This is a genomic window from Pseudomonas chlororaphis (assembly GCF_001921865.1).
Classification (GTDB): domain Bacteria; phylum Pseudomonadota; class Gammaproteobacteria; order Pseudomonadales; family Pseudomonadaceae; genus Aquipseudomonas; species Aquipseudomonas chlororaphis_D.
Genome location: NZ_MSCT01000015.1, coordinates 57,672 through 114,523 on the forward strand (window position 1 = coordinate 57,672; position 56,852 = coordinate 114,523).

The following is a 56,852-nucleotide window of genomic DNA, read 5'->3' on the forward strand; positions in this document are numbered from 1 at the left end:
CGAAGCCCCGGAACTGCTCCACCTGAGCGATCGCATCGCGGTGTTCAAGGGTGGCCGCCTGGTCACCGTCAGCACCGATGCCGCCCTTTCCCAGGAAGCCCTGCTGAGTCTCGCCTCATGAATGCCAAGACCCTCGTCACCCCTGCCGCCACCCCCGCCGCCGTCGGCCCGGCACCCCGCAGCCGCCTGCGCTTCGCCCTCGACCGCTTCGGCCTGCCGCTGGTGTTCGTCCTGCTGTGCGTGGTCATGGCCTTCGCCAGCGAATACTTCATGACCTGGCGCAACTGGATGGACATCCTGCGCCAGACCTCGATCAACGGCATTCTCGCGGTGGGCATGACCTACGTGATCCTGACCAAGGGTATCGACCTCTCGGTGGGCTCGATCCTCGCGTTCGCCGGCCTGTGCAGCGCCCTGGTAGCCACCCAGGGCTACGGCCTGCTGGCCGCGGTCAGCGCCGGGATGTTCGCCGGGGCGATGCTCGGGGTGGTCAACGGTTTCATGGTCGCCAACCTGTCGATCCCGCCCTTTGTCGCCACCCTCGGCATGCTCAGCATCGCCCGCGGCATGACCTTCATCCTCAACGACGGCAGCCCGGTCACCGACCTGCCGGAGAACTACCTGGCCCTGGGCATCGGCAAGATCGGCCCGGTGGGCGTGCCGATCGTGATCTTCGCCGTGGTCGCACTGATCTTCTGGATGGTCCTGCGCTACACCACCTACGGCCGCTACGTGTACGCGGTGGGCGGCAACGAAAAGAGCGCCCGCACCTCGGGGATCGGCGTGCGCAAAGTGATGTTCTCGGTGTACGTGGTCTCGGGCCTGCTGGCGGGCCTGGCCGGCGTGGTGCTCTCGGCCCGCACCACTTCCGCCCTGCCCCAGGCCGGCACGTCCTATGAGCTGGACGCCATCGCCGCGGTGGTGATCGGCGGCACCAGCCTCTCCGGCGGCACCGGCAGCATCGTCGGCACCCTGTTCGGCGCCCTGTTGATCGGGGTGATCAACAACGGCCTGAACCTGCTCGGGGTGTCGTCCTATTACCAGCAAGTCGCCAAGGGCTTGATCATCGTGTTCGCGGTGCTCATCGATGTCTGGCGCAAGAAGAAACGTTGACTCCCCCTCACCTTTCCATGGCACGACGACAACAATAATGGAGTTCCCCATGAAGCGTTCCCCTACCCCCCTTGGCACCTCCCTGTTCGCCCTGGCCACGGCCTCCCTGCTCGCCAGCGGCATGGCCCTGGCCGAGGGCAAGACCTACAAGATCGGCGCCGCGGTCTACGGCCTCAAGGGCCAGTTCATGCAGAACTGGGTCCGCGAGCTGAAACAGCATCCGGCGGTCAAGGACGGCACGGTGCAGGTCACCGTGTTCGACGGCAACTACGACGCCCTGACCCAGAACAACCAGATCGAGACCATGGTCACCCAGCACTACGACGCGATCATTTTCGTGCCGATCGACACCAAGGCCGGCGTCGGCGCCGTGGCCCGCGCCCAGGAAAACGACATTCCGGTGATTGCCTCCAACACCAAGGTCGCCAGCGCCAGCGTGCCCTACGTCGGCAACGACGACGTCGAGGGCGGCCGCCTGCAAGCCCAGGCCATGGTCGACAAGCTCCAGGGCAAGGGCAACGTGGTGATCATCCAGGGCCCGATCGGCCAGTCGGCGCAGATCGACCGCGAGAAAGGCGAGATGGAGGTGCTGAAGAACAACCCCGGGATCAAGGTCATCGAGATGAAGACCGCCAACTGGTCCCGCGCCGAGGCCCTGTCGCTGACCGAGGACTGGCTCAATGCCCACCCCAACGGCGGCATCTCCGGGATCATCGCGCAGAACGACGACATGGCCCTCGGCGCGCTGCAAGCGGTGAAGTCCCGTGGCCTGTCGCCGCGCGACGTGCCGATCACCTCGATCGACGGCATGCCGGATGCGATCCAGGCGGCGAAAAAAGGCGAAGTCACCACTTTCCTGCAAGACGCCCAGGCCCAGTCCCAGGGCGCCCTGGACGTAGCGCTGCGCACCCTGGCCGGCAAGGACTACAAGCCGCAGTCGGTGATCTGGCAGCGTTATGCCAAGGACCTGAAATGGGCGGACGGCAACGACAAGCTGTACATCCTGCCGTGGGTGCCGGTAACCGACGGCAATGCCGACGCCCTGTACCAACAGGTCGCCGGCAGCAAATAACCGCCACCCCTCGCCATCGTCCATTCGCCTTACAGGAGTCAACATCATGTCCGGATTCTGGGATCAGGCCTTCGACCTCAGCGGCCGCTGCGCGGTAATTACCGGCGGCGCCGCCGGGATCGGCCTGGCCTGCGCCACTCTGCTGGTGGAACGAGGCGCCAAGGTGGCGTTGCTGGACCGCGACCCGGAGGTCGGCGAGATCGCCGCCCGCCTCGGCGCCGGGCACCTCGGGCTGGCCCTCGACCTGCGCCAGCTGGACCAGGTGCAGCACGCCGTGGACCGGGTCGCCGAGTACTTCGGGCGCCTGGATTTCCTGGTCAACAGCGCCGGCGTCGCGCTGTTGGACAAAGCCCTCGAGGTCAGCGAAAGCGCTTGGGACACCACCCTGGACATCAACCTCAAGGCCAGTTTTTTCGTCGCCCAGGCCTGCGCCCGGCACATGCTCGAGCGCGGCAGCGGACGCATCGTCAACCTCGCCTCCCAGGCCGCCGTCATCGGCCTGGAGCGGCACGTGGCCTATTGCGCGAGCAAGGCCGCGGTGGTGGGCATGACCAAGGTCCTGGCCATGGAATGGGCCGCCCACGGCATCAACGTCAACGCGATCTCGCCGACCATCGTCGAGACCGCCCTGGGCAAGAAGGCCTGGGCCGGCGAGCTGGGCGAACGGGCCAGGCTGCAGATCCCGGTGGGACGCTTCGCCCAGCCCGAGGAAATCGCCGGGCTGGCGCTGTACCTGCTCAGCGACGCCGCGCAGATGATCACCGGGGAGAACGTGGTGATCGACGGCGGCTACAGCATCCAGTAATCCAGCGCTACTCCCCTTTTTTTTGCAACGAGGCCTGCCGTCATGTCCACCTTGTCCGCCGAACAGCTGTCGCCCCAGATTCCTAGCACCATGCAGGCCGTGGTCTGCCACGGCCCCGAAGACTACCGCCTGGAACAGGTGCCGGTGCCGCTACCCGGCCCGGACGAGATCCTGACCAAGGTCGAGCTGTGCGGCATCTGCATGGGTGACATCAAGACCTACCGCGGCGCGCCCTCCTTCTGGGGCGACGCCGAGCAGCCGCGCTACGTCAAACCGCCGATGATCCCCGGCCATGAATTTGTCTGTCGCGTGGTGGCCCTGGGGCCGGGTGCGGAAAAGCGCGGGGTACGGGTCGGCGACCGGGTGATCTCCGAACAGATCGTGCCGTGCTGGGGCTGCCGCTTCTGCAACCACGGCCAGTACTGGATGTGCCAGAAGCACGACTTGTACGGTTTCCAGAACAATGTCCAGGGCGCCATGGCGCAGTACATGATCTTCACCAAGGAAGGCATCGTGCACAAAGTGCCGGACGAGATCCCACCGGACGAAGCCATCCTCATCGAACCCCTGGCCTGCTCGCTGCACGCCGCCGAGCGCGCCGATGTCGGTTTCGACGACATTGTCGTGGTGGCCGGCGCCGGCACCCTGGGGCTGGGCATCATCGGCGCGGTGCGGCTGCGCAACCCCAAGCGCCTGATCGTCCTCGACATGAAGCCCGAACGCGCCGAACTGGCCCTGCGCCTGGGCGCCGACGAAGTCTGGAACCCGGCCGAGGAGGACGTGCTGGAGAAGATTCGCGCGATCACCGACGGCTACGGCTGCGACATCTATATCGAAGCCACCGGTCATCACAAGGCGGTCAACCAGGGCCTGGCGATGCTGCGCAAGCTCGGGCGCTTCGTCGAGTTCAGCGTGTTCAACGACGAGGCCACGGTGGACTGGTCGATCATCGGCGACCGCAAGGAACTGGACGTGCTCGGCTCGCACCTGGGGCCCTACATGTACCCGCGGGCCATCGACTTTATCGGCACGCGCAAGATCGACATGCGCGACGTGGTCACCCACACCTTCGCCCTGGCCGATTTCAAGCAGGCCTTCGCGGTGATGGAGCGCGGCGACCGATCATTGAAGGTGGTGCTCAAGCCCTGAGGCCCAGCGCCTTCCAACCGGTTCGTCGACAGGCCCGCAGCCCGCGGAATCTCCCACTCCCTTTCGCGGGAGGCGAGCCTGCCGACGACGCACTGCACGGCATTGCAGCCAACAGGAACAAGGAAAACGCGTCATGAATCGAGTGATCAACGATCCGGACCAGGTGGTCGAAGACATGCTGCAAGGCATTCTCCTGGCCCACCCCGAACTGGCCCAGTACGAGGCCAATCCACGGGTCATCCGCAAGCGCCGCCTCTCGCCGGCCGGCCAGGTGGGCATCGTCACCGGCGGCGGCTCCGGCCACGAGCCGGCCTTTCTCGGCTATGTCGGCCCGGGCCTGGTGGACGCCGTGGCGGTCGGCGAAATCTTCTCCTCGCCCACCGCCAAGAGCTTCTTCGACGCCTTCCGCGCCGCCGACCAGGGCGCGGGGGTGGCCTGCCTGTACGGCAACTATGCCGGCGACAACATGAACGTGAAGCTGGCGATGAAGATGGCCGCCAGCAAGGACATGCGGATCCGCACCGTGGTGGCCAACGACGACGTGGCTTCCGCGCCCCGCGAAGAGACAGGCAAACGCCGCGGCGTGGCCGGCGAGATTTTCATGTGGAAGATCGGCGGCGCAGCGGCGGCAAAAGGTTATGACCTGGACGGGGTGATCGGCGTGGCGCAAAAGGCCGTCGACCAGTGCCGCTCGATTGGCGTCGGCCTCACGCCCTGCACCATTGCGGCCGTGGGCAAACCCAACTTCCAGATCGCCCCCGGGACAATGGAACTGGGCATCGGCCATCATGGCGAACCCGGCATCCAGGTCGTCCCGGTCGAGTCCGCCGCCGCCATGGCCGAACGCATGCTCGCGCCGATCCTCGGCGATCGCGACTTCAGCCGCGACGACAGCGTGGTGGTGCTAGTTTCCGGCCTCGGCGCGACGCCAGTGATGGAGCTGTACATCTTCTACGCCGAAGTCGAGCGCCAGCTCACGGCCAAGGGGCTGAAGATCCACCGCTGCTATGTCGGCAACTACTTCACCTCCCTGGAAATGATGGGTGTGACCCTGACCTTGCTGGGCCTGGATGCCGAGCTGAAAACCCTGATCGACCACCCCTGCCGCTCCATCGGCATGACCCAGGCGGAGTGAACCATGAGCCAGCATTTTTCCAGCCTCGACGGCAGCGCCATCGTCACCGACCTGGTGACGGTGATCGTCGCCAACCGCGAGTACCTCAGTGAAGTGGACGGCGCCATCGGCGACGGCGACCACGGCATCAACATGGCCAAGGGGTTCGCCCACTGCGGCCGGTCCCTCGCCGGGCGCCAGCTCGACCTGGCCGAGGCTCTCGACGAATTGACCCTGAGCCTGATGGAGGGCATCGGCGGCTCCATGGGCCCGCTCTACGGCAGCCTGTTTATCGGCATGGCCAACGAGGTGCGCGGCCGCCAGCGGATCGACGCGGCCAACTTCGCCCGACTGTTGCGCGGCGGCCTGAGTTCATTGCAAGACATCACCGATGCCGGGGTGGGCGACAAGTGCCTGATGGACACCCTGATTCCCGCGGTGGAGGCTTTCGAGCAGGCCGAGGCCGGCGGTGCCTCGTTCAAGGAAGGGTTGCAACGGATGAAGAGCGCGGCGTCCCAGGGCCGGGATTCGACCCGCGACCTGGTGGCGAAGATCGGGCGCGCCAGCCGCCTGGGCGAGCGCTCGCTGGGGGTACTGGATGCCGGCGCCGTGTCCTGCTGCCTGATCCTCACGCAACTGGCGGACTCGGTGGAACCGCGCCTGGCCTGAAGCCCTGTCGCGGGCCGGCTCGCTGCTGCAAAGGCGCCAAAACCTTCGCGGCACGGGCCGGCCCGGGCGGGCTCAATAGCGCCCAGGCAAAAACCCGAGCTCCACCAGCTTGATATCGGTGTCCCCCACCACCTGCACATGCTGGACGTTCTTCTCGTCCATGACGCCGGGGCAGGAAACGACAATGGTTCCCCTGGATCGAGTAGGACGCAGCTCGGCGACCTCCGGGAAATCGGCCGCCACCAGAGGGTGTGGACAGTAGCCGATCCAACCGATGGTCTGGCGGTCCTGGAACACTCGCTGTTTGCGAAAGTACTCATTGGGAGCGGCCACGCCCCAGTAGATTTCCGGCCAGAGATCGACCGCCGCATTCATCAACTCGACAATGCCCTGTCGAGGATTCCGCAGGCAACGAACCAAGGTCCCGGCCTCGGAAAACTCGATGCCCGCAGGCAACGTACCGCCACTGCGTGCGTGATAGGTGAGCGAAAGCCCGCCCTTGAGCGGATCGTCTATCCCGTTCCACAGCACAAAACTCATGTCGTTGACGTCGGAGTCCGCGTCTTTCCAGGACGCTGCTTCGCGCCGCAAGCTGTCCGGGTCGAGCAGCACATTGTGCGTCAGGCCGTCGTCCTTGCCTTCGGCGCACAAGAACCAGTGCTTGAGAATGGGGTCGATCTCGCCGATCGCCTTGAGAAAGGCCAGGCTCCTGTCGATCTGCTCCTGCTCGGTAACCCGGGAAATCTTCTGCTTATCGAAGCTCAGCTTGAAATTGAAACGCTTGAATGTATCCATGAGCACTCCATACGGTCTCAGGCGGTTAAGTCTGGGTTCTGCTTGTAGTACTCGTCCAGCGCCTTTTTCTCCTCGCGACGCACGTCCTCGTACTCCTCATGATCCTTGGTGCCTGGCATCGGATTCCAATAAGCCGTCAGGTTGGTGAGCCCGTCCTCTTCGTACCTTTCGGAGCAATATTCGTAAACCTCCCGCTGCAGAAAATGCCACTCTAGCTTCACCGGCGGAGTGGGCTTGGCCTTGCCTGCCTGGGTGTGCGCCTTGACGATCAGATCCTTCTCCAGGCTCTTGGCAAACTTCGGATGCTTGAACCCGAGGATGAGCATGAACTTGTAGTTGGCCTTGGCCTCTTGCAGGGTACAGCGGCTTTTCACAAAACCATCCCAATCGGTCGCACTCCACAACCACTCCCAGGGAAACGGGAAGTTGGTGACCCAGTTTTGGTAGCGGCTCGACAAGTCACTCATGCTGTGTCCCTTGCCGTTGACGGGAATGTACATATGCCCGTCTTCGGGCGGACACTTCACACAGTCTTTCTTTTGGGTTTTACAGTCTCGCTCAGCCTCCTGGGTTCGATCCCGGGTGCCGGCCTTGGGCAGCACCTCGGGCTTGGTTCCGGGCAGCGGCAACGGCCTGGGGCTCGGCAGGGGAACCGGCCTGGGGAGGGTTTCCGGGATCGGGGCCGGCAACGGTCGGGGCGGCGGCATGGGCAGCCGGGGCGGCGCCGGCATGGGTATGTCGAACGGCAACCTCGGCCCGCTGCGCGGCAACGGCATACGCAAACCGCCGGTCATGGGAGGCGCCAATTGCGCCACGGACCCGCTAATGAAACTGGTCATTCAGGCATCCCTGTCTTGAGTGCGGCCCGCCAGGCCCGTTGTCCCTGGACAAAATCCATGACGCTTTCGTAATCGTGAAAACGCTGCTCCGGGGTGTCGCTCACCGGCCGCTGCATCCAGCGGATAAATCCGGGGGTTTCTTCGAAACCGGGAAATTGCAGGCCAAACCGCATGAAATTCTCGACCGCGTCAGGCTCCTCGATACCCAGTGCCCAGGCTTTTTCCCGGTAGTCCTTGAGGTACTGGATCGTCTGCCACTGTCCTTTTTGCTCAAGCCATTGAGGATTGTGCTCACGGATCTCGAGCATGATCTTTTCGATCACATCATTTTGCCGAACCTGCTCCAGCGCCTTCAGCTGGTCTGCCGTCAACTCAAGCATGGCGAGCCTCCTGCCCGACCCGATAGTAGGTCTGGTACGCCAGCACCAGCGGCTGCCAGATCTGCCAGCGATCCAGCGGCAACATCAGGGCCATGCGTTGTTCGTTGTCCAGCACGCTCTCCAGGCCACGCCGGACCACCGGGTTGTAATAACGAAACAGCGCCCTGCGGCCATCCGGCAGGCGGGTGAACAAATGGGAGCGCAAATGGTTGCTCAAGGCTTCGTAGGAGCGCTCGCTCCACAACCACGACACCAGCGGCGATTTCTGGTCCCGTTCGATCAGCCAGTCGAGCAGTTGGGTGGCTGCGTCGCTCTCCCCCACGAACGCCACCAGCGCCGGCCCCGCCCGGCTGATTTCGTCCAGCTCGGTACCGGCCAGCAGCCATTCGACCTGGACCGCCGCGCCGGCGGCGTCCAGGCGGTTCTCCAGCGTCAGGTAGCGGGCGCCATCCACCAGCACATAAAACCGGGTTTCCGGATGCTGCTCCAGGCAATGACGAATATGGTTACGAAAGTGCAGGACACTCGGATCGGGTCGGCATCCATTGCCAGCGACACTCATGGTCAGCCCCCCAGGCTTTGCAGCGGAACAAAGGTTTCATTGCGCTGCGCCGCCGCCAACAGGCACGGCAGGCAGAGCCCGGGAATCTTGATCACCGGCGTCACCGCGGCGGCGCTGGCCTGTTGCCCGATGATCACGCTGGCCGATCCGCTCACCACCACATTGCCGTGGTTACCCGTGGTCCCCAGGGTCGCGGCCGGCAGGCCGTTGATCAGCACATTGGAGACCACCGCGCTGGCCAGGGCGCTGCCGCAGGCCGTGGTGTCGGTCATCCGCGCCGCGCCGAGCCCATCGAACAACACGTCGGGCGAGCCCGACACAATCGGATTGCTGGCGTGCCCGGGCAGTGGGCAAGCCGTCAGATCGGTGACGCGCGCTGCAGGTTTTCCACTCATGGCAATCTCCTTCGTTTGTCAGGTAGTGCGGGTCGTTTCCACACCATCGATCTGGAACAGGCCAAAGCGCCAGCAGGCATCTTCCACATCGAACAGCGCAAGCTGGCTGATCGCCGAGCCGCCAGCGTCGATCGGCGCGGCCAACTGCAATGCGTCAGCGGCGATTCGGTCCATCGCGGCGGGGGCCAGGTCGTCCAGTTCGTTGAGCTGCCGGTTGTAGTCCGGCGCGCCAACGCATCGGTAGGCACCCAGCAAGTACTCGGGCAATTCGGTGTCCGACCATTGCAGGTAGTAGCCCTCGTCATCCCGCGCGGGGCGGGTCCAGGCCGTCAGTCCGACCGGGATCATTGCTTGTCGAGCGGTGCCGAGCAGGCAGTCGTTTCGGGCCGCGAAACCCAGGCAGATATTGAGTTTCAACCAACCGTCGGCGTGGCTCAGAAGCTGGGTGGGGTCGAACGATCGCAGCGGCACCACACGGAAGCCGCGCAGCGAGGAGGAACGCAGGTAAAGCTCCGCGTCCAATCGGGAAACGAACACCCGGACCGTGGGCTCGTGAGCCTCGCCCACACAACTTATCTGCACCGGCGCCACGGCGGGCTGGTCATGAACACCAGTGACCGTGACCAGGCCATAAAGACGAATAGAAGATCTCAATCCTTGAAACCGAACCATCCTGTGCCCTCCCGGGCAATGCAATCCGGCCGCCACTCTAGCAATCAATAAGTGCGCAAAAAGTTGCGCAGTTGCCCTCGAAGCCTTGTGCAGACTGGCCTCGATAATCGTTTTACAAAATATTTCATCAACGGTGGCGTGCCCCAGCGGCCGGCCTCATTCAACCTGCGCCCGAGATTCGCCCTTGACCTGCGCGATGTACCGCGCCACCGCCGGGGCCTTTTCGAAGCGGCGGTGGATCAGCGACAGCCAGGACGCGGCCGCACTGCCCTGGATGGGTCGGTACAGCACATTGGGCAGGCCCACGTGCCCGACCACCGATTCGGGCACCACCGCCACGCCCTGCCCCAGGGACACCAGCGCCAGCACCGCTACCAGGCCACCGGGCTGCGGCCCGAGCCGCGGCGCGTAACCACCCTCGGCCGCGACCTGCAAAGTACCGCTGATCTGTTCGGGCAGGACGAATATCTCGTTGTGCAGGTGCACCGGGGCGATCTCGGGCAACCGGCACAACCAGGACTGGGCCGGCAGCGCCAGGACAAAACCTTCGGCATCCAGGCGTATCGCCTCCACCCCTTCGGGCAGGGTCATGGGCGAACGGATATAGCCGATGTCGAAACGCCCGTCGGCCACCAGCCCCGGCAAGCCCGCCATCGGACTTTCGCGCACGCTCAGGCTGACATCCGGGCAGTCCTGGCTGAAGCGCTGCACCTGCCGCTGCAACAGCCCCGCGTACACCGCCGATGCGACGTAGCCCAGTTCGATATGGCCGATCTCGCCGCGCCCGGCGCGCTGGGCATTGCGCTGGGCGTACTCGAACTGGCGCACCGTGGCCTCGGCTTCGAGCACCAGCGCGGCGCCGGCTTCGGTGAGGCTGACCTCGCGTTGCTGGCGCACGAACAGGCGGGTGCCCAGGGCCTGTTCCATGTCCTGGATCTGCCGGCTCAGGGTCGGTGGTGCAATGCCCAGCTGCGCCGCGGCACGGGTGAAATTGCGCTGCCGGGCCACCGCCAGGAAATAGCGGAAATGACGGATTTCCATGGCTGTATTAGCTCAAAGGTAATGAAGTGTTCCAACACGCCTAACAGAGCCGGCGAAGGCCCGGGCTAAGCTGGCCGGACCTTCACAGTAGAGAGCCCATGCCATGCACGTCAAACCTCTTGTTCTGGCACTGATCACTTGCTGCAGCCTGCCTGCGGCCTTCGCCACAGAGCGCTCGGAAAGCATTGCCCAGAAAGCAATCCTGAATTTTGCCACGGCTCAGCAACTGCTCAAGGCCGCCCAGGAAACCGCCACCGCCAAGGGCTGGCCCTGCGCCGTGGCCATCGTCGACGACGGCGGCTGGCCCATTCTCAGCGCGCGCATGGACGGTGCGCCTGTGGTCGCCGGCATCGAACTGGCCCAGGGCAAGGCGCGAACCTCAGCCTTGTTCAAGCGCCCTTCCGGCGACCTGGAAAACGCCATCAACAGCGGACGCCAGGCGGCTATTACTTCGGGCCTGTTGATGATGAAAGGCGCGCAGCCGATCCGGGTCGACGGCCAGGTGGTCGGCGCCATCGGTATCAGCGCCGACACCCCGGCCCACGACGACGAAATCGCCCAGGCCGCCCTCGCCGTAATGAGCCAGCGCGTGTCGCCATGAGGCCGGCCAGCCCGCGCCTGACCCTGCTCACCGCCTCCGGGGTCTGTTCGCTGATCGTGCTCGACACCAATATCGTCGCGGTGACCCTGCCGAGCATCGCCCGCGACCTGGGGGCCAACTTCGCCGATATCGAATGGGTGGTCAGTGCCTACATGCTGGCCTTCGCCGCCCTGCTGCTGCCCGCCGGCAGCCTGGCCGACCGCTTCGGACGCAAGCGCACCCTGTTCTGCGGCCTGGGGCTGTTCATCCTCGCCTCCCTCGCCTGCGGTGCCGCGCCCAACGTGCTGCTTCTCGATATCGCCCGGGCGATCAAGGGCGTCGGCGCCGCGTTGCTGCTGACCTCGGCCCTGGCCACCATCGGCCACACCTTCCACGACGAAGCCGAACGGGCCAGGGCCTGGGCATTCTGGGGCGCCTGCATGGGCGTGGCGATGACCGCCGCACCGACAATCGGCGGTCTGATCACCGAGTTCATCGGTTGGCGCTGGATCTTCTACCTCAACCTGCCGGTGGGCGGGCTGCTGATGTTGCTGGTGCTGCGGGCCATACCGGAATCGCGCGATACCCAGGCCGCGCGCCTCGACCCGTGGGGCAGCCTGGCCTTCAGCGCCAGCCTGCTGTGCCTGATCTGGGGCCTGATCGAAGCCAATCGCATCGGCTGGAGCCATCCGCTGACCTACGCCCGACTGTTGGCCGGCGTCGCATTGCTGGGGCTGTTCGTGCTGGTCGAGCGCATGCAGCGTCGGCCCATGATCGACCTGCAACTGTTCCGGCATCCGCGCTTCATCGGCGCCCTGTTGGGGATGTTCGCCTACGCCGGCTGCGCCCAGGTGATGATGACCCTGCTGCCGTTCTACCTGCAGAATGGCCTGGGCTTCTCGGCCATCGCTTCGGGGCTGGGCATGCTGCCGTTCGCCCTGACCATGCTGGTCTGCCCGCGCATCGGCGTACGCCTGGCCACCCGCTATGCCCCGGCGACCTTGATGGCCGCCGGGCTGACCCTGGTCGGCGGCGGCAATCTGTTGGCGGCCTGGGCCGTGCAGGCTGGCGGCTACCTGAACTTCGCGCTGGCGATCGCGGTAACGGGCGCCGGGGCTGGCCTGCTCAACGGCGACACGCAGAAAAACATCATGGCCTGCGTCCCTCGCGACCGCGCCGGCATGGCCTCGGGCCTGAGCACCACCATGCGTTTCAGCGCCATCATGTTGGCCATTGGCGTGTTCGGCGCGCTGCTCGGCAGCCATGCCGAACAACGGCTGCAAGCCAGCCTGAGCAGGGCCGAAGCCCCCTGGCTCGATCTGGCCCCGGCGATTGCCTCGAAGGTAGTGGCCGGCGATATGCCCGCGGCGCTGGCGCTGCTGCCCGACGCGGCACGCCTGGTCGTCGCACCGCTGGCCCGCCAGGCCTTCGTCGACGGCTTCGCAGCGGTACTCTGGGTCGCCGGTATCCTCGCGCTGCTGGCGGCACTGACGGTCGGCGCATTGATGCGCAAGCCACTGCCGAGCCTGACGGCGTTTGCGCTTCGCCCGGAGTAACGTCCACAGAGCCAGCCGCACCACTATAGTTGGTGCGGCCTGACATATCGGAACAGCCGGAAATCCTTTCCTTTAACAACTGCACCAGTTCTTTACTCCCTGCAACTGCCAGGGTCAGACAGATAAACACTTATAATCTGTAAGCCTATCCGCCCTATTAAGGAGCACGGATAAACTTCTCGGGAGGAAACACCCGTGTTGCCCTGGCGAACAGCAATAAACAAAGGCTTATCGAGGCATTTCGCTTAAATTCGTGTACTTATCCTCCCGAACATTGCTGTAACATTCGCGCAACGTTCTTATTCTCTTTCATGGCCAAGTGCCTGCAAGATTCAAAGTTACGTTCAATTGGCGCATGGCATCGAACAGCGACTTCCGAGAACACTCCAGGGTTTGGCTGTTCAAACCTCTACCGCAAGAAACAGCCTCTTTTCCATGGTTTTTCTGGCAATGAGTATCGATGCACGCCCATCGGCAAGGAGCCTCGTCACTGGGGGCGGCCTCTGCATGTATGCACTAGCGAAGTGTGCGGCATGCGTGGGTTAGGATTCACATGAATTAGAGGTGTGCTGATTTTGAATATTGTTCCCCGGCCTCAAATAAATGCCGACGCAGATGAAGTTGACCTGTTTGCCCTGTTTCATTCCGTCTGGCAGCAAAAGAAGCTGGTAATCGGCTGTACCGTAGCGGTAACCCTGGCTGGCCTGGCCTATGCGCTATTGGCACCTCGCGTGTATGAGGTCAGCAGCGTGCTGCGCCCTGCCGCGCTGAACGAACTCGACGCCCTCAACCGCTCGGACGTCTACAAACTGCCGCCCGCGGATGCCCTGGCCAAAGTCGGCGCCGCGCTTGAGTCCTATGAAACGCGCCTGGAGTTCTTCCGTTCGCACCAGGACCTGTTCCAGGCCTTCAAGCGCCCGGGACAAACCCTTGAACAAAGCTTCGAGGACTTCAACCGCGACTCGATCAATCTGATCCTGCCGGACCCTAAACAGAGCAATGCCCTGAGCAGCTACATCAAGTTGGAAATGCAATACCCCAAGGACATCGACGGGGTAGCGATCCTCAACGGTTTTGTCAATTACGCCATCGACGCCGAGCGCGATCGCATTGGCGCCGACCTCAAGGTCATCGTCAACAACCGGCTCAACGAGCTCAAGGGCAAGATTGCCGCGGCCCGCTCCAACTATGAAACCGACAAGGAATCGAAGATCGCGACCTTGCTCGAGAGCGACAATATCCGCCGCGCGCAACTCGAAGACGAACTCAAGGGCTTGCGCCTGCAATTGAAAGAACAGCGTAAGGACCGCTTGGCCGAGTTGGCAGAGGCGATCTCCATCGCCAAGTCGATGGGCATCCGCACCCCGACCACGCCGTCCTCGATGTCCGACGCTTCTCGTGCCGGCTCGACCCAGGTCGTGCGCACCGAGGTCAATACCCAGGAAATCCCGCTGTACTTCATGGGTTACGAAACCCTCGAAGCCGAACGCGCGGCCCTGCAGAAACGCACCACCGACGATTTCACCGAGAAACGTATCGCCGAAATCGGCAAGGAACTGCAGATGCTGCAGGTCAACCGCCAGGTGCAGGAGCTGAACAAGCGTTCCAACGAAGATATCTTCCTCAAGGACGTCTTCCCGCTCCGGGCGGAAGTGGCTCGCCTGCGCAACCTGGACATCGATATGGAACGGCTGAAACTGGTCACTATCGACCGCAAGGCGTTACAGCCGGTGAGCCCGATCAAACCCAAACCTGTTCTGGTCGTCATCCTGTCGCTGCTGCTGGGTCTGATGCTCGGTGTGGCAATCGCGCTGATTCGTCACCTCGTCCGCTCACACAGTGCGTCGGAGCAGAATGCGCTGCTTGCCACCCCCGTGCTGCTGGATCAGTCCGGCAAGGCGCGGGGCAAGGACGACAACGCGTTGTAAGCGGTTCGACCCGCACACCCGACACACCTTTTGGGCGACCGCGACGGTCGCCCAAATTGTTTGTGGCCCCGGCAAATCGAGGGTTCAGGACGTCCGGTCCTTGATCGACGCCAATACCCGCTCGGCATTCTGCGAACAGTCCATGCCCTCCGGACGGTTGCGGATATTGTCGATAATCTCCAGCAGTTGCGCCTTGCTCTGCGCCAGATGCCGCTGCATGTCCTCGATCTGCCCCACCTTGCGCTCCAGGCTGTGCAGCAGTGCTTGATGGTCGACGTCGCTCGACTCGCTGCCGGGCAGCAGTTGCTTGAGCTCGTCCAGGCTGAACCCGGCCCGCTGGGCGCACTGGATGATATTCAGGGTCTGCAGGATCTGCGGCGGGTAACGGCGATAGCCGTTGGCCTGGCGCTGCACTTGGGGCAGCAGGCCCTGGGCCTCGTAAAAGCGGATACGCGAAGCCGCCAGCCCACTCAATTGTGCCAATTCACCGATGTTCATGTTCGCCTCGATAAGCCGCTTGACATTAAAGTTAACTTTAAGCTTAGCCTCAGGCCTCCACTGATGAGGAGTCAAGCATGTCGCCCTTTCAAGCCCTGAATCTACCCAACGGCCAGACGATCGGTAACCGCATCGCCAAGGCAGCGATGGAGGAAAACCTTGCCGACGGCCAACAGGCGCCGTCCCAGGGGTTGATTCGCCTGTACCAGGCCTGGGCGGACGGCGAGGCCGGCCTGCTGCTGACCGGCAACGTGATGATCGACCGCCGCGCCATGACCGGCCCCGGCGGCGTGGCCCTGGAAGACCAGCAACACCTCGAGCGATTCCGCCAATGGGCCCAGGCTGGACGGGCCAAAGGCGCGCACTTCTGGGTCCAGCTCAACCATCCCGGGCGCCAGACCATGGCCAACCTCGGGCAGCAGGCCCTGGCACCCTCGGCGGTGGCCATGGACCTGGGGCAGTTCTCGAAAATGTTCGCCGAACCCCGGCCCATGAGCGAAGAGGACATAGTCGAGGTCATCCGGCGTTTCGCCAACAGTGCCTGGCTGGCCGAGCAAGCCGGTTTCTCCGGAGTGCAGATCCACGCCGCCCACGGTTACCTGCTCAGCCAGTTTCTCTCGCCCCTGAGCAACCGCCGCGACGACCGCTGGGGCGGCGCTCTGGAAAACCGCGCGCGCCTGCTGCTCGCGGTGGTCAAGGCCGTGCGAGAACGGGTGTCGCCCGGTTTCTGCGTTTCGGTGAAACTCAACTCCGCCGACTTCCAGCGCGGCGGTTTCGACGCCGACGACGCGCGCCAGGTCATCGAGTGGCTCAACGAATTGCCGATCGACCTGCTCGAGCTCTCTGGCGGCAGCTACGAGTCCCCCGCGATGCAGGGCGAAGTGCGCGACGGCCGGACCCTGGCCCGCGAAGCCTATTTCATCGACATGGCCCGGGATCTCGCGGGCGTGGCCCGGATGCCGGTGATGGTCACGGGGGGTATCCGCCGCTTGCCGGTGGTGCAGCAAGTGCTGGACAGCGGCGTGGCCATGGCCGGCATCGCCACGGCCCTGGCCCTGGAACCGGCGCTGCCCAGGCTCTGGCGTGCCGGCCAGGCCGCCCACCCGCAACTGCCGCCGATACGCTGGAAACGCAAGCCGCTGGCATCGCTGGCGACCATGGCCATGGTGCGTTTCCAAATGCAGCGCCTGAGCCGCGGCCGCGCGCCGAAACCGACGGTACGGCCATGGCTGGCCCTGCTGCTCGACCAGTTGTACCTGGCCCGCCGGACCCGCCAATACCGCCGGGCGATGGCTGGGTAATACCTCGGCTTTTTTCCAGCACCCAACCTGCAGGAGCGCAGCGTGCTCGTGATACAAGCGCCGCGGTGGGTCAGATACGACGCCATCGCGAGCAAGCTCGTTCCTACAGGAGCAGGAGGCACGCTGTATTTTTGTGTGCGGAGACGACCTCAACGGCCGTCGATGTGTTGGTACTGCGCGTCCAGTTGCCGGGCCAGCTCGCGAGCGCGGCCGAGGCGAATCGGACCGCGTTCGATATCGACCAGTAGGGTCGGGCAACCCAGCCCGGCCATGGGCGCCAGGTTTTTCAAGCGGCCATCGGTGAGCAACAGCACCCGCTGCTGCTCGGCCGGATAACGCTTCTGCCGGGAAACCAGCCACTGCCTCGCCTCGGCCAAGGCCGCCAGCAACGGCGTACCGCCACCCGCCCCCAACCCGTCGAGCCAGCCGCGCAGATCCTTCGAGGCCTTCAGCCCCTGTACCTGCCAGCGGGGCGCGCGACCGCTGACGGTCAGCAGCGCCAGGCGCGCACGCTGGCGGTAGGCATCGTCGAACAGTTGCGCCAATAGGCCCTTGGCGTCGCTCAGCGCCCGATGGCGCCGGGTCGACGCCGAGGCGTCGACGATCACCAGCCACAACTCATGGGCCGAGCGGCTGCGCAGGTGCCACAACAGCTCGTCGCGCTGGCGCGGCCGGCCGTTGAGCAAGGTCCCCGGCCAATTGATCGAGCCGTGGCTGGCCGCGCGGCTGCGGCCTTGCCTGCCCTTGTCCAACCGCCCGGCGCGGGGTCTGGCATCCGCCCCCGCGGTGGACCGGGGGCGAATGCCTAGGGCTTTTTTGGCCAGCTCGGCACGTCGCGGCGGGCGCCAGTGGGCAGCGCCTGAGCCGGCAATTCGCCCCATTGGCCCTGGCCTTCGGCGGCGCTATTGGATGGCGCCGCAGTCGAGCCAGGTGCCGGCGGCTGATGGGCCGCGCTCGGCGGGTTGTCGCGTCGACGATGGCGCAGGGCAAACTCGGCCACCGCCTCTATGTCCTGTTCCTCGATGGCCAAAACGCCGCGCCAGGCGGCATGGGCCCGGGCGGCCCGCAGCCAGACCAGATCCGCGCGCAAACCATCGACGCCAGCGGCGAAACAGCGCTCGGTGATCGATTCCAGCGCCCGATCGTCCAGCTCGATCTGCGCCAGCCGCAGCCGGGCTTGCTGGCAACGTTCGCGCAGCGCTTGCTGGGCGCCGGCCCACTGCTCGCAGAAACCCTGGGGATCGCTGTCGAAATCCAGCCGCCGGCGGATGATCTGACCCCGCTCGCCGGGTAACGGCTGGCCGCCCAGGGCGACGTTCAGGCCGAAGCGGTCCAGCAACTGCGGACGCAACTCGCCCTCTTCCGGGTTCATGGTGCCGATCAGCACGAATTTCGCCGAGTGCCGATGGGAAATGCCGTCGCGCTCGACCAGGTTGGTACCGCTGGCGGCCACGTCCAACAGCAGGTCCACCAAGTGGTCCGGCAGCAGGTTCACCTCATCGACGTAGAGCACCCCGCCATCGGCCCTGGCCAGCACGCCGGGAGAAAACTGCGCCCGCCCCTCGCCCAGTGCGGCGTCCAGGTCGAGGGTGCCGACCAGGCGTTCTTCGGTGGCGCCCAGGGGCAAAGTGACGAACTGCCCGCTCGCCAGCAGGTCCGCCAGGCCCCGGGCCAGGGTCGACTTGGCCATGCCCCGCGGCCCTTCGATCAACACCCCGCCGATCTTCGGGTCGATGGCCGTCAGGCACAGCGCCAGTTTCAACTCGTCGGCGCCGACCACGGCGGACAGCGGGAAATGCGGGGTATCGCTCATGTCGGGTTCTCGGTCAGGCCAAATCAAACATCAATCGGTTACAGGGTACGGGTCATGAATCTTCTTCGATATCCAGCAACAGGTTCTCCAGGGCCTCGCGGTACTCGCCCGGCGCCTGCCACATCCCACGCTGCTGGGCCTCGAGCATGCGCTCGGTCATGTCGCGCAAGGCATAGGGGTTGTGCTGCCGGATAAAGTCGCGGGTCGCCGGGTCCAGCAGGTAGGCGTCGGCCAGCAAGGCGTACTGGTGATCGTCGATCAACTGGGTGGTGGCGTCGAAAGCGAACAGATTATCCACGGTAGCGGCCATTTCAAAGGCGCCTTTGTAGCCGTGGCGTTTCACCCCGTCGATCCATTTCGGGTTGGCCGCGCGCGCGCGGATCACTCGGTTCAGCTCTTCCTTGAGGCTACGGACTTTCGGCAGGTCCGGCTGGCTGTGGTCGCCGTGGTAACTGGCGGCCTTGGCGCCGCTCAGGCTCTCCACGGCGGCGAGCATGCCGCCCTGGAACTGGTAGTAGTCGTTGGAATCCAGCAGGTCGTGTTCGCGGTTGTCCTGGTTCTGCAGCACCGCCTGCACCTGGCCCAGGCGCTGGGCGAACTGCTCGCGCGCCGCGGTGCCTTCGTCGGCCCCGCCATAGGCATAGCCGCCCCAGTTCAGGTAGACCTCGGCCAGGTCCTCGCGGCTCTGCCACAGGCGGCCGTCGATGGCGCCCTGCACGCCGGCGCCATAGGCCCCGGGCTTGGCGCCGAAGATCCGCCAGCCGGCCTGGCGCCGGGCGGTCTCGGCATCCAGGCCGGATTGTTCCAGCGCCTCGCGCTCGGCGCGGACCCTGGCTGCCAGCGGGTTGAGCTCGTCCGGCTCGTCCAGCGCGGCCACCGCCTGCACGGCGGCGTCGAACAGCCGGATCAGGTTGGCGAAGGCATCGCGGAAGAACCCGGACACCCGCAGGGTCACATCGACTCGCGGGCGGTCCAGCAGGCTGACCGGCAGGATCTCGAAATCGTCGACCCGCTGGCTGCCGGTGGCCCACACCGGGCGCACGCCCATCAGGGCCATGGCCTGGGCGATATCGTCGCCGCCGGTGCGCATGGTCGCCGTGCCCCAAACCGACAGGCCGAGCTGGCGCAGGTGGTCGCCATGGTCCTGCAGGTGCCGCTCGAGGATCAGCTCGGCCGACTGGAAGCCGATGCGCCAGGCGGTGGTGGTCGGCAGGTTGCGCACGTCCACCGAGAAGAAATTGCGCCCGGTGGGCAGCACGTCCAGGCGCCCGCGGCTCGGTGCGCCGCTGGGCCCGGCCGGTACGAAACGCCCGCCCAGGGCGTCCAGCAGGCCGCGCATTTCCGCCGGACCGCAAGCATCCAGGCGCGGCGCCACAACTTCGCGCAGGCTGTCGATGATCGCCTTGACCTCGCTCCAGCCCGGCTCACCCAGCGGCTCAATCGCGCCGCCCAACGCGGCCTCGATCAACTGCGCGGCGAACAGCTCCAGGCGTTCGCGGGTATCGCCCGCGGTGCGCCACGACTGCTCGCTGACCTCCTGCAAGGCCTGGGGCCGACGCCCGCTCCAGGGTTCGGCCAGGGCACAGTCCAGCGGATCGAAGCCCAGTTCGAACGCCTTGGCCAGGGCCCGTAGCAGGCTCGACTGCGCTCCGCGGCCGTCGCCCCGGGGAACCCGCAGCAAGGCCAGCAAGGTGTCGATGCGCAAGCGACCGGCGGGCGATTCGCCGAACACATGCAGGCCGTCGCGGATCTGTGATTCCTTGAGGTCGCACAGGTAGGTGTCCAGGCGCGGCAGCCAGATCGCCGCGTCGGCCTCGCCGTCCAACTGGCCGTCCAGCTGCAACTCGCGGTCGATTTGGGTGAGGCGCACCAGCTTGAGAATGTCCTTCTGCAACTCCCGGGCGCGGCGCGGGTCGAGCAGTTGCGCCTCGTAATACTCGTCGGCCAGCAGCTCCAGGTCGCGCAACGGGCCATAGGTTTCGGCCCGGGTCAGCGGCGGCATCAGGTGGTCGATGATGACCGCCTGGGTCCGGCGCTTGGCCTGGGCGCCCTCACCCGGGTCGTTGACGATAAACGGATAGATATTCGGCAACGGCCCCAGCAACACGTCCGGCCAGCAGTTTTCCGAGAGGCCGACGCCCTTGCCCGGCAGCCACTCCAGGTTGCCGTGCTTGCCGACGTGGATCACCCCGTGGGCGCCATAGGTGCGGCGCAGCCAGAAATAGAACGCCAGGTAAGCGTGGGGCGGCACCAGGTCCGGGTCGTGATAGACCGCGCTCGGGTCGACCTGATAACCGCGCGCCGGCTGGATGCCGACGAAGGTCAGGCCCAGGCGCAGGCCGGCGATCATCATCCGCCCGTCGCGGAACATCGGATCGCTCTCCGGGCCGCCCCAGCGCTGCGTCACCGCCAGGCGATTGGCCTCGGGCAACGCCGCGAACAGCGCCTGGTACTCGGCCCACGCCAGGCTTTGCTGGCACGGCCGCAGGTCGAGGCTGTCCAGGTCGTTGCTGACCCCGCCCAGCAGTTGCTGGATCAACGCCGTGCCGCTGTCCGGCAACTCGGCAGGCAGCGGGTAACCCTCGGCTTGCAGGGCACGCAGGATATTCAGCGCGGCGGCCGGCGTATCCAGGCCCACGCCGTTGCCGATGCGGCCGTCGCGGGTCGGGTAATTGGCGAGAATCAGCGCGATGCGTTTTTCGCCATTGCCCAGCCGGGCCAGCTCGACCCAGCGCCGCGCCAGTTCGGCGACGAAATCCATGCGCTCGGGGGCCGGACGATAGCAGACCACGTCCGACTGGCTGCGCTCGCTGCGCCAAGCCAGGTCCTTGAAGCTGATGGGCCGGCTGATGATGCGCCCGTCCAGTTCCGGCAAGGCGATGTGCATCGCCAGGTCCCGCGGGCCCAGGCCCTGCTCGCTGGCGCGCCAGCCGGGTTCGTTGTCCTGGGCGCAGATGGCCTGGATCACCGGGATGTCGCGGCGGAACGGCCGCAGGTGCGGCGCCTCCGGGCTGGACTGGGCAAAGCCGGTGGTGTTGAGGATCACCGCCGCCTGCACTTCGTCCAGCAGGTCCTCGACCACGGTCAGGCAGGCGGACTCCTTCAGGCTGGCCAGGGCAATCGGCAACGGATTCAAGCCCGCCGCCTGCAAGCGCCGGCAGAACTCATCGATAAAGGCGGTGTTGGCCGCCTGCAGGTGCGAGCGGTAGAACAGCAGCGCCGCCACTGGCTGGCCAGGTCGCCAGTCGGCTTGCCAATCACCAAGAACGGCACTGCTTTGATGTGGGTGGTAAATCGTCGTGCGCGGCAGGGTCTGCGGCTCGGACCAGGGGTAATCGCGCCCCAGCCAGCCACTGGCCAGGCAACGGTACAGGTTCAGCGCATTGCCCAGGCCGCCCTGACGCAGGAAGTGCCAGAGGCGCTCGCGGTCCGCAGCGGGCACCGTGCTCAGGTCGCTCAGTTCCGGGTCCGGACGGTCGTCGCCCGGCACCAGGATCAACTGCACCCCGCGCTGCGCCAGTTGCACCAGTTGCTCGATGCCGTAGCGCCAATAGGCGATGCCGCCGTGCAGGGAAATCAGGATCACCTTGGCGTGGCGCAGCACCTGGTCGACGTACAGGTCGACCGAAGCGTGGTTCTGCACCTGCATTGGGTTGGCCAGGCGAAAGCTCGGGTAATCCTCTGGCAGTTGCTGCGCGGCTTCGGCCAGCAGCGCCAGGCTGGAGTCGCCGCTGCACAGGATCACCAGCTCGGCGGGGGTTTGTCCAAGGTCGGCAATGTTGTCGTCCGACACGAAACCGCCGGGCTGGGTCCTGAGCAGGTGCATGGCTTACACGCTGAGGGCGGCGCGCAATTGCGCTTCGAGCAGCGCCGCGTCCAGCTCCTGGCCGATCAGTACCAGGCGCGTGACTCGGGCTTCGTCGGCGCCCCACTGACGGTCGAAGTGCTTGTCGAAACGCGTGCCCACGCCCTGGATCAACAGGCGCATCGGCTTGTTGGGGATCGCCGCGAAACCCTTGACCCGCAGGATGCCGTGCTTGACCACCAACTGAGTCAGGGCGTCCAGCAGCAGGCTTTCGTCGGCCTGGGGCAGTTCAATGGAGATGGAGTCGAAGGCGTCGTGGTCATGATCGTCATGCCCCCCCTCAACAGCATCGCCGTCGTGGTGATGATCGTGGTGGCTGTGGCGGCCGTCGATGTGTTCTTCCGAGCTGTTGCCCAGGCCCAGCAGCACGTCCAGCGGCAGGCGGCCGCTGCTGGCTTCGATGACCTTCACCGCCGGCGGCAGCTCCTCGGCGACTTCCAGGCGCACCTTGGCCAGGTTTTCCGGGCTGATCAGGTCGGCCTTGTTGAGGATCACCAGATCGGCGCTGGACAGCTGGTCGGCGAACAGCTCGTGCAGCGGCGACTCGTGGTCAAGGTTGGGGTCGAGCTTGCGCTGGGCGTCGACCTGGTCCGGGAAAGCCGCGAAAGTGCCGGCGGCCACGGCCGGGCTGTCGACCACAGTGATCACCGCGTCGACGGTGCAGGCGCTGCGGATTTCCGGCCACTGGAAGGCTTGTACCAGGGGTTTGGGCAGGGCCAGGCCGGAGGTTTCGATGAGGATATGGTCGAGGTCGCCGCGCCGCGCCACCAGTTCGCGCATCACCGGGAAGAACTCTTCCTGCACGGTGCAGCACAGGCAGCCGTTGGCCAGCTCGTAGACGCGACCGCTGGCTTCTTCCTCGGTGCAACCGATGGAGCACTGCTTGAGGATTTCGCCGTCGATGCCCAGCTCGCCGAACTCGTTGACGATCACTGCAATGCGCCGACCCTGGGCGTTGTCCAGCATATGCCGCAGCAAGGTGGTTTTGCCCGAGCCGAGGAAGCCGGTGATGATGGTGACGGGAAGTTTGGCCAGTGTTTTCATCGGATGCCCTTTGGCAAGGTGGCGGGCATGCGGGACGAGACCGCGCAGGCAGGTGCGCGCAAGTGTTTCGCCACCGGATCACCCCGCCCGGTTGTAGTGAGAATCAGGTCCGAGGCAGGTCTCCTGGCTGACGGCGCGCCAGTCGCTGGACTGGCGAACGACGCGCCTTCCCGCCGTCTGGCAGTGGCCTTGCACCGTTCATCACCGTTTACAGTTGCGGGGGCAGCCGCGGCTTGGACCGCGTTCCCTTCTTAGCTCCGGCCAAACGCCGAAGAACCTCGAGAGCGCAAGGCTACGCAGAGCTTGGGGGACGGTCAATGTCCACGGGGCATTGATTGTCGCCTGGTAGACCGCTATCGCGGGCAAGCTCGCGCCTACAGGGGTGGCGGTGGCAAATCCATCGACAATTGACGCCTGTCCCCGGCCCATGCTCTCCTACACAACTTGTTACGGGTGCCCTTCACAGGGTGAAACGGGAAACCGGTGCGTCACAGGCCCAAGGCCTTGATCAGTCCGGTGCTGCCCCCGCAACGGTAAGCGAGCGAAGAATCAGATCCACTGTGCCAGCAGTTCGGCATGGGAAGGCGATTCTTGCAGGCGTGGCGCCAGCCCTGCCCCTCGCGAGCCCGGAGACCGGCCCGCTACACAGTCATAACAAACCCGCGGTGGGCGGGCGCTGTTAATTCCCCGCGGGCCTGTCTCGCGGGGTTTTGCTGCGCTCGATCCCCTCGCTGACACACCAGAGGGAAGCGCCATGTCGAGCATCAGCAGCACCAGTCGTTCCACCAGCAGCACCACTACCCTGAGCCAACGCCTGGTCGCCGCCATCGGTGCCTCGATCTTGGGCGCTAGCCTGGTGTATTTCGCCGGTTTCTCCCATATCGAAGCGGTGCACAACGCCGCCCACGATACCCGCCACAGCGCCGCTTTCCCTTGCCACTGAGACCCGCCGACATGATCAAGCGTATTGCACAAACCGCGGGGTTCACCGGGTTGCTGGCCGCGCTGTTGCTGACCCTGCTGCAAAGCTTCTGGGTCGCGCCGCTGATTCTGCAAGCGGAAACCTACGAGAAGGCCCCGGCCGCCGCCGAAGTGCATGAGCACGCCGCCGGCACCGCCGCCCATAGCCACGACGCCGAAGCCTGGGAGCCGGAAGACGGCTGGCAGCGCGTGCTGTCCACCACCGGCGGCAACCTGGTGGTCGCCGTCGGTTTCGCCCTGATGCTCGCCGGCCTCTACACCCTGCGCGCGCCGAACCGTACCTCCCAGGGCCTGCTCTGGGGCCTGGCCGGTTATGCGACCTTCTGCCTGGCGCCGACCCTCGGCCTGCCGCCCGAACTGCCGGGCACCGCCGCCGCGGACCTGGCGCAGCGGCAGATCTGGTGGGTCGGCACCGCCGCGTCCACCGCGGTCGGCATCGCCCTGATCGTCTTCGCCCGCCACTGGCTGCTGAAAGTGCTGGGCGTGGCGATCCTCGCCGTGCCGCATATCGTTGGCGCGCCGCAGCCGCAAGTGCACTCGATGCTCGCGCCCGAGGCGCTGGAGGCGCAGTTCAAGATCGCCTCGCAACTGACCAATGCCGTGTTCTGGCTGGCCCTGGGCCTGATCAGCGCCTGGCTGTTCCGCCGCAAGAGCGACGACCAGTACTCGGCATGACGCAAGCCAGCACAGCGCCGACCCTGGTGGTCGGCCTGGGCTGCCAGCGGGGCTGCCCGGTAGAGACCTTGCGCGCCCTGCTCGACCGGACCCTGATCGCCCACCGCATCGACCTCGGGCAGATCAGGGCCCTGGCCAGCATCGACCTGAAACGCGACGAACCCGGGCTGCTGGCCCTGGCCACACAACTGGGCTTGCCTCTGACCTGCTTCGACAGCCGCCAGCTGACGCCTTATGCCCTGCGGCTCAGCCATCGTTCGCAGATCGCCTATGAGCACACCGGCTGTTATGGAGTCGCCGAAAGCGCCGCCCTGGCCCTGGCCGAACACCTGGCCCAAGGCCCGGCCAAGCTGCTTGTCCCGCGGCAGAAATACGCCCAGGCGACCCTGGCCTTGGCCTGCTCCGGGTAAATCTTCGATAATCCCCGCCGCTGATCATGAGCAATCTTCATCTGTGAGGTTGTCTCGCCCCTTTTTTCACAGGAGAACGCCATGACCGTCTTTTTTATCGGCGCAGGTCCCGGCGACCCGGAACTGATCACCGTCAAGGGCCAGCGGCTGATCCACAGCTGCCCGGTCATCATCTATGCCGGCTCCCTGGTGCCCGAGGCCGTGCTCCAGGGCCATCGCGCCGAACAGGTGATCAACAGCGCCGAACTGCACCTGGAACAGATCATCGAACTGATCAAGGGCGCCCATGCCAAGGGCCAGGACGTGGCCCGCGTGCATTCCGGCGACCCCAGCCTGTATGGCGCCATCGGCGAGCAGATTCGCTGCCTGCGCGAGCTGGGCATCCCCTTCGAGATCATCCCCGGCGTGACCGCCACCGCGGCCTGCGCGGCCTTGCTCGGGGCTGAACTGACCCTGCCGGACGTGGCCCAGAGCGTGATCCTCACCCGCTACGCCGACAAGACTTCGATGCCGGCCGGCGAGGAGTTCGCCAGCCTGGCTGCCCATGGCACCACCATGGCGATTCACCTGGGGGTCAACCACCTGGCGAAAATCGTCGCCGAACTGTTGCCCCACTACGGCGCCGACTGCCCGATTGCCGTGGTGCACAGGGCGACCTGGCCGGACCAGGAGTGGGTGCTCGGCACCCTGGCGGACATTGCCGACAAGGTCGCGGCCAAGGGTTTCCGGCGTACGGCGCTGATCCTGGTGGGCCGGGTGCTGGCCACGGATGCGTTCAGCGAGTCGTCGCTGTATCGCGCCGGGCATGCGCATCTGTATCGGCCTTGAGATCCAGGCAACACGGACTGACAGGCATAAAAAAACGGCGCTCACGGGGCGCCGTTTTTTCTGTTCGCAGCGAACGCCTTAGTAGTAGGCGTTTTCTTTCTGCGTATGGTCGGTGACGTCACGCACACCTTTGAGCTCCGGAATGCGCTCGAGCAGGGTGCGCTCGATGCCTTCCTTCAAGGTGACGTCGGCCTGGCCGCAGCCCTGGCAACCGCCGCCGAACTGCAGCACGGCGATGCCGTCCTCGACCACATCGATCAAGCTGACCTGGCCGCCGTGGCTGGCCAGCCCGGGGTTGATCTCGGTCTGCAGGTAATAGTTGATGCGCTCGTTGATCGGGCTGTCGGCGTTGACCATCGGTACCTTGGCGTTGGGCGCCTTGATGGTCAGTTGGCCGCCCATGCGGTCGGTGGCGTAGTCGACGACCGCGTCATCGAGGAAACCCTCGCTGAAGGCGTCGATGTAGGCGGTGAAGCTCTTCAGGCCCAGGGCCTTGTCTTCGGGTTTTTCTTCGCCCGGCTTGCAATAGGCAATGCAGGTCTCGGCGTACTGGGTCCCTGGCTGGGTGATGAAAATGCGGATGCCAATGCCCGGGGTGTTCTGCTTGGAGAGCAGATCGGCCAGGTAATCATGGGCGGCGTCGGTAATGGTAATAGCGGTCATGGAAATTCCTCGCAGGCGTGGGCGCAGTTTACGCCAATCGGCGTGCCGGACAAAGTCCTAGTATTTTTGTCGGGATAGACCTTGGTCGATAAACCCGCACGACGCGCTCGGCGTCGGGAACAGGATTTTTTACAAGGCTTTTCCAGGGTGGCCCGGGCCGGAACCTGAGGGCTCCGACCCGGAATTTCAAGGCACACAGGGTGTTTTCAGAGGTTCTCGTAGCGGTTCATGTCCAGTACCCCCGCCTCTTTCGGATCGGTTTCGAGAATGAACTGGGTCTGGTCATGGAAGTATTGCCAGAACTGCGGATGGCTGCGGCGAATCCCCCAACGCTCGACGATCTTCTCGAAGCGCTTGGCGTCCTTGGCGTTTTCCATCTGGGCGACGAAATCCGGCACCTGTTCGGCGGGAATGTTGAACATGAAGTTCGGGTAGCTGCTGAGCACGCCCGGGTAGATGGTCAGGGTGTCCAGGCCCGGCTGGTAGCGCAGCGATTCGCCCAGCAGGAACGCCACGTTACTGTGGGCGCGGTTGCGCAGCATGCTGTAGAACACCCGCTTGCCGCTCGGCGCCTGGATACGCAGCATGGTCGCCTCCGGCAGCAGGTCGATCACTCGCATGCCCGCCGCTGGCCGCGCCACCAGGCGGCTGAGGGCCTGTTCGGCGTTCTGCAGCGCCGGGTCGATGTTCGGCCGCGAACAGTAGGCGCCGTCGCAGCGGTTGATCGGGTCGGGCCGCGCATTGAGGTCGCCGTAGCGGCTCAGCAGCTGGTTGGCAAAATCCCGTTTCGGGTCCTTTTCATCCAGCACCAGGGCGCTGGACTTGCTGTCATCGATAGACTCGTAGTCCAGCCACATCTTGAATTTGCCGCTGTTCTGGTACCAGTCGTCGAGGAAGTCCTCGCGGGTGCCGGCGGGCATCAGGCGCAGGAAGTTCTGCTCGGCGCCGTTGCGGATCAGGTCGAAGTACAGGCGGGTCTGCGCCTGGTGCGAGACGTTGCCGAACACGTCGAAATTCACCGCCAGCTGATAATAGGTACGCTCCAGCAGCGGGTAGTCGAACAGCCACAGGGTCTGCGGTACTTCGCCGATCAGGCCCTTGGTCACCGAAGCGCTGTCGAAGTGGCGGAAAATGCTCAGCAACGCATTGTCGTTGCCCGCCCACAGGGTCGACCAGCTCGGCGCCGGGGCGTCGGCGTAGGAGTCGCGGCGCAGGACCTCGTATTCGTTGCGTTTGTCGCGATAGGCCAGCCACAGGCTCAGCACGCTGCCGACATCGTCGTTCTGCCCGGGCATGGCCAGCAACGGCGTGGCCTGGCCGCGGTAGGCCGGATCAGTGATGTACAGGTCATGCTCCGGGGCCTGGAACAGCGCCCAGAAATTGTCGCGGATCACGTCGGTGGCGATCTGCCCGCGGCACACCGGGCCGCGGATAAAGGTACGTACGAAGTACTCGGCGTTATCCAGCATGAACTGGTAGCGGGCCCGAGCCGGAATCGCCTCGAAGGTCTCGAACGGGTTGGCGCGACGTCCCGGGCCATAACCCGGCAACGCGGTGACTTGATAATCGCCGCTGTAGAACAGGGTCTTGACCCGCGCCATCTTCGCCGCGCTCAGCGGGTAGGTGATGTGGGTCTTGTGCACGATCACCCCCTGCACCGGCCACAGGCGGTAATACACCTGAGTGCCCGGGTCGTCGTTGGGTCGGCGGGTGTTGATCAGGTCGATCGGCTGGCCGCTGGGCGTGCGCGAACGCACCCACTGGAAGAAATGCCCCGGCTCGCCGCCCTCGAAATAGATATGGGCCAGGAACCAGTGCTCGAACAACCAGCGCGCTACCAGGCTTTCCCGGGCGCCGGGGGCATTGAGCAGGTTTTCCCATTGCAGCACCTGCATCGCTTCCTTGGCGCTCGGCGCCAGGCCCTGCTCGTCGATCGGCGCACCGGACGCCAGCCAGCGTTGCAGGGTCTGGTATTGCTGATCGGTCAGGCCGGTCACCGCCAGCGGCATGCCTTCGCGCGGATGGGCGCCGGCATAACCGTCGAATTCAACCGGTTGCGCGCACATGTTCTCGCGGCCGAGGCCCAGGACGATATCGTCCGGCAGCTTGGCGTTGGGTTGCAGCGGGGTCTTGTGGCCCAGCTCCAGCATCCGCGCCATCAGCGCCGCCTGGCTGCCCTGGGCGTCGAGCACCGAATAGAACCCCTTGGCCTGCCAGGCATGCTTGCCGAAGGCGTCGTAGAACAATCGGGTCGGAGCCTCTGCCTTGCTCCGCTCGCCGTCGTACACCGGGGTCTTCGAGGCGCCGCGCGCCGCGCCCTCGCCGCTGCCCAGGTTGAGCTGGCAGGCGGAGTCGTAGCAGGCATGGCAGGCCACGCATTTCTCGGTGAAGATCGGCTGGACATCGCGGGTATAGGAGATCGCCGGGGCAGCCCCCTGGGCGCTGGCAAGCGAACTTAAAAGCAGCAGCGCACTGCCGATGACGACGCGGTAAGACATGTCCCTGGTCCAATCCTTCAGAAAATCCGCCGATTCTACCGGGCCAGCACCCTGACCAACATGAGCGATATTCATGAAAAACCGCCGCATGCTCTAAAAGCGCACAGGTTTGCTATGATCCTCGCCCTTCGTAATCGCCCTCCCAGGTAGTCTTTCATGTCCGATCGCAGCACGCGCCTCCACGCCCTTCAGCAAGCCCTCAAAGAGCGCATCCTGATTCTCGACGGCGGCATGGGCACCATGATCCAGAGCTACAAGCTCGAGGAACAGGACTACCGCGGCAAGCGTTTCGCCGACTGGCCGAGCGACGTCAAGGGCAACAACGACCTGCTGGTGCTGACCCGCCCGGACGTGATCGGCGGCATCGAGAAGGCCTACCTGGACGCCGGCGCCGACATCCTCGAGACCAACACCTTCAACGCCACACAGATTTCCATGGCCGACTACGGCATGGAGGCGCTGGTCTACGAGCTCAACGTCGAAGGCGCGCGCCTGGCACGCAAGATCGCGGACGCCAAGACCCTGGAGACCCCGGACAAGCCGCGCTTCGTCGCCGGCGTGCTGGGCCCGACCAGCCGCACTTGCTCGCTGTCGCCGGACGTCAACAACCCGGGCTACCGCAACGTCACCTTCGACGAGCTGGTGGAGAACTACACCGAGGCCACCAAGGGCCTGATCGAGGGCGGCGCCGACCTGATCCTGATCGAAACCATCTTCGACACCCTCAACGCCAAGGCGGCGATCTTCGCCGTGCAGGGCGTGTACGAAGAACTGGGCTTCGAGCTGCCGATCATGATCTCCGGCACCATCACCGACGCCTCCGGCCGTACCCTGTCGGGCCAGACCACCGAAGCCTTCTGGAACTCGGTGGCCCACGCCAAGCCGATTTCCGTCGGCCTGAACTGCGCCCTCGGCGCCAGCGAACTGCGTCCGTACCTGGAAGAGCTGTCGAACAAGGCCAGCACCCACGTTTCCGCGCACCCCAACGCCGGCCTGCCCAACGAATTCGGCGAATACGACGAACTGCCGGCGCAAACCGCCAAGGTCATCGAGGAGTTCGCCCAGAGCGGCTTCCTGAATATCGTCGGCGGCTGCTGCGGCACCACCCCGGGGCACATCGAGGCCATCGCCAAGGCCGTGGCCGGTTACGCGCCGCGGCAGATTCCCGACATCCCCAAGGCCTGCCGCCTGTCGGGCCTGGAGCCGTTCACCATCGATCGCCAGTCGTTGTTCGTCAACGTCGGCGAACGGACCAACATCACCGGTTCCGCCAAGTTCGCCCGCCTGATCCGCGAAGAGAACTACACCGAGGCCCTGGAAGTCGCCCTGCAGCAGGTCGAGGCCGGCGCCCAGGTGATCGACATCAACATGGACGAAGGCATGCTGGACTCGAAGAAGGCCATGGTGACCTTCCTCAACCTGATCGCCGGCGAGCCGGATATCTCCCGCGTCCCGATCATGATCGACTCCTCCAAGTGGGAGGTGATCGAAGCCGGCCTCAAGTGCATCCAGGGCAAGGGCATCGTCAACTCCATCAGCATGAAGGAAGGCGTCGAGCAGTTCATTCATCACGCCAAGCTGTGCAAGCGCTACGGCGCCGCGGTGGTGGTGATGGCCTTCGACGAAACCGGCCAGGCCGACACCGAGGCGCGCAAGAAGGAAATCTGCAAGCGCTCCTACGACATCCTGGTCAACGACGTCGGCTTCCCGCCGGAAGACATCATCTTCGACCCGAACATCTTCGCCGTCGCCACCGGCATCGAGGAGCACAACAACTACGCGGTGGACTTCATCAACGCCTGCGCCTATATCCGCGACGAGCTGCCCCATGCGCTGAGCTCCGGCGGCGTGTCCAACGTGTCGTTCTCGTTCCGCGGCAACAACCCGGTGCGCGAGGCGATCCACTCGGTGTTCCTGCTGTACGCGATCCGCAACGGCCTGACCATGGGCATCGTCAACGCCGGCCAGCTGGAGATCTACGACCAGATCCCGCAAGAGCTGCGCGACGCCGTGGAAGACGTGATCCTCAACCGCACGCCGGAAGGCACCGACGCCCTCCTCGCCATCGCCGACAAGTACCGCGGCGACGGCAGCGTCAAGGAAGCCGAGACCGAAGAGTGGCGCGGCTGGGAGGTCAACAAGCGCCTGGAGCACGCCCTGGTCAAAGGCATCACCACGCACATCGTCGAAGACACCGAAGAGTCGCGGCTGTCCTTCGCCCGTCCGATCGAAGTGATCGAAGGCCCGCTGATGGCCGGCATGAACATCGTCGGCGACCTGTTCGGCGCCGGCAAAATGTTCCTGCCCCAGGTGGTGAAATCGGCCCGCGTGATGAAGCAGGCGGTGGCGCACCTGATACCGTTCATCGAACTGGAGAAAGGCGACAAGCCCGAGGCCAAGGGCAAGATCCTCATGGCCACGGTCAAGGGCGACGTGCACGACATCGGCAAGAACATCGTCGGCGTGGTCCTGGGCTGCAACGGCTACGACATCGTCGACCTCGGCGTGATGGTGCCGGCGGAGAAGATCCTGCAGGTGGCCAAGGAACAGAGGTGCGACATCATCGGCCTGTCCGGCCTGATCACCCCGTCGCTGGATGAGATGGTCCACGTCGCCCGGGAAATGCAGCGCCAGGATTTCCACCTGCCGCTGATGATCGGTGGCGCCACCACGTCCAAGGCGCACACCGCGGTGAAGATCGAGCCCAAGTACAACAACGATGCGGTGGTCTACGTCACCGACGCCTCGCGCGCCGTGGGCGTGGCCACCCAGTTGCTGTCCAAGGAACTCAAGGCCGGCTTCGTCGAGAAGACCCGCGAAGAATACGTGGAAGTGCGCGAGCGCACCGCCAACCGCAGCGCCCGCACCGAGCGCCTGAGCTATGCCGCGGCCATCGCCAAGAAGCCGCAGTTCGACTGGGCCGACTACCAGCCGGTCAAGCCGACCTTCACCGGTGCCCGGGTGCTGGACAACATCGACCTCAAGGTCCTGGCCGAGTACATCGACTGGACGCCGTTTTTCATTTCCTGGGACCTGGCCGGCAAGTTCCCGCGCATCCTCGAAGACGAAGTGGTGGGCGAAGCCGCCACCGCGCTGTACCAGGACGCCCGGGAAATGCTCGACAAACTGATCGACGAGAAGCTGATCAGCGCCCGCGCGGTGTTCGGTTTCTGGCCGGCCAACCAGGTGCAGGACGACGACCTGGAAGTCTATGGCGACGACGGCAAGCCCCTGGCCCGCTTGCATCACCTGCGCCAGCAGACCATCAAGACCGACGGCAAGCCGAACTTCTCCCTGGCCGACTTCGTCGCGCCCAAAGACAGCGGCGTGACCGACTACGTCGGCGGTTTCATCACCACCGCCGGGATCGGCGCCGAGGAAGTGGCCAAGGCCTACCAGGACAAGGGCGACGACTACAACTCGATCATGGTCAAGGCCCTGGCCGACCGCCTGGCCGAGGCCTGCGCCGAGTGGCTGCACCAGCAGGTGCGCAAGGAATACTGGGGTTACGCCAAGGACGAGGTGCTGGACAACGAGGCGCTGATCAAGGAGCAGTACAGCGGCATCCGCCCTGCCCCGGGTTATCCGGCCTGCCCGGACCACACCGAGAAAAGCACCCTGTTCGCCCTGCTCGACCCTGAAGCCTCCGAAGGCAAGGCCGGGCGCAGCGGCGTGTTCCTCACCGAACACTTCGCGATGTTCCCGGCGGCGGCGGTCAGCGGCTGGTATTTCGCCCATCCGCAGGCGCAGTACTTCGCCGTCGGCAAGATCGACAAGGATCAAGTGAACAGCTACACCGCGCGCAAGGGCCAGGACCTGGCCGTGAGCGAGCGCTGGCTGGCGCCGAACCTGGGCTACGACAACTAAGCGCCGTACCTCCCTGTAGGAGCGAGCGTGCTCGCGATAAACGCCAATGATCACGCGGTAAATCTGCAGAACCGCGTCGTCTCGACGTTTTGATCGCGAGCACGCTCGCTCCTACAGGATGTTTGATTGGCTATGCTCTCTGCACACCCACCCGTGTCGAGGGATTTATGGACGACCCCATCAACGACAAGCCGCCGACCTTCTGGCAGATGCTGCACAGCGTCGCCGCCGCCGCGTTCGGCGTGCAGAGCGGCAAGAACCGCAAGCGCGATTTCACCCACGGCAAACCCAGCCACTTCGTGATCCTGGGCATTCTGTTCACCGCGGTATTCGCCTTGACCCTGTTCGGCATCGTCAAGCTGGTGCTGCACCTGGCGGGAATCTGAAGCGCTGTCAGGGCAGCAACAGCTTCAGCGAGAAGGGATAGCGATAGTCGGCCGGCTTGCCCTGGACCGACAAGCCGCGAAAGTCCACGCCGAATCGCTGCGAGCCCTGCAGCTCCAGCAGGCGTCGCGCCTGGGCCGTGTCCAGCAGTTGGAACACGCCCAACTGCCAGTCCGGGCCACCATGGGCCACGGGGTTGAGCCCGCGGGCGTCGTCCGCGAGCACCACCATCGCCCAGCCACCGACGCTGAAATGCCCGGCCACCAGCACCGTCAGGCGCCCGTCGATCAGCGCCTGCAAGGCTGTCGGCGAACTGTTCAGGCCGCTGAACAGCACATCCTTGCCCGGTTGCCGCCCTTGCTGCTCCAGCGCCGCCATCGCGCCCAGGGCCATTTCGTCGTTGGCCGACCAGACCAACTGTGTCTGCGGATACCGCTTGAACAATTGCTGGGCCTGGTCGAAAGCGCGCTGGCGATTCCACTCGCCGTACACCAGTTGCCGCAGCCGCACCTCGGGGTGCTCGGCCAGCGCCCGTTGCAGGCCTTGTTCGCGAAATTGCGCCACTGGAGTGTTCTTCACGCCCGAGAACGCCAACAGTTCGACGACTTGCCCTGGGGCGGGCGGGCCGTGACGGCGCATCAGCTCCTTGAGCATCTGGTAACCGGCTTCTTCGTCGTTGGCGATCATGCTGCCGACCCAGTCGGGGTAACGATCCTGGCGCTCGCTCAGCAGGCGCCGCTGGTCGGCGGTCAGGGCGCTGCTGACGAAGAACAGCTTGACCCCACTGCCCCGTGACAGGCGCAGGAGTTCCGGCGCGATATATTCTTCGTTGACCACCACCAGGTAGTCTGGCCGGTCCGGGCCTTGGAGGATTTCCCGAGCCTGGCGCAGGGTCGTCTGCGAGTCGCGCTGCGAATAACGCACACGCAGATCCAGGCCGAGGTCAGTGGCGGCGGCCTGCATGAACTGCGAATAACCGACCCAGAAGGTCTCGGTCGAAATGCCCGGATTGAGGAAGACCACCGACGTGGCATGGGCCGCGGACCAGAGCGGTGCGCCCAGCACCAGCAGCGGTACCAGCAGACATCTACCTAACACCTTGAACATTGCGACCAGAGTCCCGGAATATTGCCCTGCAGTATAACTGGCAAAATACTGGCCACGACCGGCAAATCGTCATTTCCCTCTGACAATTCGGACTCTGTTCATCGATTGCCGGCAGCTATTGATGACTGACCCAGAACACCGCCGTTCCCACCACCAGAATGATCAGGAAGAGAATGGCCCAAGCATCGACACTGCTGTCGCTTTTCCTTGCTTTGGTTGTATTGCCCATAGCATCGCCTCTTGTCGGTTTTATCGGTGATTGCACAAAGACTCGAGCACAGTTAAGTCGAGGATTGCCCTCACCACAAATGTGGGTTTGAACCGGGCGGATACCGTTAGTCGTTTTGGTTCTTTGCATATACTCAAACATCACTTTTGCGCATAACTGCAAACTGGTATCTTCCCCCCGCTCCGTTGGGAGTGCGCGGCCGTGCGCGCGAATTTCTTGGGTGACATCCGCCTCTGCGTCACCTGATAAGCCTGAGAACAGGATCTATATGTACGTATACGACGAGTACGATCAGCGGATCATCGAGGACCGCGTCAAGCAGTTCCGTGATCAGACCCGACGCTATCTGGCAGGCGAGCTGAGCGAAGAAGAATTCCGCCCTCTGCGCTTGCAGAATGGGCTCTATATCCAACGTTTCGCCCCGATGCTGCGGGTCGCGGTGCCTTATGGCCAACTGACGTCGCGGCAAGTTCGGATGATGGCCAAGATCGCTCGCGACTACGACAAGGGTTACGCCCACATCAGTACCCGGCAGAACGTGCAGTTCAACTGGCCGGCGCTGGAAGACATCCCGGACATCCTGGCCGAGCTGGCAACCGTGCAGATGCACGCCATCCAGACCAGCGGCAACTGCCTGCGCAACGTCACCACCGACCAGTTCGCCGGCGTCGCCGCGGATGAGCTGATCGACCCGCGCCCCTGGTGCGAGATCGTCCGTCAGTGGACTACCTTCCACCCCGAATTCGCCTACCTGCCGCGCAAGTTCAAGATCGCCGTCAATGGCTCGACCGCGGACCGCGCAGCCATCGAAGTCCACGACATCGGCCTGGAGCCGGTGCATAACGCCGCCGGCGAACTGGGCTTCCGCGTCCTGGTCGGTGGCGGCCTGGGCCGCACCCCGGTGATCGGCGCGTTCATCAACGAGTTCCTGCCGTGGCGGGACCTGTTGAGCTACCTCGACGCCATCCTGCGGGTCTACAACCGCTACGGCCGGCGCGACAACAAATACAAGGCGCGGATCAAGATCCTGGTCAAGGCGCTGACGCCGGAAGTGTTCGCCGAGAAGGTCGAGGCGGAAATGACCCACCTGCGCGGCGGCCAGACCACCCTGACCGATGCCGAAGTACACCGCGTGGCCAAGCACTTCGTCGACCCGGACTACAAGACCCTGGGCAACCAGGACGCCGAACTGGCCGAACTCGACCGGCAACATGCAGGCTTTGCCCGCTGGCGCGTGCGCAACACCCTGGCCCACAAGAAGCCGGGTTATGTCGCCGTGACCCTGTCGCTCAAACCTACCGGCGTGGCCCCGGGCGACGTCACCGACAAGCAGCTGGACAGCATCGCCGACCTGGCCGACCGCTACAGCTTCGGCCAGTTGCGCACGTCCCACGAGCAGAACGTGATTCTCGCCGACGTCGAGCAGAGCCAGCTGTTCACCCTGTGGGGCGAGCTGCGCGAGCAAGGCTTCGCCACGCCGAACATCGGCCTGCTGACCGACATCATCTGCTGCCCGGGCGGCGACTTCTGCTCGCTGGCCAACGCCAAGTCGATCCCGATCGCCGAATCCATCCAGCGTCGTTTCGACGACCTGGACTACCTGTTCGACATCGGCGAACTGGACCTGAACATCTCCGGGTGCATGAACGCCTGCGGCCACCACCACGTGGGCCACATCGGCATCCTCGGCGTGGACAAGAAAGGCGAAGAGTTCTACCAGGTCTCCCTGGGTGGCAGCGCCAGCCGCGACGCCAGCCTGGGCAAGATCCTCGGCCCGTCCTTCGCCCAGGACGACATGCCCGACGTGATCTCGAAGCTGATCGATGTGTACGTGGAGCAACGTACCGAAGACGAGCGTTTCATCGACACCTATCAACGTATTGGCATCGACCTCTTCAAGGAACGCGTCTATGCAGCGAATCATTAAGAACAACGAGGTCATCGACGAAACCTGGCACTTGCTGCCCAAGGACGCGACCCTCGACGGCATCTCCAACTGCGACGACCTGATCGTGCCGCTGGCCCTGTGGCGCGAGCACGCTCACGCCCTCAAGGCCCGCGACGGCGGCCTGGGCGTGTGGCTGGACGCCGATGAAGAAGCCGAGGAAATCGGCGATGACGTGCAACACTTCCAGGTCATCGCCCTGAATTTCCCGGCCTTCACCGACGGCCGCAACTACTCCAACGCCCGCCTGCTGCGCGACCGCTACGGTTTCAAAGGCGAACTGCGGGCGATCGGCGACGTGCTGCGCGACCAGCTGTTCTACCTGCGCCGCTGCGGTTTCGACGCCTACGCCCTGCGCGCCGACAAGGACCCGTACGAAGCCCTGGAAAGCCTCAAGGACTTCTCCGTGACCTACCAGGCCGCCACCGACGAACCGCTGCCGCTGTTCCGTCGCCGCTAAGCGCCGCGCCAACAAAAAGCCCTGGACCGGGAAACCGGTCCAGGGCTTTTTTGTTTCCGCCGTTTATGGCGGCGGGGGCCGCCATCGCGGGCCAGCCTCGCCCCCATAAAAACACCCGTGATCCTTGTAGGAGCGAGCTTGCCCGCGATCAAAACGCCAAGACAACGCGGTGCTTCAGATCCGTCGCGTCATCGTTGATCGCCATCGCGAGCAAGATCGCTCCTACAGGAGGTCGTTACCAGAAACGTTGCTGGGTCAACCGGCTCCACCAGGTCAGCAGCACACGGTCGACCGAACCGCTGGCCGCCAGCCCGACCCGCTCCTGCAGGCTCTTGCGCTCGGCGTAGTGCAGGTGGAACAGCTCGGCGTCCTTGGCGCGCTCGGCCAGGTACTCGTCGCTGGTCTTCAGCTCGTCGACCAGCTGTTTCTCCTGCGCCGCGACGCCCAGCCAGACTTCGCCGGTGGCCACTTCGTCGATGACCAGCTGCGGCCGGTAGCGGGAAACGAAGTTCTTGAACAGCTGGTGGGTGATGTCCAGGTCTTCCTGGAACTTCTCCCGGCCCTTCTCGGTGTTTTCGCCGAACACGGTCAGGGTGCGCTTGTACTCACCGGCGGTCAGCACTTCAAAATCGATGTCGTGTTTTTTCAGCAGGCGATTGACGTTGGGCAACTGCGCCACCACGCCGATCGAGCCGAGAATGGCGAACGGCGCGCTGATGATCTTCTCGCCGATGCACGCCATCATGTAGCCGCCGCTGGCCGCGACCTTGTCGATGCACACCGTTAGCGGCACGCCGGCCTGGCGGATCCGCGCCAGTTGCGAGGAGGCCAGCCCATAGCTGTGGACCATGCCCCCGGCGCTTTCCAGGCGCAGCACCACTTCGTCCTGGGACGTGGCCAGGCTCAGCAGCGCGGTGATTTCGTGGCGCAGCCCCTCGGTGGCCGAAGCCTTGATGTCGCCGCTGAAATCCAGCACGAACACCCGGGATTTTTCCTCAGGCTGCTTCCTGGTTTTTTTCTCGGCCTTGGCCTGGGACTTGCGCAGCGCCTTGAGCTGGTCCTTGTCGAGCAGGCTCTGCTCCAGGCGCTCGCGCAGGCCCTTGTAGAAATCGTTGAGCTTGCTGACATGCAATTGCCCGGCGCCCTTGCGCCGACCTTTGCTGCGCAGGGAGGCAGCGGTGACCAGCACCACCAGGATGGCGATGACCAGGGTGACGGTTTTGGCCAGGAAACTGGCGTACTCGGAGAGAAACTCCACAGGGACTCCTTAAAGAGGTGCAGCACTGCCAACGCGTGGCGGAATGGGCTCCAGCATACCGACGCGGCCGGACGTCGGCCAGTCGCGAAACCTGTTGTTACGGTGCTCTAACGGGCATTTCAAACAAGCGTATGTTTTTTCATTGACAGCTCACTGGCATCCTCATAACCTCGCAAAACTTTCAACGTGCCGGGATGACGCGGACGTGGGCAGCATCTATCTGATTCGACATGGCCAGGCCTCCTTCGGTGCGGACGACTACGACGTCCTCTCGACTACCGGTATCCGTCAGGCCGAAGTGCTCGGCCAGCACCTGGTCGAACTGGGGGTGAGTTTCGATCGCTGCCTGGCCGGCGACCTGCGCCGCCAGCAGCACACCGCCAATACCGCCCTGGAACAGTTCAGCGCCGCTGGCCTGCCCACACCGATCCTGGAAACCGATTCGGCGTTCAACGAATTCGATGCCGACGCAGTGATCCGCGCCCTGTTGCCCGACATGTTGTCCGAGGAACCTGGCGCCGTGGACACCCTGCGCAACGCCGCGCAGAACCGCGGTGAATTCCAGCGCATCTTCGCCCTGATCATCGACCGCTGGCTGGCCGGCACCTACGACCCACCGGGCCTGGAAAGCTGGCTGGGTTTCGTCGAACGCGTCCAGGCCGGCCTGCAGCGCATCCTGGAACAGGCCGACAGCACCCAGAAAATCGCCGTGTTCACCTCCGGCGGCACCATCACCGCCCTGCTCCACCTGATTACCCGGATGCCTGCCGCCCAGGCCTTCGAACTGAATTGGCAAATCGTCAACACCTCGCTCAACCAGCTGAAGTTCCGCGGTCGCGAGGTGGCCCTGGCTTCCTTCAACAGTCATGCCCACTTGCAACTGCTGAAGGCCCCGGAACTCATCACTTTCCGTTGAGTCCGGATCACTGTGACCCTTGCTGTACCACCCCATAAAAGGATCGAACCATGACCTCCGTAGCCGACGCCGTACAAGCCATGAAAGCCAAGTTCAACCCAGCTGCCGCTGCCGGCCTGGACCTGGTTTTCGGTTTCCGTATCGATGACACCAAGAACTTCTCGCTGATCGTCAAAGACAGCACCTGCGAGCTCAAGGAAGGCGAAAACCCGGATGCCCAGGTCACCCTGGTCATGGACGGCGAAACCCTGCAAGGCATCGTCAGCGGCGAAACCGACGGCATGCAGGCCTTCATGGGCGGCAAGCTGCGCGCCGAAGGCGACATGATGCTGGCGATGAAGCTCAGCGAACTGTTCCCGGCCTGAGACCGGCGCTTCCCCAGGGAAGCGTGAGCGCTGACAACGACGAATCCCGCCTCCTGGCGGGATTCGTCGTTTTCGGCACAGGCTTTCAGCGGGCCTCCAGCGAGCCGCTGGCCGTTGCCGCGACGACGCTGGAGGCCATCAGCAACTCGCGGGTGTAGGGATGGCGCGCCGCCGCGAACAACTGGTCGGTGGTCCCGCGCTCCACCACCTCGCCGTCCTTCATCACGATCAGGTCGTGGGCCAGGGCGCGGACCACGGCCAGGTCGTGGCTGATGAACAGGTACGTCAGGCCATGCTCCTGCTGCAAGCGGCGCAACAGGGCCACCACCTGTTTCTGCACGGTACGGTCCAGGGCCGAGGTCGGCTCGTCGAGCAGGATCAACTGCGGCTTGAGCACCAGGGCACGGGCAATGGCGATGCGCTGGCGCTGGCCGCCGGAGAACTCGTGGGGGTAACGATGGCGGCTGGCCGGGTCGAGGCCGACCTCGCGCAAGGCATCGATCACCGCCTGCTCCCGCTGCCCGGCATCCAGGTCACTGTGCACCCGCAAACCCTCGGCGACGATCTGCTGCACGCTAAGGCGCGGGCTGAGGCTGCCGAACGGGTCCTGGAACACCACCTGCAATTGCCGCCGCAACGGCTGCAATTGTTTGCGGTCGAGGCGCTCCAGGGCTTGCCCGTCGAAGCGGATGTGCCCTTCGGACTCGACCAGCCGCAGGATCGCCTGGCCCAGGGTCGACTTGCCCGAACCCGACTCGCCGACGATCCCCAGGGTCTTGCCCCGCTGCAATTGCAGGTCGATGCCGTTCACCGCCTTGAGGTAACGCCTGGGCCGCAGCCAGCCGCCACCCTGGCGGAACCAGACCTTCAACCCCTGCACCGCCAGCAAGACCTCCCCCGGCCCGCGGCGCAAGGCCTGGCCGCCGGGTTCGGCGTTCAGCAGCTGGACGCTGTAGGGGTGCCGCGGATCGGCGAACAACCGGGCGCAGTCGGCCGTTTCGACGATGTCTCCGGCGCGCATCACCGCCACCCGCTGGGCAATGCTGCGCACCAGGTTGAGGTCGTGGCTGATCAGCAGCAAGGCCATGCCCAGGCGCTGTTGCAGGTCCTTGAGCAACAGCAGGATCTTGCGTTGCACCGTCACGTCCAGGGCGGTGGTGGGTTCGTCGGCGATCAGCAGTTCCGGCTCGCAGGCCAGGGCCATGGCGATCATCACTCGCTGGCGCTGGCCGCCGGACAACTGATGGGGATAGGCCCGCAGGCGCTGCTCCGGCTGCGTGATACCGACCAGACGCAGCAGTTCGAGGATCCGTTCGCTCGCCTGGCTGCCGACCATGCCCCGGTGCAGGCGCAGGGTCTCCCCCAACTGCCGCTCCACGTTATGCAGCGGGTTCAGCGAACTCATGGGTTCCTGGAAGATCATCGCGATACGGTTGCCGCGCAGCTGGCGCAAGCGCGCGGGGCTCGCGCCGAGCAACTCTTCGCCCCGATAACGCAGGCTGCCGGCGATGCGCGTGCTGCCCGAGTCGAGCAATTGCAGAATGCTGTGGGCGGTCACCGATTTGCCCGAGCCGGACTCGCCGACCAGCGCCAGGCACTCGCCGGGGCGGATATCCAGATCGATGCCGTGCACCACTTCGGCGGCCTGGAACGCCACCCGCAGCCCGCGCAGTTCAAGCAGTTTTTCACTCATTTCAATGCCTCGGATCGAAGGCGTCGCGGCAGGCTTCGCCGATAAACACCAGCAACGACAGAATCAGCGCCAGGGCGAAAAACGCCGTCAGCCCCAGCCAGGGTGCCTGCAAGTTGCTTTTGCCCTGGCCGATCAATTCGCCCAGGGAAGCACTGCCGGCGGGCATGCCGAAGCCGAGGAAATCCAGGGCCGACAGGGTTGAAATGGCGCCGGTGAGAATGAACGGCAGGTACGTCAGGGTGGCGCTCATGGCATTGGGCAGGATGTGCCGCACGATCACCTGGGCATCGCCGACGCCCAGGGCGCGGGCCGCCTTGACGTACTCCAGGCCGCGGCTGCGCAGGAACTCGGCGCGCACCACGTCGACCAGGGCCAGCCAGGAAAACAGCGCCATGATCCCTAGCAGCCACCAGAAGTTCGGCTCGACGAACCCCGAGAGGATGATCAACAGATAAAGCACCGGCAGCCCCGACCAGACCTCTTGCAAACGCTGGCCCAAGAGGTCGATCCAGCCGCCGTAATAGCCTTGCAGGGCGCCGGCGGCAATGCCGATCAGGGCGCTGGCGGCGGTCAGGGCCAAGGCGAACAGCAGCGACACCCGGGTGCCGAAGATCGTCCGCGCCAGCACGTCCCGGGCCTGGTCGTCGGTGCCCAGCCAGTTTTGCGCCGAGGGCGGGCTGGGCGCCGGCTGCGTCAGGTCGTAATTGACCGTGTCGAAGGCAAAGGGAATGGGCGCGAACAGCAACCAGCCGCCCCGCCCTTCGATCAACTGGCGCACCGCGGCGCTGCGGTAATCCGGCTGGAATGGCAGCTGGCCGCCGAATTCCTGTTCGGTGTAGCGCTTGAACGCCGGGAAGTACCACTGGCCCTGGTACGACACCAACAGCGGCTTGTCGTTGGCGATCAGCTCGCCGCCCAGGGTCAGGGCGAACAACGCGCCGAACAGCCACAACGACCACCAGCCGCGCCGATGGGACTTGAAACGCTGCCAGCGCCGCACGCCGAGGGGAGACAGGGTCAGCATCAGGCGCTCCTTGCACTGAAGTCGATGCGCGGGTCGACCAGGGTGTAGCACAGGTCGCCGACGAGTTTTATCAAGAGGCCGAACAGGGTGAAGATGAACAGCGAACCGAACACCACCGGGTAATCCCGCGACACCGCCGCGTCGTAGCTCAGGCGCCCGAGGCCGTCGAGGGAGAAGATCACCTCGATCAGCAGCGAGCCGCCGAAAAACACATTGACCAGGGCCTGGGGCAACCCGGCGACCACCAGCAGCATGGCGTTGCGAAACACATGGCCGTACAGCACCTGGCGTTCGCTCAGGCCCTTGGCCCGGGCGGTGACCACATACAGTCGGGACACCTCGTTGAGAAAGCTGTTCTTGGTCAACAGGGTCAAGGTGGCGAAGCCGCCGATCACCAGCGCGGTCACCGGCAGCACCAGGTGCCAGAAATAGTCGACGAGCTTGCCGACGGCGCTCAGTTGCTCGAAGTTTTCCGACACCAGCCCGCGTACCGGGAACCAGTCCAGCAGCGTGCCGCCGCCGAACACCACGATCAGCAGCAGGGCGAACAGGAAACCCGGCATCGCATAACCGATGACGATTGCCGCGCTGCTCCAGACATCGAAGGCCGAACCGTTCCGCACGGCCTTGCGAATGCCCAGGGGGATCGACACCAGGTAGGTGATCAGCGTCGCCCACAGGCCCAGCGACAAGGTCACCGGCAGCTTCTGCGCGATCAGCTCGGTGACCGTGGCGCCACGGAAAAAACTCTTGCCGAAATCCAGCTGCGCGTAGCTCTTGAGCAGCAGCCACAGGCGCTCGCCGGCCGGTTTGTCGAAACCGTACTGGCGCTCGATATCGGCCAGCAGCCTGGGGTCCAGGCCGCGGGTGGCGCGGGATTCGCCGCCCACCGTGTCCACCGCCCCGCCGCCCACCGCCGAGGCGCCGCCGATGCCTTGCAGGCGAGCAATGGCCTGCTCCACCGGGCCGCCGGGCGCCGCCTGGACGATGACAAAATTCACCAGCAGGATGCACAGCAAAGTCGGCACGATCAGCAGCAGGCGCCGCGCGCTATAGGCCAGCATGAGAGTTCTCCCCGTTGCGTTGGCGCATCTGGCCCAGGGTCAGCGCCTCGGGGCTGAGCTCCCACCAGGTGTCGAGCCCGGCGTCGTACAACGGCGCGATGGCCGGGCGGCCGAAGCGGTTCCACCAGACCGTGGAAATCCCCGGCGGGTAATAGTTGGGAATCCAGTAATAGCCCCACTGCAACACCCGATCCAGTGCCCGGGCGTGGGCCAGCATGCTGGCGCGGCTGTCGGCCCGCACCAGCGCCGCCAACAGCCCGTCCACCGCCGGGTCGCGCAGCGCCATGTAGTTGTTCGAGCCCGGGTCATCGGCGCTCACCGAGCCGAAATAGTTGAACACCTCGCGCCCCGGCGCCTGGGACACCGGGTAGGCGGCGACGATCATGTCGTAGTCGCGCTCGCGCACCCGGTTGGTGTACTGCGCGGTGTCGACCTGGCGGATATCCAGGCCCACGCCGATCTGCGCCAAGTTGCGCTTGAACGGCAGCAGCAGGCGCTCGAAGCCTTTCTGGCCATTGAGAAAGGTGAAATGCAGCGGCTCGCCGGCAGCGTTCACCAACTGGTCGCCCCGCGGCGTCCAGCCCGCCGCCTCCAGCAACTTCAGAGCCTGCAATTGCTGCGGACGGACGATCCCGCTGCCGTCGGTGAGCGGCGCCTGGAACACCTGGCTGAACACCTCGTCCGGGACCTGCCCGCGCCAGGGTTCGAGAATCCGCAGCTCTTCGGCGTCCGGCAGCGCCCGGGCCGCCAGTTCGCTGTGGGAAAAGAAGCTCTGCTGGCGCAGGTACATGCCGCGCATCATCTGCCGGTTGGTCCACTCGAAGTCCCAGAGCAGGGCCAGCGCCTGGCGTACGCGGCGGTCCTGGAACAGCGGCTTTTGCAGGTTGAAGATAAAGCCCTGGGCACCCTGGGCCGACCCCGGCGCCAGGTGTTCGCGCACCAGGCGCCCCTGCTCCAGCGCGGCCCCGGCGTAGCCGATGGTGTAGCCGGTAGCGGAGAACTCGCGGTTGTAGTCGTAGCCGCCGGCCTTGAGGATCTGCCGCGACACGTCGGTGTCGGCGAAGAACTCCACCCGCAACCGGTCGAAGTTGTAGCGCCCGCGCGCCACCGGCAGCGCCTGCCCCCACCAGTCCTTGACCCGCTCGAAATCCACGCTGCGCCCGGCGTCCACCGCGCTCACCCGGTACGGCCCGCTGCCCAGCGGGGCCTCGAAGCCGCCGCCGTCGGCGAAGTTGCGCCCGCGCCACCAATGCTCGGGCAGCACCGGCAGCACCGCCAGGTCCAGGGGCAAGGTGCGGCTGTCGCTGTTCTTGAACAGAAAACGCACCTGGGTCGGCGACTCGACCTGCACCTCGGCAACCTCGGCGAACTGCTGGCGGTAGACGAAGCTGCCCTGGGTCATCAGCAGCTCGAAGGTGTAGCGCACGTCCTCGGCGGTGATCGGGCTGCCGTCGTCGAAGCGCGCCCGTGGGTTGAGGTAGAAGCGCAGCCAGGAACGGTCCGCGGCCAGCTCCAGGCCTTCGGCCACCAGGCCGTACACCGTGTAGGGCTCGTCCTTGGAACGATAGGCCAACGGCGCGTACAGCCAGCCGTCGACCTCGGCCACGCCGGTGCCTTTGTCGATGTAGGGGATCAGGTGGTCGAAGGGCCCGCTTTCCAGGGACGAGCGGCGCAGGCTGCCGCCCTTGGGCGCGTCCGGGTCGACGTAGTCGAAGTGCTGGAAACCGGCGGGGTACTTAGGGGCTTCGCCGTAGACCGTCAGCGACGGCTGCACGGCGGCCAGCAGTTGAGGGCTCAGCAGCAGGCAGAGCCAGAACGGGAAAGCGCGTTGCAACAGCATGGAGTGATGCCTCTTGAACAGGCGGTGTCCGTACCGGCGCCATCGCGAGCGAGTTCGCTCCTACAGGGGTGTGGGTACTTGTAGGAGCGAGCTCGCTCGCGAAAGATCGTCCAGCCTGCACCGGGCTCCCAGCCTGTATCCATCTACCCGGAACGCCCCGCTCCTGCCTGTCATGTGCAACTGAGCGGGCATTTTTATAGAGCGGCGTTTAGAACCATTGGTTACTAAAAGGCGTCCGGACCCTCGATCACCTATGGCTCAGAAGTTGTAACTGAGCCGCGTGTACAAGGTCCGCCCGAACGGGTCCGAATAACGCGGGTCGTAGCCGCTCTGGAAGGTGTAGGTCTGGTTGCTGAACGGCGGTTCGCGGTCGAACAGGTTCTTCACCCCGAGGGTCACGCCCAGGGCCTGGCGCCAGGTGTAGGTGCCGGCCAGGTCCCAGACGTTGTAGGAACCGACGCGGTCGTGGCTGTCGCGGTCGGAGTCGTGGTAGCCGCTGGTGTAGCGGTTGCTCAGGGTCGCGCCCAGCGGGCCCAGGTTCCAGGTCGCGTTCAGGCTGTGGCGCCAGCGCGCCACCGCGCCGGCCGAGGCGAAGTCGCCGCCGCGAAAATCCCCCAGCTTGTCGATGTACTCGCCCTTGAGCTGTTGCTGGTAGTCGTAGCGGGTGACGTAGGTGCCTTGCAGGCCCAGGCCGAATTCGCCCCAGGCCGTGGCCGGCAGGCGGTAGTCGAGGCTGACGTCGACCCCGCTGGTCTTCAGCTTGCCGAGGTTGGCCATGCCGGTGACCACATGATCGATGGAGCCGTCGGCCTTGCGCACCAGCCGGTCGGCGTACAGGTCGGGCTCGTCGAACGGCGCCGACTCGGGAAACTCGGCGATCTGGTTGGCGATCTTGATCCACCAGAAATCCAGCCCGGCGTTGAGCCGGTCGAACGGCTGGTAGACGAACCCCAGGGTCACGTTGCGCGCGGTTTCCGGCTTCAGCTCGGTGCTGCCGCCGGTGGTGCGGTTAAACTGCTGGGCGCAGTCGCGGTTGCCGATCCCGCCATTGGCCGGGGTGCCGCCGGGGCACAGCCGCGGGTCGTTGTAGTTGGCATTGGTGAAGGTGGTGAAGGTCGGGTTGTACAGCTCGTACAGCGATGGCGCGCGGAAGCCTTCGCTGTAGGCGCCGCGCAGCACCAGCTCCTTGAACGGCTGGAAGCGGAACGAATACTTGGGGTTGGTGGTGCTGCCGAAGTCGCTGTACTTGTCGTGACGGATCGCCGCCGTCAGTTCCAGGCTGTCGAGCACCGGCACATTGAGCTCGGCGTATTGCGCCTGCACGCTGCGGTCGCCCGCCACGCTGCCGTTGGGGTCGACGCCCAGGCTCTGCACGTTGCCGGCGAACGAGGCGAAATCCTGGTGGAAGTCTTCCTTGCGGTACTCGCCGCCCAGGGCCAGGGCCGAGGGGCCGGCGCCGAACCAGTCGCCGATTTCGCGGCTGACCCGGCCGTCGATGGCCTTGACCCGCCCGACCGCCGTGGCGTAGTCGCCGTCCACCGCGTTGGCTGCCAGCAATGCGTTGCCCGCCGCGGTCTGCGGGCCGAACGGGTTGATCACGCCCGTGGCGATGCCCTCGGACACCGCCACATCGTTGACGTAGCCGCTGCGGATACTGTTGACCACCTTGTTCTGGTTGTACGAGGCGCCGAGGTTGTAGTCCCAGCCGGCCGCGCTGCCGTCGAACGTCAACAGCAGGCGCTGGCCGGTGTTGTCGTCCTCGTGGCGCCGGGCGCCGACATCGGTCTCCCGCCAGTTGGCGGCCACCGGTTGCGTCGGGTCGAGGGCGAAGCCGCTCGGCCCCGGGGTGATGCCATTGCCCGGATAGAACGCCGTGCCCGGGTTGACCTGATTGCCCATCAGGGTGCCGGGGCCGATCTGGGTACGGTTCTCGTTGCGCGCCCAGAAGTATTCCAGGCTGACGTTGTGGTCGTCGCTGAGCTTGCCGGTGGCCTTGGCGAAGGCCGAGGTCTTCTCGGTTTCCGGCACCAGGTCCAGGTAGCTCCACAGGCTCTGGCGGCAGATGCCGTTGCGCGACAGCAGCCCCGGCGCATTGCAGCCGGAACCGACCAGCGGGTTGGTGGCATTGGCGCCCTGGCTCCAGTTGGCCGGCGAGGCGGTGCCGGAGGTGTAGTCCAGGCCCCGGCCCGGCTGGTAGTTGTAGGTGTAGCCGCGATCCTTGGCGGCCAGGCGTTCCTGCTTGTCGTAGCTGACCACGCCGAACACGTTGAAGCGGTCGTCTTCCAGGTCGCCGATGCCCCAGCTGCCGCTGAAGTTCTTGCTCTGGCCACCGCCGGAATGGGTCGGGGTGTCGTAGCTGGTGCTGACCTGGCCGCGGGTCAGGCTCTGCTTGGTGATGAAGTTGATCACCCCGCCGATGGCGTCGGTGCCGTACAGCGCCGACGCACCGTCGCGCAGCACTTCGACGCGGTCGATGGCGGCGAAGGGAATGGTGTTGAGGTCGACACCGGAGCCGTTGATCGCATTGGTCGCGTTGTTGCTCAGGCGCCGGCCGTTGAGCAGCACCAGGGTCTTGTTCGGGCCGATCCCGCGCAGGTCGGCAAAGGCCGCGCCGCCGCTGCTGGAGCCCACCGAGCGGCCCGAGCCGACCGAAGACTGGTTGGCGGAAATCCGGTTGATCAGCTCTTCGGTGGTGGTCACGCCCTGCTCGCGCAGCTGCTCGACCCGCAGGATGGTGACCGGCACCGCGGTCTCGGCATCCACCCGGCGGATCGCGGTGCCGGTCACTTCCACCCGCTGCAACTGGGTGATGGGCTCGGCGAACGCCGGGGCGCCGTCGGCCGGGCCGGCATCCGCGGCGATGATCACGCCCTGGGCATCCTGACGCGGTTTCAGGCCGCTGTCTTGCAGGGCCAGGGTCAGCGCCTGGCGCTGGTCGAGGTCGCCCTGGATCGCCGGCGCGTAACGGCCGGCCACCAGTTTCTGCTCGAAGGAAATCGGCAGCCCGGTCTGCCGGGAAATCTGCAACAGGGTCTGGTCCAACGGTCCGGCGGGCAGGTTGAACGGGGTATTCGCGGCCCAGGCCGGCACGCTATTCAACATCCCCAGCAAGGCCAGGTACAAAGGGGATCTACGGGTTACGAACGGACTCATGGACAACCATCCCTGCATTAGGTGTATGCAGGGATGTGCAACGGCCCAGTGGTTTTTATAGAGGCCGGTTTAGACCGTTGGATGCTGAGCTTATGCCCGCCGTCATCCCTTGTAGGAGCGAGCTTGCTCGCGATAGCGGTGGGCCAGATACGACGCCATCGCGAGCAAGCTCGCTCCTACAGGAATAGGCGGGGTTCAGCCACCGAAGTGGTAGCTCAGGTCCAGCCACCACTGCCGGCCGTAGGGGTCGTAGTTGCCGGTGGGGTAATACGGCCAGCCGCCGGAGTCGTCGCGCTTGACCTGGTTCAGCAGGTTGTTGACGGTCAGGCCGACGCTGGCGCGGTCGTTGAGCTTGTAGCGAGCGGTTCTCGTCGACTGTGGTCAGCAGGTCTTCGATCTGCACCCGCCAGTAATCCACCGACACATCGAAGCTGCGCGACGGCGACCAGACGAACCCATAGGTCCAGGACTTGCCGCGCTCGGACTTGAGGTCCGCGGTGCCGCTCTGGGTGTAATCCACCCGCCCGCGATCGCAGGCGCCCTCCACGCCCTGGCTGCAACGTAGTAGTCGATCTGGTCCGGGGTATAGCCATTGGTGTCGGCCTGATAGATGTAGTTCAGGTCCGGCGCGCGAAAGCTGGTGCCGCCGCGCGGGTTGACGTCGATGCCGCTGGCCTGTTCCTTGAGGATGATATTGACCACCCCGGCGATCGCGTCGGAGCCATAGATCGCCGAGGCGCCGCGGCTGAGGACCTCGATGCGGTCGATGACCGCCGAAGGGATATTGGCCAGGTTGGTGAAGTTGACCTGGCCGCCGTAGGCCGTCGGGTAGTCGGCCACCCGTCGGCCGTTGATCAGCACCAGTGTGTGGTTGGGCCCCAGCCCCGCAGGTTGAGGGCGCTGGCGGCGGGCTGGAAGGTGTTGCCGTAATCCTCGCCCTGGGTCATGCCGGTGTTCTGGGTCTGGGTCGCCAGGGCGTCGTAGACGTCGCGGTAGCCGCGGGCCTCCATCTCTTGGTGGGTAATCACGTTCACCGGGGTGGCGCCGTCGGACTGCGCGCGGGCGATGCGCGAGCCGGTCACCGTGACCTTGGCCAACTGTTGCTCGGGCGCGCGAGCGCTCGGCGCCACGCCGACCGGGGGGCTGGCCTTGGCACTGGCCGCGGCCTTGCGGATGGTCAGCCCCTGCTCGCTGTGCTGCGCCTCCAGGCCGCTGCCGCGCAGGGCCTGGTCCACCGCCTGGCGGCCGCCCAGGACGCCGCGGATGGCCGGGCTGCGCTTGTCCTGCACCAGGCTCTGGCTGAAGGAGATCGGCACGCCGCTCTTGCGGGAGATGTCCAGCAGCACCTCGTCCAGCGGCCCGGCGGCAATGTCGAAGGCCAGTTGCTGTGCCCCGGCCGGCGGGGCCCCGCTGGCGCCGCCCTGCACGCCGACGGCCAGGGCCAGGGCCAGCGACAGGCGAACCAGCGGCCGGCGCGACAAGGTGAAAACGTTCGATGAGCTCATGGGCGATTCCCTGCTGAATGCTGTTGCAGGGAATGAGCAGCGATCGCGGTGTTTTTATAGAGGAGCGCTTAGGCCAAGGGGTTATGGGGTTATAACCCGGCCATCACTTCGGCTCGATGCTGATCCAGTAAGGGCTGTGGTAATGGACGCGGATCGGCAGCGAACGCTCGAGCAATTGCAGGCTGCGGTCGCTGTCGTCCAGCGGATAGATACCGCTCAGGCGCAGGCCGGCGACCTGGGGGCTGAGGCGGATGATGCCGCGGCGGTAATCGCGCAGGCTATCGACGACCTCGCTCAGGGGCCGGTCGTGCGCCTCGAACACCCCCGAGGTCCAGGCGCTTTCATGGCCCTTGGCCCGCTCCAGCACCAGCAACCGCAGGCCGTCGAAACGCAGGCTTTCGCCGGCCTCGACCCGTTGCCGCGCGCCGTTGGCGGCCAGCACCTCGACCTGGGAATGCAGCATCACCAGGCGCGTCCAGCCCTCGCCCCGCTCCACCAGGAACTTCGTCCCCAGGGCCTGCATGCGGCCGTGCTCGGTCTCCACCACAAAGGGCCGTTGCGGGTCCTTGGCCACGTCCACCAGCAACTGGCCCGCGCGCAGTTGCAACAGCCGCTGCCGGGCATCGAACCGGGGCAGCACCTGGCTGCGGGCATTGAGGGTCAAGGCGCTGCCGTCGGCCAGGGTAAAGTCGCGACGCTCGCCGACGCCGGTGTACAGGGCGCCGGCCTCGGGCAACAGGCCGTAACGCCGGCCGAGCAGGGTCGCGGCCAAGGCCAGCGCCATCAGGCTCAGGCTGCCGCCGATAAAACGTCGGCGGCTCGAGGGCGCGTTCAGGCTGTGCAACAGGCTGTCCCGGGACAGGTTGCGCAGGGCCTGGCTACGCAACGCGCCCAGGCCGCCGCCCATCAGCGCGATGATCTGCTCGTGCTGCGGGTCGGCCGCGCGCCAGTCGTGGAACGCCTGGCGCTCCTGGGCATTCATCTGCCCGGATTGCAGGCGGGCCATCCATTGCGCCGCCTCGTCGACCAGTGCGTCGTTCGTGCGCACTCGGCTCATGCCTCGACCTGCGCCTGGTAACAGCGCTTGAAGGCCTCGACCATGTATTGCTGCACGCGACTGGTGGAGACCCCCAGCAGCTCGCCGATCTCGGCGTAGGTCAGGCCGTCGAGCTGATGGTAGAGAAAAGCCGCCTTGGCCTTGGCCGACAGGCCATTGAGCAGGCGATCCACCGCCAGCAACGCTTCGATCACCAGCGCCCGCTCCTCGGGCGAGGGGTGCACGGGCGTCGGCGCCAGGGTCAGGCTTTCGAGGTAGGCGCGCTCCAGGTCCTGACGCCGCCAGCCCTCGTAGACCAAGCGCCGGGCGATGGTGGTCAGCAGCGCCCGGGGTTCGCGAATGGCCGTGGGGTCCGGCAGGGCCAGCACCCGGACGAAGGTTTCCGAGGCGATGTCCTGGGCGCTGTGGTGGCAACCCAGGGCGCGACCCACCGAGGCGCACAGCCACTGATAGTCACGTTTGAAAATTTGCGCGATCAGCGGGTAATGAGGGTTCTGATTCGCACCCATGCCTTGCTCCCTCACGAGACAGCTCCGCCGTCTGGAAATCGTCTGTCTGCGTCGGAACAGGAACCGACCCAGGATTAAGGCAGCGACTGTGCAACAGCGCCTGAGGCATTTGAAGGAATTAAAAATTCACCGATGCTAACTAACGAGCATATAGCGCGCGACGCGCTTGATTGATCTCGGTCAGCAGGCGCCCCAGGCGGCCCCACTACTCTGGCGCCTCCATCGGCCAGGGACGGCTTTTCGGAACCGCCGGCCCCGCTTCATCCTCAAGGAAGAGTCGCTATGCAACCGCTGAAAATCATTCTGCTGTCCACCGCGTTCAACGGCCTGACCCAACGCGCCTGGCTCGACCTGCGCCAGTCCGGGCACCGCCCCAGCGTGGTGCTGTTCACCAGCGAAGACGAGGTGTGCCGGCAGATCGAACAGTCGGACGCCGACCTGGTGATCTGCCCCTTCCTCAAGGACCGGGTCCCCGAGCAGCTGTGGCGCCACCCTACTCGCCCGGTGATCATCATCCACCCGGGTATCGTCGGCGACCGCGGCGCCAGCGCCCTGGACTGGGCCATCAGCAAGAACCTCGAACGCTGGGGCGTCACCGCCCTGCAGGCGGTGGAGGAAATGGACGCCGGGCCGATCTGGGCGACCTGGGAATTCAAGATGCCCGCGCAGGCGCGCAAGTCCGAGCTGTACAACGGCCCGGTGGCCGACGCGGCGCTCCATTGCATCCGCGACGTGGTGGAAAAGTTCGCCAGCGACTTCGTCCCCGAGCCCCTGGACTACAGCCGCCCGCAGGTGCTCGGCCGCTTGCAACCGAACATGAAACAAGACGACCGCAGCTTCAGCTGGCACGACAGCGCCGCCTTCATCAAGCGCAACATCGACGCCGCCGACGGCCAGCCCGGAGTCCTGGGCAGCCTGGCCGGCGGCCAGTACTACCTGTACGACGCCCACCTGGATACCCGCAGCGGCACGCCCGGCACATTGCTCGCGGTGCACGACGACGCGGTCCTGGTGGCCTGCGGCGACCGCAGCCTGTGGATCGGCTCCCTCAAGCGCAAGGCCGCGCCCGGCGAGCCAACCTTCAAGCGACCGGCGCGCCACGTGCTGGCCGGTCAACTGGACAACGTGCCCCGCCTGGACTGGTCGATCGCCAGCGCGCCGTTCAGCGACGAGGCCTACCAGCCGATCCGTTACCGCGAGTCGGGCCAGGTCGGCGAGCTGACCTTCGAGTTCTACAACGGCGCGATGAGCACCGAGCACTGCCAGCGCCTGGTCAGCGCGTTGCAATGGGCCAAGGCCCGGGACACCAAGGTGCTGCTGTTCAAGGGCGGGCGCGGCGCGTTCTGCAACGGCGTGCATCTCAACGTGATCCAGGCCGCGCCGGTGCCGGGCCTGGAAGCCTGGGCCAACATCCAGGCCATCGACGAGGTCTGCAAGGAACTGCTGACGGCCCGCCAGCTGGTGGTCAGCGGCCTGACCGGCAATGCCGGGGCCGGCGGCCTGATGCTGGCCCTGGCCGCGGATGTGGTCCTGGCCCGGGCCGGCACGGTCTACAACCCGCACTACAAGAGCATGGGCCTGTACGGTTCGGAATACTGGACCTACAGCCTGCCCCGCGCCGTCGGCCACGCCATGGCGCAGAAACTCACGCAGGAGTGCCTGCCGATCGGCGCCTTCCAGGCCCTGCAAATGGGCATGGTCCAGGAAATCGGCCCGCGCTGCGCCGACGAGTTCAACCTGTGGCTGCTGCAACGGGCCAACGCCGTGCTGACCGAACCGAAGTACCAGGCCCTGCGCGAACGCAAGGCCAACGCCGACCCGCAACTGATGCAGCACTGCCGCAACGCCGAGCTGGAACACATGCACCTGGACATGGTGCAGAACCGCCACGGCTTCGCCGAGAAGTGCACAGGCTTCGTCCACAAGCACAAGGCCTGCCGCACGCCGCAGCGGCTGATCGAGGACTGGGCGGTGGCGCAGCCGGATGTGTTGCGGGCCTGAGGGGTCGGCACCCATCGAGTTCAAGCCAGCCGGCATCATGTTGCCTAAGGGCTTCATGGTGCATGCTGGCACATTGGATCCTATCCAGTTACATAGCTATGCTAGCGCCCCATCGTCTCTTTCCTGATCGTTCAACATCATGCCCAACCACCACTCGCTGCATTGGCTCCATCTGTCAGATATCCACTTTCATAAAAAGACCGCTTGGGCAGATAGCCGCGCACGCCGCAAGTTACTCGAGTTCCTGACCCGAAAGTTCCAGGACGGCAAACTGCCCAAACCGCAGTTGATCTTCTGTACTGGCGATATCGCTTTTGGTCAGACACCAGACTCTCCAATGCCTGAGCAGTACGCGCCGGCCAAGGACTTCTTCGACCAATTGCTTGCCTGTTGTGGCCTTGAGCGGGAGCGACTGTTCGTCGTGCCGGGAAATCATGATGTGAACCGCAAGAAAGTCCTCGCGGGCCAGCAACACCACCTGCGGACCATGGCCAAAACCTCCCAGCAGCACACCCAGGAAATCAGCTCCCGCTTTGACAGCCTGTCGGCAGAACTCAAGGAGGACATGAAGCGGATGGAAGACTATGGAGTCTTTACCGCGGAGTACCTGCCGCATCTGCATGACCCCATGCGACACCTCTACGCCCGACAGATCGATCTGAGCGGCGTCAAGATTGGAATCGCCGGCTTCAACTCCGCGTGGAGTTGCTACGACAACGACGACAAGGGGCAAATGTGGCTTGGTGCGGAGTGGCAGTTCAACTACATGGACAGCGCCCTGGAAGGGTCTGACCTGAAGATTGGCCTGATTCATCATCCCCGGGATTGGTTCAACCAGGCCGAAATCGAGATCATCAAAAAACGCAAGGCTCACGACTTCCAGTTCTGGTTGCATGGGCACAGCCACAATCCGTGGCTCGATCCTGGGCAACGCCTGATCAAACTGGAAGCGGGCGCCATAGGTGCCGACACCGATGACCAGTTCGGCTTCAATCTGGTCAGCCTCGATCTGCAACAGGGCAGTGGGATTGCCCATCTGTTCGAATACAAGAATGGCTGGAAAGCACAGACGGTTGCCGATATGGCAGAAGAAGACGGGCTCTGGCATTTCAAGCATTCGGTCCGCGCTGCCGCGACTCCAGCCGTCACAGTGCCGGACAGGGCAGAAACGTCACCCTTGGCTGCCCCCAAGAGTCCACCCGCTGATGCAGTCCCTGAACCGACAGCATTGTTCGGCCGGGACAAACTGATCGCCACCCTCACTGCCACGCTCAAGGAAAAACCTTCCATTGCGCTGTACGGTTTGAGTGGCAACGGCAAGACCACGCTGATCAAGGAGCTGCACCGACAGGCAGCCTTTCAAGGAACGGTCTTTGTCGATATTCACTCAAGTCGCCAGATGACCGCCGGCGAACTTTTTCGGCGACTGCTGGATGCGCTGAATAACCGTCGGGAAGATCCGCTTCCACCTAGCGGGAGTGTCGAGGAACAGGCGCAAGCACTTACACGACTCTATCCCCACACACAGAATGCATTCATCTGGATCGACGGTGCCCACCTGTTGCTTGAAAGGTCACAGTGGCGTAACCCTGAGATTCGTACGCTGCTGGCAGCCTTGATGAAGGCATTCCCTGACTGGCGCTGGGTCTATGAGCTGAGCGAAAAGCCGGAAGAAGGCAGCTTTGGTCGCGACTGCGCTATTCAGGAGATACCTGGGCTCGACCGGCCGGGCCTTGCCGCCCTTCTCGCAGCCAAAGCCCCCCAAGAACAAAAAGCTGAATGGACTTATACGGGCAATAATTTGAAAGCACTCTACCAATGGCTGGGTGGAGGACAGGGAGGCACCGCCCATACCCTGGCAATCGAGCTGCTCGCCACTATTGCGCTAGAGAGGAAAAGCACTCCCCTGGCGGTCTACCAGAACCTTCGCAATGAAGTCATCGAACGCCTGGATGAAAAACTGCTCAGCATTATCCACGATGAAGTTCTTGGTGATGCCGAACACCGGTTGCTCAAGGTTCTGGCGCTCTACCGCAATGCGATTCCGCAAGATCATGCCGACTACCTGGAGGACCGCCTGGGTATCCACGATGCCTGGCAGAACCTGAGAAAGCGCGGCCTGCTTCCCTTGGACAACAACAAAGACCACTACCTGCACGGCTTTATTGCCAGCTGGACACGGCAGAAAAAACTGGCGCTCAAGGATGCCGAGCTCACTCCCGACTACGCAGAACAGATCTCGGCGGAAGTAGCGGAAATGCATCTATTGATCGCCCATTGCTGGCAGCGCCAGATCGGCCGCCAGAAAGAGCAGATCAACTTCCAGCGGGCCAATGAAACCTTTTTTCACCTGCTGTGTTGCAACGAATTGGGAAACATCCAAGAGTGGATCGATCACCTGGCCGGCAAGGAAACCGGTTGGAGCAACGAGGCTCTATGGGCCATCTACCATCGGCGACGTGATGCAAATGAACCGATTGAGCGCCAGCAGGAAGTCCTGCAACTGCTGACCAACATTCATCCCCGCGAACACAAGGCCCAACGTTTCCTCGGCGAATGCCTGCAGAAAACACAAGGAAAAAACTCCGATGACGCCTTGCAGGCCTTCGAAAAGGCACTGGCGCTCAGTCCGCAATTCCCTCCCTACCTGGCCAATCTCGGCAAGCTCCTTTTAGGGAGGGGCAAAATTGGCGCAGAGGAGTTCCTGCTGCGACTTGAAGAACACCAGAAAGCCTATCCGGAGGCGATCGATAATCACGTTCAGTCCATTCAGAACCGCTGCCAGGAACTAGTAGGAGATACAAGCGAGGCCGCGCTTCAGCGGCGCCAGGCCCTGGACAATGGCAGCAAGAACCCTGCGCTCTATAACGAAGAAGCAAAATACCAGTTGGAACATTGCAACGATGCCAATGAAGCACTGCGCGTTTTAGATCTTGCCGACAAACGCCAGTGCTCCAACGATTACAGCCAAGCCATCAGGGGCAAAGTGCTCGAGGAGCTGGGTCGTGGTCCAGAAGCCTCCACTCATCGTCGCCAAGCTATAGACGACGGCAGCAAGAACCCTGCGCTCTACAGCGAAGAAGCTAGGTATCAGTTAGAGCAACGCAACGATGCCAATGAAGCACTGCGCGTTTTAGATCTTGCCGACAAACGCCAGTGCTCCAACAATTACAACCAAGCCATCCGGGGCAAAGTGCTTGAGGAACTGGGCCGGGGCCCAGAAGCCTCC

General features: G+C 64.8%; 47 protein-coding genes, 1 pseudogene and 2 riboswitches (2 of these 50 cut by a window edge). Of the genes and pseudogenes, 23 read left to right on the top strand and 25 right to left on the bottom strand.

The genetic code is table 11. The annotated features are described in order from the left end of the window. From BTN82_RS17660 to dhaL, 7 genes are all read left to right on the top strand, one after another. A protein-coding gene (locus tag BTN82_RS17660) for a sugar ABC transporter ATP-binding protein (RefSeq protein ID WP_075120409.1) crosses the window boundary here: on the top strand, positions 1-121 show its 3' end. Its footprint begins 1,367 nt before the window's first position; only the last 121 of its 1,488 coding nucleotides appear in the window; the start codon falls outside the window, past its left edge; the stop codon is at positions 119-121. Next, positions 118-1,113: an ABC transporter permease gene (locus tag BTN82_RS17665; protein WP_075120410.1), complete on the top strand. Its 996-nt coding sequence runs from the start codon at positions 118-120 to the stop codon at positions 1,111-1,113. The genes BTN82_RS17660 and BTN82_RS17665 overlap by 4 nt, the downstream gene beginning before the upstream one ends. A gap of 49 nt (positions 1,114-1,162) precedes the next feature. Then, complete coding sequence (locus BTN82_RS17670) at positions 1,163-2,185, top strand: substrate-binding domain-containing protein (protein WP_075120411.1); 1,023 nt, start codon at positions 1,163-1,165, stop codon at positions 2,183-2,185. 46 nt (positions 2,186-2,231) lie between these two features. Next, positions 2,232-2,990, top strand: a complete 759-nt coding sequence (locus BTN82_RS17675; protein WP_075120412.1) for an SDR family oxidoreductase — start codon at positions 2,232-2,234, stop codon at positions 2,988-2,990. A gap of 42 nt (positions 2,991-3,032) precedes the next feature. Continuing rightward, positions 3,033-4,139, top strand: a complete 1,107-nt coding sequence (locus tag BTN82_RS17680) for an MDR/zinc-dependent alcohol dehydrogenase-like family protein (RefSeq protein WP_075120413.1) — start codon at positions 3,033-3,035, stop codon at positions 4,137-4,139. A 133-nt stretch (positions 4,140-4,272) separates the two neighbouring features. Beyond that, a complete protein-coding gene (locus BTN82_RS17685; RefSeq protein ID WP_075120414.1) occupies positions 4,273-5,274 on the top strand; it encodes a dihydroxyacetone kinase subunit DhaK in 1,002 nt (333 codons plus the stop codon). A 3-nt stretch (positions 5,275-5,277) separates the two neighbouring features. Continuing rightward, complete coding sequence (dhaL, locus tag BTN82_RS17690) at positions 5,278-5,922, top strand: dihydroxyacetone kinase subunit DhaL (RefSeq protein ID WP_075120415.1); 645 nt, start codon at positions 5,278-5,280, stop codon at positions 5,920-5,922. A gap of 72 nt (positions 5,923-5,994) precedes the next feature. Here dhaL and BTN82_RS17695 read toward each other — a convergent pair whose 3' ends face one another. From BTN82_RS17695 to BTN82_RS17725, 7 genes are all read right to left on the bottom strand, one after another. Next, a complete protein-coding gene (locus BTN82_RS17695; RefSeq protein WP_075120416.1) occupies positions 5,995-6,717 on the bottom strand; it encodes an Imm52 family immunity protein in 723 nt (240 codons plus the stop codon). Between the two features lie 17 nt (positions 6,718-6,734). Next, positions 6,735-7,556: a Tox-REase-5 domain-containing protein gene (locus BTN82_RS31600; RefSeq protein WP_315969268.1), complete on the bottom strand. Its 822-nt coding sequence runs from the start codon at positions 7,554-7,556 to the stop codon at positions 6,735-6,737. Further along, positions 7,553-7,936 carry a hypothetical protein gene (locus tag BTN82_RS17705; protein WP_075120417.1) on the bottom strand — a complete coding sequence of 128 codons (384 nt, stop codon included), beginning with the start codon at positions 7,934-7,936 and terminating at the stop codon, positions 7,553-7,555. The genes BTN82_RS31600 and BTN82_RS17705 overlap by 4 nt, the downstream gene beginning before the upstream one ends. After that, entirely contained in the window at positions 7,929-8,498 is a 570-nt protein-coding gene (locus BTN82_RS17710; protein WP_081375491.1) for a DUF4123 domain-containing protein, read from the bottom strand. Before BTN82_RS17710 ends, BTN82_RS17705 begins: the two co-directional genes overlap by 8 nt. 2 nt (positions 8,499-8,500) lie before the next feature. After that, positions 8,501-8,893, bottom strand: a complete 393-nt coding sequence (locus BTN82_RS17715; protein WP_075120418.1) for a PAAR domain-containing protein — start codon at positions 8,891-8,893, stop codon at positions 8,501-8,503. An 18-nt stretch (positions 8,894-8,911) separates the two neighbouring features. Next, the gene (locus tag BTN82_RS17720) at positions 8,912-9,565 is read right to left on the bottom strand and encodes a hypothetical protein (RefSeq protein WP_148169589.1); all 654 of its coding nucleotides are present in this window, start codon (positions 9,563-9,565) and stop codon (positions 8,912-8,914) included. Between the two features lie 156 nt (positions 9,566-9,721). After that, positions 9,722-10,606 carry a LysR family transcriptional regulator gene (locus BTN82_RS17725; protein ID WP_075120420.1) on the bottom strand — a complete coding sequence of 295 codons (885 nt, stop codon included), beginning with the start codon at positions 10,604-10,606 and terminating at the stop codon, positions 9,722-9,724. A gap of 103 nt (positions 10,607-10,709) precedes the next feature. Here BTN82_RS17725 and BTN82_RS17730 point away from each other — a divergent pair, with 103 nt between their 5' ends. The 3 genes from BTN82_RS17730 (at position 10,710) to BTN82_RS17740 (ending at position 14,670) form a co-directional block, all read left to right on the top strand. Next, positions 10,710-11,207, top strand: coding sequence for a GlcG/HbpS family heme-binding protein (locus BTN82_RS17730; protein ID WP_075120421.1), 498 nt, complete (start codon positions 10,710-10,712; stop codon positions 11,205-11,207). Then, the gene (locus BTN82_RS17735) at positions 11,204-12,742 is read left to right on the top strand and encodes an MFS transporter (protein ID WP_075120422.1); all 1,539 of its coding nucleotides are present in this window, start codon (positions 11,204-11,206) and stop codon (positions 12,740-12,742) included. Before BTN82_RS17730 ends, BTN82_RS17735 begins: the two co-directional genes overlap by 4 nt. 575 nt (positions 12,743-13,317) lie before the next feature. Continuing rightward, positions 13,318-14,670 (top strand): Wzz/FepE/Etk N-terminal domain-containing protein, encoded by a 1,353-nt coding sequence (locus tag BTN82_RS17740; RefSeq protein WP_075120462.1) that lies wholly within the window; start codon positions 13,318-13,320, stop codon positions 14,668-14,670. 84 nt (positions 14,671-14,754) lie between these two features. Here BTN82_RS17740 and BTN82_RS17745 read toward each other — a convergent pair whose 3' ends face one another. Then, positions 14,755-15,168 (bottom strand): MerR family transcriptional regulator, encoded by a 414-nt coding sequence (locus BTN82_RS17745; RefSeq protein WP_075120423.1) that lies wholly within the window; start codon positions 15,166-15,168, stop codon positions 14,755-14,757. 77 nt (positions 15,169-15,245) lie between these two features. Here BTN82_RS17745 and BTN82_RS17750 point away from each other — a divergent pair, with 77 nt between their 5' ends. Beyond that, positions 15,246-16,469 (top strand): NADH:flavin oxidoreductase/NADH oxidase family protein, encoded by a 1,224-nt coding sequence (locus BTN82_RS17750; protein ID WP_075120424.1) that lies wholly within the window; start codon positions 15,246-15,248, stop codon positions 16,467-16,469. 149 nt (positions 16,470-16,618) lie between these two features. Here the strand turns inward: BTN82_RS17750 and BTN82_RS17755 are convergent, their stop codons facing one another. The 4 genes from BTN82_RS17755 to cobW are packed head-to-tail and all read right to left on the bottom strand — an operon-like array spanning position 16,619 to position 23,191. Then, on the bottom strand, positions 16,619-17,350 hold the full coding sequence (locus BTN82_RS17755; RefSeq protein ID WP_186828413.1) for a vWA domain-containing protein: 732 nt from the start codon (positions 17,348-17,350) through the stop codon (positions 16,619-16,621). After that, positions 17,275-18,282, bottom strand: a complete 1,008-nt coding sequence (locus BTN82_RS17760; protein WP_075120425.1) for an ATP-binding protein — start codon at positions 18,280-18,282, stop codon at positions 17,275-17,277. Before BTN82_RS17760 ends, BTN82_RS17755 begins: the two co-directional genes overlap by 76 nt. A 52-nt stretch (positions 18,283-18,334) precedes the next feature. Beyond that, positions 18,335-22,108, bottom strand: coding sequence for a cobaltochelatase subunit CobN (gene cobN / locus BTN82_RS17765; protein WP_075120426.1), 3,774 nt, complete (start codon positions 22,106-22,108; stop codon positions 18,335-18,337). 3 nt (positions 22,109-22,111) lie between these two features. Next, entirely contained in the window at positions 22,112-23,191 is a 1,080-nt protein-coding gene (gene cobW, locus BTN82_RS17770) for a cobalamin biosynthesis protein CobW (protein ID WP_075120427.1), read from the bottom strand. Between the two features lie 95 nt (positions 23,192-23,286). Next, positions 23,287-23,487: riboswitch (cobalamin riboswitch) on the bottom strand. A gap of 138 nt (positions 23,488-23,625) precedes the next feature. Beyond that, positions 23,626-23,848, top strand: a riboswitch (cobalamin riboswitch). A gap of 97 nt (positions 23,849-23,945) precedes the next feature. Between cobW and BTN82_RS17775 the strand changes: the two genes are divergently transcribed. The 4 genes from BTN82_RS17775 (at position 23,946) to cobM (ending at position 26,085) form a co-directional block, all read left to right on the top strand. Further along, the gene (locus tag BTN82_RS17775) at positions 23,946-24,134 is read left to right on the top strand and encodes a CbtB-domain containing protein (protein WP_075120428.1); all 189 of its coding nucleotides are present in this window, start codon (positions 23,946-23,948) and stop codon (positions 24,132-24,134) included. An 11-nt stretch (positions 24,135-24,145) separates the two neighbouring features. Then, positions 24,146-24,847, top strand: coding sequence for a CbtA family protein (locus tag BTN82_RS17780; RefSeq protein ID WP_075120429.1), 702 nt, complete (start codon positions 24,146-24,148; stop codon positions 24,845-24,847). Continuing rightward, entirely contained in the window at positions 24,844-25,257 is a 414-nt protein-coding gene (locus BTN82_RS17785) for a cobalamin biosynthesis protein (protein ID WP_075120430.1), read from the top strand. Before BTN82_RS17780 ends, BTN82_RS17785 begins: the two co-directional genes overlap by 4 nt. 81 nt (positions 25,258-25,338) lie before the next feature. Next, the gene (cobM, locus tag BTN82_RS17790) at positions 25,339-26,085 is read left to right on the top strand and encodes a precorrin-4 C(11)-methyltransferase (RefSeq protein ID WP_075120431.1); all 747 of its coding nucleotides are present in this window, start codon (positions 25,339-25,341) and stop codon (positions 26,083-26,085) included. Between the two features lie 78 nt (positions 26,086-26,163). On the opposite strand, the gene nfuA is transcribed toward cobM, so the two are convergent. After that, positions 26,164-26,748: a Fe-S biogenesis protein NfuA gene (gene nfuA / locus BTN82_RS17795; protein WP_009049665.1), complete on the bottom strand. Its 585-nt coding sequence runs from the start codon at positions 26,746-26,748 to the stop codon at positions 26,164-26,166. A gap of 206 nt (positions 26,749-26,954) precedes the next feature. Continuing rightward, on the bottom strand, positions 26,955-29,246 hold the full coding sequence (locus BTN82_RS17800; RefSeq protein ID WP_075120432.1) for a fatty acid cis/trans isomerase: 2,292 nt from the start codon (positions 29,244-29,246) through the stop codon (positions 26,955-26,957). Positions 29,247-29,402: 156 nt separating this feature from the next. Here BTN82_RS17800 and metH point away from each other — a divergent pair, with 156 nt between their 5' ends. Together metH and BTN82_RS17810 are read left to right on the top strand one after the other, a co-directional pair. Then, positions 29,403-33,113: a methionine synthase gene (gene metH, locus BTN82_RS17805; RefSeq protein ID WP_075120433.1), complete on the top strand. Its 3,711-nt coding sequence runs from the start codon at positions 29,403-29,405 to the stop codon at positions 33,111-33,113. 167 nt (positions 33,114-33,280) lie between these two features. Beyond that, positions 33,281-33,499: a DUF2970 domain-containing protein gene (locus tag BTN82_RS17810; RefSeq protein ID WP_044463769.1), complete on the top strand. Its 219-nt coding sequence runs from the start codon at positions 33,281-33,283 to the stop codon at positions 33,497-33,499. Between the two features lie 7 nt (positions 33,500-33,506). On the opposite strand, the gene BTN82_RS17815 is transcribed toward BTN82_RS17810, so the two are convergent. Further along, positions 33,507-34,604 carry an ABC transporter substrate-binding protein gene (locus BTN82_RS17815; protein ID WP_075120434.1) on the bottom strand — a complete coding sequence of 366 codons (1,098 nt, stop codon included), beginning with the start codon at positions 34,602-34,604 and terminating at the stop codon, positions 33,507-33,509. Positions 34,605-35,101: 497 nt separating this feature from the next. On the opposite strand from BTN82_RS17815, the gene BTN82_RS17820 reads away from it, so the two are divergent. After that, the gene (locus tag BTN82_RS17820) at positions 35,102-36,760 is read left to right on the top strand and encodes a nitrite/sulfite reductase (RefSeq protein ID WP_075120435.1); all 1,659 of its coding nucleotides are present in this window, start codon (positions 35,102-35,104) and stop codon (positions 36,758-36,760) included. Continuing rightward, positions 36,744-37,238: a DUF934 domain-containing protein gene (locus BTN82_RS17825; RefSeq protein WP_007921840.1), complete on the top strand. Its 495-nt coding sequence runs from the start codon at positions 36,744-36,746 to the stop codon at positions 37,236-37,238. Before BTN82_RS17820 ends, BTN82_RS17825 begins: the two co-directional genes overlap by 17 nt. A 235-nt stretch (positions 37,239-37,473) precedes the next feature. On the opposite strand, the gene sohB is transcribed toward BTN82_RS17825, so the two are convergent. Continuing rightward, on the bottom strand, positions 37,474-38,496 hold the full coding sequence (sohB, locus tag BTN82_RS17830; RefSeq protein ID WP_075120436.1) for a protease SohB: 1,023 nt from the start codon (positions 38,494-38,496) through the stop codon (positions 37,474-37,476). Positions 38,497-38,701: 205 nt separating this feature from the next. Here sohB and BTN82_RS17835 point away from each other — a divergent pair, with 205 nt between their 5' ends. Both BTN82_RS17835 and BTN82_RS17840 read left to right on the top strand, forming a co-directional pair. Further along, entirely contained in the window at positions 38,702-39,412 is a 711-nt protein-coding gene (locus BTN82_RS17835) for a histidine phosphatase family protein (protein WP_075120437.1), read from the top strand. Between the two features lie 50 nt (positions 39,413-39,462). Continuing rightward, positions 39,463-39,777, top strand: a complete 315-nt coding sequence (locus tag BTN82_RS17840; protein ID WP_007921837.1) for an SCP2 sterol-binding domain-containing protein — start codon at positions 39,463-39,465, stop codon at positions 39,775-39,777. A gap of 85 nt (positions 39,778-39,862) precedes the next feature. Here BTN82_RS17840 and BTN82_RS17845 read toward each other — a convergent pair whose 3' ends face one another. From BTN82_RS17845 to BTN82_RS17890, 9 genes and pseudogenes are all read right to left on the bottom strand, one after another. Continuing rightward, positions 39,863-41,470: an ABC transporter ATP-binding protein gene (locus BTN82_RS17845; protein WP_075120438.1), complete on the bottom strand. Its 1,608-nt coding sequence runs from the start codon at positions 41,468-41,470 to the stop codon at positions 39,863-39,865. Between the two features lies 1 nt (position 41,471). Further along, entirely contained in the window at positions 41,472-42,494 is a 1,023-nt protein-coding gene (locus BTN82_RS17850; RefSeq protein ID WP_075120439.1) for an ABC transporter permease, read from the bottom strand. After that, positions 42,494-43,558, bottom strand: a complete 1,065-nt coding sequence (locus tag BTN82_RS17855) for a microcin C ABC transporter permease YejB (protein ID WP_075120440.1) — start codon at positions 43,556-43,558, stop codon at positions 42,494-42,496. Before BTN82_RS17855 ends, BTN82_RS17850 begins: the two co-directional genes overlap by 1 nt. Continuing rightward, entirely contained in the window at positions 43,545-45,398 is a 1,854-nt protein-coding gene (locus tag BTN82_RS17860) for an extracellular solute-binding protein (RefSeq protein ID WP_075120441.1), read from the bottom strand. The genes BTN82_RS17855 and BTN82_RS17860 overlap by 14 nt, the downstream gene beginning before the upstream one ends. 258 nt (positions 45,399-45,656) lie before the next feature. After that, a complete protein-coding gene (locus tag BTN82_RS17865) occupies positions 45,657-48,551 on the bottom strand; it encodes a TonB-dependent receptor (RefSeq protein WP_081375492.1) in 2,895 nt (964 codons plus the stop codon). A gap of 55 nt (positions 48,552-48,606) precedes the next feature. Further along, entirely contained in the window at positions 48,607-49,098 is a 492-nt protein-coding gene (locus BTN82_RS31900) for a TonB-dependent receptor (protein ID WP_410002824.1), read from the bottom strand. 29 nt (positions 49,099-49,127) lie between these two features. Further along, positions 49,128-50,056, bottom strand: a pseudogene (locus tag BTN82_RS31905) (TonB-dependent receptor plug domain-containing protein); the annotation flags it as partial. 103 nt (positions 50,057-50,159) lie between these two features. Then, positions 50,160-51,113 (bottom strand): FecR domain-containing protein, encoded by a 954-nt coding sequence (locus BTN82_RS17885; protein ID WP_075120445.1) that lies wholly within the window; start codon positions 51,111-51,113, stop codon positions 50,160-50,162. Next, entirely contained in the window at positions 51,110-51,622 is a 513-nt protein-coding gene (locus tag BTN82_RS17890) for a sigma-70 family RNA polymerase sigma factor (protein ID WP_075120446.1), read from the bottom strand. The genes BTN82_RS17885 and BTN82_RS17890 overlap by 4 nt, the downstream gene beginning before the upstream one ends. 282 nt (positions 51,623-51,904) lie before the next feature. Here BTN82_RS17890 and BTN82_RS17895 point away from each other — a divergent pair, with 282 nt between their 5' ends. Together BTN82_RS17895 and BTN82_RS17900 are read left to right on the top strand one after the other, a co-directional pair. Then, complete coding sequence (locus tag BTN82_RS17895; protein WP_075120447.1) at positions 51,905-53,623, top strand: hydrogenase maturation protein; 1,719 nt, start codon at positions 51,905-51,907, stop codon at positions 53,621-53,623. A 139-nt stretch (positions 53,624-53,762) separates the two neighbouring features. Continuing rightward, positions 53,763-56,852, top strand: partial view of an AAA family ATPase gene (locus tag BTN82_RS17900; protein WP_075120448.1) — the 5' portion only. It continues 198 nt past the right edge of the window; only the first 3,090 of its 3,288 coding nucleotides appear in the window; the start codon lies at positions 53,763-53,765; the stop codon falls past the right edge of the window.

Excerpts from the sequence above, each read along its gene's own strand:
- BTN82_RS17665 (WP_075120410.1), top strand. The coding sequence starts at position 118 with ATGAATGCCAAGACCCTCGTCACCCCTGCCGCCACCCCCGCCGCCGTC.
- BTN82_RS17670 (WP_075120411.1), top strand. The coding sequence starts at position 1,163 with ATGAAGCGTTCCCCTACCCCCCTTGGCACCTCCCTGTTCGCCCTGGCC.
- BTN82_RS17675 (WP_075120412.1), top strand. The coding sequence starts at position 2,232 with ATGTCCGGATTCTGGGATCAGGCCTTCGACCTCAGCGGCCGCTGCGCG.
- BTN82_RS17680 (WP_075120413.1), top strand. The coding sequence starts at position 3,033 with ATGTCCACCTTGTCCGCCGAACAGCTGTCGCCCCAGATTCCTAGCACC.
- BTN82_RS17685 (WP_075120414.1), top strand. The coding sequence starts at position 4,273 with ATGAATCGAGTGATCAACGATCCGGACCAGGTGGTCGAAGACATGCTG.
- dhaL (WP_075120415.1), top strand. The coding sequence starts at position 5,278 with ATGAGCCAGCATTTTTCCAGCCTCGACGGCAGCGCCATCGTCACCGAC.
- BTN82_RS17695 (WP_075120416.1), bottom strand. The coding sequence starts at position 6,717 with ATGGATACATTCAAGCGTTTCAATTTCAAGCTGAGCTTCGATAAGCAG.
- BTN82_RS31600 (WP_315969268.1), bottom strand. The coding sequence starts at position 7,556 with ATGACCAGTTTCATTAGCGGGTCCGTGGCGCAATTGGCGCCTCCCATG.
- BTN82_RS17705 (WP_075120417.1), bottom strand. The coding sequence starts at position 7,936 with ATGCTTGAGTTGACGGCAGACCAGCTGAAGGCGCTGGAGCAGGTTCGG.
- BTN82_RS17710 (WP_081375491.1), bottom strand. The coding sequence starts at position 8,498 with ATGAGTGTCGCTGGCAATGGATGCCGACCCGATCCGAGTGTCCTGCAC.
- BTN82_RS17715 (WP_075120418.1), bottom strand. The coding sequence starts at position 8,893 with ATGAGTGGAAAACCTGCAGCGCGCGTCACCGATCTGACGGCTTGCCCA.
- BTN82_RS17720 (WP_148169589.1), bottom strand. The coding sequence starts at position 9,565 with ATGGTTCGGTTTCAAGGATTGAGATCTTCTATTCGTCTTTATGGCCTG.
- BTN82_RS17725 (WP_075120420.1), bottom strand. The coding sequence starts at position 10,606 with ATGGAAATCCGTCATTTCCGCTATTTCCTGGCGGTGGCCCGGCAGCGC.
- BTN82_RS17730 (WP_075120421.1), top strand. The coding sequence starts at position 10,710 with ATGCACGTCAAACCTCTTGTTCTGGCACTGATCACTTGCTGCAGCCTG.
- BTN82_RS17735 (WP_075120422.1), top strand. The coding sequence starts at position 11,204 with ATGAGGCCGGCCAGCCCGCGCCTGACCCTGCTCACCGCCTCCGGGGTC.
- BTN82_RS17745 (WP_075120423.1), bottom strand. The coding sequence starts at position 15,168 with ATGAACATCGGTGAATTGGCACAATTGAGTGGGCTGGCGGCTTCGCGT.
- BTN82_RS17750 (WP_075120424.1), top strand. The coding sequence starts at position 15,246 with ATGTCGCCCTTTCAAGCCCTGAATCTACCCAACGGCCAGACGATCGGT.
- BTN82_RS17755 (WP_186828413.1), bottom strand. The coding sequence starts at position 17,350 with ATGGGGCGAATTGCCGGCTCAGGCGCTGCCCACTGGCGCCCGCCGCGA.
- BTN82_RS17760 (WP_075120425.1), bottom strand. The coding sequence starts at position 18,282 with ATGAGCGATACCCCGCATTTCCCGCTGTCCGCCGTGGTCGGCGCCGAC.
- cobN (WP_075120426.1), bottom strand. The coding sequence starts at position 22,108 with ATGCACCTGCTCAGGACCCAGCCCGGCGGTTTCGTGTCGGACGACAAC.
- cobW (WP_075120427.1), bottom strand. The coding sequence starts at position 23,191 with ATGAAAACACTGGCCAAACTTCCCGTCACCATCATCACCGGCTTCCTC.
- BTN82_RS17775 (WP_075120428.1), top strand. The coding sequence starts at position 23,946 with ATGTCGAGCATCAGCAGCACCAGTCGTTCCACCAGCAGCACCACTACC.
- BTN82_RS17780 (WP_075120429.1), top strand. The coding sequence starts at position 24,146 with ATGATCAAGCGTATTGCACAAACCGCGGGGTTCACCGGGTTGCTGGCC.
- BTN82_RS17785 (WP_075120430.1), top strand. The coding sequence starts at position 24,844 with ATGACGCAAGCCAGCACAGCGCCGACCCTGGTGGTCGGCCTGGGCTGC.
- cobM (WP_075120431.1), top strand. The coding sequence starts at position 25,339 with ATGACCGTCTTTTTTATCGGCGCAGGTCCCGGCGACCCGGAACTGATC.
- nfuA (WP_009049665.1), bottom strand. The coding sequence starts at position 26,748 with ATGACCGCTATTACCATTACCGACGCCGCCCATGATTACCTGGCCGAT.
- BTN82_RS17800 (WP_075120432.1), bottom strand. The coding sequence starts at position 29,246 with ATGTCTTACCGCGTCGTCATCGGCAGTGCGCTGCTGCTTTTAAGTTCG.
- metH (WP_075120433.1), top strand. The coding sequence starts at position 29,403 with ATGTCCGATCGCAGCACGCGCCTCCACGCCCTTCAGCAAGCCCTCAAA.
- BTN82_RS17810 (WP_044463769.1), top strand. The coding sequence starts at position 33,281 with ATGGACGACCCCATCAACGACAAGCCGCCGACCTTCTGGCAGATGCTG.
- BTN82_RS17815 (WP_075120434.1), bottom strand. The coding sequence starts at position 34,604 with ATGTTCAAGGTGTTAGGTAGATGTCTGCTGGTACCGCTGCTGGTGCTG.
- BTN82_RS17820 (WP_075120435.1), top strand. The coding sequence starts at position 35,102 with ATGTACGTATACGACGAGTACGATCAGCGGATCATCGAGGACCGCGTC.
- BTN82_RS17825 (WP_007921840.1), top strand. The coding sequence starts at position 36,744 with ATGCAGCGAATCATTAAGAACAACGAGGTCATCGACGAAACCTGGCAC.
- BTN82_RS17840 (WP_007921837.1), top strand. The coding sequence starts at position 39,463 with ATGACCTCCGTAGCCGACGCCGTACAAGCCATGAAAGCCAAGTTCAAC.
- BTN82_RS17845 (WP_075120438.1), bottom strand. The coding sequence starts at position 41,470 with ATGAGTGAAAAACTGCTTGAACTGCGCGGGCTGCGGGTGGCGTTCCAG.
- BTN82_RS17850 (WP_075120439.1), bottom strand. The coding sequence starts at position 42,494 with ATGCTGACCCTGTCTCCCCTCGGCGTGCGGCGCTGGCAGCGTTTCAAG.
- BTN82_RS17855 (WP_075120440.1), bottom strand. The coding sequence starts at position 43,558 with ATGCTGGCCTATAGCGCGCGGCGCCTGCTGCTGATCGTGCCGACTTTG.
- BTN82_RS17860 (WP_075120441.1), bottom strand. The coding sequence starts at position 45,398 with ATGCTGTTGCAACGCGCTTTCCCGTTCTGGCTCTGCCTGCTGCTGAGC.
- BTN82_RS17865 (WP_081375492.1), bottom strand. The coding sequence starts at position 48,551 with ATGAGTCCGTTCGTAACCCGTAGATCCCCTTTGTACCTGGCCTTGCTG.
- BTN82_RS17885 (WP_075120445.1), bottom strand. The coding sequence starts at position 51,113 with ATGAGCCGAGTGCGCACGAACGACGCACTGGTCGACGAGGCGGCGCAA.
- BTN82_RS17890 (WP_075120446.1), bottom strand. The coding sequence starts at position 51,622 with ATGGGTGCGAATCAGAACCCTCATTACCCGCTGATCGCGCAAATTTTC.
- BTN82_RS17895 (WP_075120447.1), top strand. The coding sequence starts at position 51,905 with ATGCAACCGCTGAAAATCATTCTGCTGTCCACCGCGTTCAACGGCCTG.